This is a genomic window from Sphingomonas sp. GW821-FHT10F09 (genome assembly GCF_058809195.1).
The window spans coordinates 114,361-169,896 of sequence record NZ_JBXASI010000001.1; the positions used below are offsets into that span (position 1 = coordinate 114,361).

The window sequence follows — 55,536 nt, forward strand, 5'->3', positions numbered from 1 at the left end:
AGAACTTTCCGGAGAGCGGCACGGAAAACCTGATGCTGACCAGCGACCAGAACATCATCGACCTCGCCTATGCGGTGCGCTGGAAGATATCGAGCCCGCAGAATTACGTCTTCCAGATCGACAAGCCGCGCGACACGGTGCGCGCGACGGCGGAAAGCGTGATGCGCGAGGTCGTCGCCAACGTTAGCCTCGATTCGGCGCTCGGGCCGGGCCGCGCGATGATCGAGAACCAGGTGCAGGAGCGGATGCAGAAGGTGCTGGACGACTATAAGTCGGGCATCGTCGTCGTCGGTGTCGGCATCAAGCAGGCCGATCCCCCCGCGCGCGTCAACGACGCGTTCAAGGACGTCACCGCCGCGCAGCAGGACGCGCAGGGCGTGCGCAACCAGGCGCAATCCTATGCCAAGCAGGTCGTTGCCCGCGCCGAGGGCGAGGCGTCGCAGTTTGACAAGGTGTACGAACAATACCGGCTCGCTCCCGAGGTGACGCGCCGCCGCATGTATTACGAGACCATGGAGGCCGTGCTGGCCAAGTCTGACAAGACGATCGTCGAGCCCACCGGCGTCGTGCCCTATCTGCCGATGGGCAATGCGCGGCGCGTCCCCGATGCCGCCCCGACCGAGCCGGTAGCTCCGGCGCAACCGGCCCAGCCGGTGACGACGACGGGAGGCGGCCAGTGAGCGCGCCGATGAACGGCCTCTGGCGTCATCCGATCGCGCTCGGCCTTGCCGCGCTGGTCTTCGTGATCCTGCTTGCCGCGACGGTCACGATCGTGCCGGAAACGCAGCAGGCGGTGATCCTGCGCTTCGAACAGCCGGTCCGCACCGTCAATGCGTGGAAGCAGGGCGAGCAGTTCGGCCGGACGGGGGCGGGGCCGATCCTGCGCATCCCGTTCATCGACCGGCTGGTGTGGCTCAACAAGCGCGTACTCGACGTCGATTACGATAACCAGCAGGTGCTCTCGTCCGACCAGCTGCGGCTGGAAGTCGATGCCTATGCGCGCTTCCGGATCATCGATCCGCTGAAGGCGGTGAACGCCACTGGCAGCACGACGCAGACCGAAACCGCGATCACGGAGGCGCTGCGTCCGCTGCTCGGCAGCTCGATCCGCAACGAGCTCGGCAACCAGCCGTTCGCGACGCTGCTCAGCCCCGAGCGCGACGAGGTGATGGACAATATCCAGACCCGGCTCCAGCGGCTCGCCAGCCAGTATGGCGTGCAGATCGTCGACGTCCGGATCAAGCATGCCGACCTGCCCGACGGCAGCCCGCTCGACCGCGCGCTGGCGCGGATGGCGACCGCGCGCCAGCAGCAGGCGATCACGATCCGCGCGCAGGGGCAGAAGGACGCGCAGATCATCCGCGGCGAGGCCGATGCCGCCTCGGCGCGCATCTATGCGCAAAGCTTCACCAAGGACGCCGACTTCTACGACTTCTACCGCGCGATGCAGTCCTACCGCCATACCTTCGGGGCGGACGGCGGGCCGGCGCCGACGGGATCGACATCGATCATCCTGTCGCCGGGCAACAGCTACCTGCGGGAATTCGGCGGGCGGGGGCGTTGACCGGCGACGGTCGCGCGCCATCTTTCGCGAGCATGAACATTCAAGCGGCGTTCAGGCGTTTGGGGCCACTAAGGCACCAATTCTGAACGACCCAAACGAGAGGAATCTCCCCTAGTGCGTTACGCCTACGCGATCACCAGTGCGCTCCTCCTCGGCGGTGCGACCGCCACGCTCGCGCTCCAGCCGAGCACCGCCCAGCAGGCGCAGAACGAGCCGGGTGCGATCCAGGCCGCCGTGCCGCGCTCCGGCGCGCCGATGAGCTTCGCCGACATGGTGGCGAAGCTGCAACCCGCCGTCGTCAACATCTCGACCAAGCAGACCATCGTCCAGCAACAGCCGGCGAACCCCTTCTCCGGCACCCCGTTCGGCGAATTGTTCGGCGGCATGGGTGGCGGCCAGGGCGGCGCTCCGGTCAAGCGCGAGGGCGCGTCGCTGGGTTCGGGCTTCCTGATCTCGCCGGACGGCTATGTCGTCACCAACGCGCACGTCATCAGCCCCGGTGCCCGCGGCGCGACGGTCAATTCGATCACCGTGACGCTGTCGAACAACAAGGAATATACCGCCAAGGTCATCGGCCAGGACACCGATTCCGACCTCGCGCTGCTCAAGATCGACGCGGCCGGCCTGCCTTACGTGAAGTGGGGCGATTCCGCCCAGTCGCGGGTCGGCGACTGGGTCGTCGCGATCGGCGAACCGTTCGGCCTCGGCGGCACCGTCACCGCCGGCATCATCTCGGCGATCAACCGCGTCACCGGGCAGGGCGGCGCCTATGACCGCTTCATCCAGACCGACGCCTCGATCAACCAGGGCAATTCGGGCGGTCCGATGTTCGACCTCAACGGCAACGTGATCGGCGTCAATTCGCAGATCTTCAGCCAGTCGGGCGGCAATATCGGCATCGGCTTCGCCATCCCGGCGGCGGTCGCCAAGCCGATCATCGAGACGTTCAAGTCGGGCGGCAAGATCAGCCGCGGCTATATCGGCGTCACCATCGGTGGCGGCGTCGATGACGATGCGGCCGCCGCGCTCGGCATCCCCAAAAATTCGGGTGAGCTGATCGCGCGCGTCGAGCCGGCCGGCCCGTCCGCGCGCGCGGGCCTGCGCGCCGGCGACGTGGTGACGAAGATCAACGGGCAGCAGGTCAGCAAGGATCAGACGCTGACCTATCTCGTCTCCAATCTGAAGCCGGGGACGACCGCGCGCTTCGACGTGCTGCGCGGCGGCCAGCCGGTCGCGGTCAACATCGCCGTCGCGACCCGTCCGTCGACCGAGCAGCTGCAGGCGCAGATCCAGGGCCAGGACGACAGCGGCGGCTTCGGGCCCAATGCAGGTCCGGGCGGCGACGATGGCGACGACGATACGTCGTCGGTGCCGCAGTCGAGCACCGCGCCGCTCGGCCTCACCGTCCAGCCGCTCACCCCGGGTATCGCCCGTGCGATCGGCGTCGACGGCGCGGTGCAGGGCGTGGTGATCGCGACGGTCGATTCGTCGAGCGATGCGGCCGGCAAGCTCAAGCGCGCCGACGTCATCACTGCCGTGAACGGCGTGCCGGTCCGCACCGCCGCCGATTACGCCCGCCTCGTCGCGCAGGCGAAGGCGGCAGGCCGCCCGCAGGTGCTGCTGCTCGTCCAGCGCGGCCGCGGCAACCCGGCGTTCGTGCCGATCAAGGTCAAGTAAGCCGCTTTCCCGCGGTAAACGGCAGGGGGCCGTCGCTCGGTGGAGCGGCGGCCCTTTTCTTTTGCCCGCCGGCGGGGTTAGGTCCGTTGCCACGACGACGGGAGCGGACATGAGCGCCGAAAGCGACAAGGGTATCTTCATCGGTCTGGGCGGCGGCACGCCGCAGGTGCTCGACCTCAGGCGCGCCAACCGCCACGGCCTGATCGCCGGCGCGACCGGCACCGGCAAGACGGTGACGCTGCAGGGCATCATCGAAGGCTTTTCGAAGGTCGGCGTGCCGAGCTTCGTCGCCGACGTGAAGGGCGACCTGTCCGGCCTCGCCATGGCCGGCTCACCGACGTCCAAAGCCCATGCCGCCTTCGCCGCCCGCGCCGCGGAGATCGGCGACACGGACTGGGTCTACGCCGACAATCCCGTGCAATTCTGGGACCTGTACGGCGAACAGGGCCACCCGATCCGCACCACGGTCAGCGAGATGGGGCCGCTGCTGCTCAGCCGCCTGATGGACCTCAACGAGGTGCAGGAGGGCGTGATGACGATCGCCTTCCACGTCGCCGACAAGGAAGGGCTGCTGCTGATCGACCTGGACGACCTCCAGGCGATGCTCGCGCATTGCGCCACCCGTGCCGACGAACTGACGACCACCTATGGTAACGTCTCGAAACAGTCGATCGGCGCGATCCAGCGTGCGCTGCTCCAGCTGCGGACGCAGGGCGGCGAGCATTTCTTCGGCGAACCGGCGCTGGAGATGGACGATTTCATCCGTACGGACGACAGGGGCCGGGGCATCGTCAACGTTCTCGCCGCCGACAAGCTGATGGCGGCGCCCAAGCTCTACAGCACCTTCCTGCTCTGGCTGATGAGCGAATTGTTCGAACATCTGCCCGAGGTCGGGGACCCCGACAAACCCCGGCTCGTCTTCTTCTTCGATGAGGCGCATCTGCTGTTCGACGAGGCGCCCAAGGCCTTGCTCGACAAGATCGAACAGGTCGTCCGGCTGATCCGGTCGAAGGGCGTCGGCGTCTATTTCATCACGCAGAACCCGATCGACATCCCCGACACCGTCGCGGGTCAGCTCGGCAACCGCGTCCAGCACGCTCTGCGCGCCTTCACCCCCCGCGATCAGGCGGCGGTGCGCTCCGCGGCGGAGACGTTCCGCGCCAATCCCGGCGTCGACGTCGCCACCGCGATCACCGAGCTCAAGGTCGGCGAGGCTTTGGTGTCGCTGCTCCAGCCCGACGGCTCGCCCGCGCCGGTCGAGCGCACGCTCATCAAGCCGCCCGCCAGCCGCGTCGGCCCGGTCACGCCGCAGGAGCGCGCGGTGATGATCCAGACCGATGCCGTCGGCGACAAATACGATACCGCGATCGACCGCGAATCGGCGGAGGAGATGCTCGCCGCCAAGACGCAGGAGGCCGCCGCCTCTGCCGCGGCGGCACGCGCGACCGACGATGCGGCGAAGGCTGCGGCGTTGCAGGCGAAGGAGGACGCCAGAGCGGCGAAGGAATCGGCCCGCCTCCAGGCGGCGCAGGCCAAAGCGGATGCACAGGCGCAACGCGCCGCCGAGCGCGAGGCGGCGAACTCGCCCTGGTCGAAGGCGATGGGCTCCGCCACCCGCGCCGCCAGCTCGTCGATCGGCCGGCAGGTCGCCAACGAGATCGGCAAGCAAGTGTTCGGATCGTCGCGCAAATCCGCGGGCGGCGGGCTGGTCGGTACGGTGCTGCGCAGCGTGCTCGGCAACCTCATGCGCGGGCGCTAGCCTCGACAAGCCGGCGCGGGGGGCTCACAGGGAAACGGACAGAACGGAGCCAGATCATGTCCCTCGACGACATCAGCAGCAGCGACTGGACGGCGGCCGGCGCCGCCGAACTGGACGATATCGTCACGCTGCGCCGCGCGATCCATGCCGAACCGGAGATCGGGCTGCATTGCCCGCGCACCACCGACAAGATCAAGGCGGCGCTCGCCGGCCTGCCGCTCGAACTGCACGAGGGCGGTTCCACCACCGGGCTGATCGCGATCCTGCGCGGGCAGGCGGGCGACAATGGCCGCACCGTGCTGTTACGCGGCGACATGGACGCGCTGCCGATGCAGGAAGAGACGGGCCTGCCGTTCGCCAGCACGATCGACGGGCGGATGCACGCCTGCGGCCATGATTCGCATACCGCGATGCTGGTCGGCGCGGCCCGGGCGCTGTCGGCACGCCGCGACCGGCTGCCGGGGACGGTCGTCTTCATGTTCCAGCCGGGGGAGGAGGGGCATCACGGCGCCCGCTTCATGATCGAGGACGGGCTGCTCGACATCGCCGCACCCGATGCCGCCTTCGCGCTGCACATCACGCCGAACGCGCCCGCGGGGCTGGTCGTCACCCGCAGCGGGTCGATCATGGCGTCGGCGGACACGGTGCATGCGGTGATCCGCGGCGCGGGCGGCCATGCCGCGATGCCGCACGACTGCATCGATCCGGTGCCGGTCGCCTGCGAGATCGTCACCGCGCTCCAGACCTTCGTCGCCCGCCGCATCGCGGTGACCGACCCCGCGGTGTTGTCGATCACCAAGATCGAGGCCGGCTCCGCGCACAATATCATCCCGGGCGAGGTCCGCCTGCTGGGGACGCTGCGCACCCTGTCCGAAGCGACGCGCGACACGATGCAGGCGGCGTTCAAGCGTATCGCCGAGAATATCGCCGCGGCGCACGGCGCGACGGCGGAGGCATGGATCGACACCGGCTACCCGGTGACGGTCAACGACCCGCGCGGTGCGGCACTGGTCGAATCGGTCGCGACCGACCTCGGCGCCGATTTCGCGACGATGCCGCAGCCGATGATGGGCGCGGAGGATTTTTCCTATGTCCTCAAGCGCTATCCCGGTGCTTTCGCCTTCCTCGGCGTGGCGCCCGCGGGCAGCGATCCCGCGACCAACCCGCCGCTGCACAACACCCGGATGACGATCGAGGAATCGGTGATGGCGAAGGGCGTGGCGATGCATTGCGCGATCGCCACGCGCTATCTGGAGCGCGGGTTCGACTGACCCGGGCCACCCCTCCCCGCGGGGAGGGGTGCGTGCTTATTTCTTGATGAGCCCGATCTCCACCAGCCGCTGGTGCAGGTAATCATGCGCGGTGATCGGCTCGGGATAGCGGTTCGGATTGTCCGCGGTGATCGTCTGCGGCAGCGTCTCGATCAGGAAATCGGGCGCGGGATGCAGGAAGAACGGCATCGAATAGCGCGAATGGCCGCGGCGCTCGGGCGGCGGGTTGACGACGCGGTGCGTGGTCGAGGGCAGGACGTGGTTGGTCAGCCGCTGCAGCATGTCGCCGACGTTGACCACCATCGCGCCCTCGGGCGGCTTGATCGCCAGCCAGCGGCCGTTGGCGCGGTCGAGCAGTTCCAGCCCCGCCTCCTCGGCCCCAAGCAGCAGGGTGATGAGGTTGATGTCCTCATGCGCCCCCGCGCGCACGCCCTCGGCATCGACCGGGATCGGCGGATAATGGAGCAGGCGCAGCACCGAATTGCCGTCCTTCACCGCCGGATCGAACCAGTCGGGCGAAAGCTTCAGATGGCGGGCGATGGCGGACAGCAGCCGGTCGCCGGCGCGGTCGAAGGCGGTGAACAGCTCGAGGAACGTGTCCCTGAACCCCTCCGGCCGGTTCGGCCAGATGTTGGGCGACATGCTGTCCGCGAAGCGATGCCCCGCGGGCAGTTCGCGGCCGATATGCCAGAATTCCTTGAGGTCGACGTGCTTGGCGTCCTTGGCGATCTCGGTCTTGAACGGCGTATAGCCGCGCGCGCCGCCGCCGCCCTCGACGAAATAGCCGCGCTTCTCCGCCTCGGGCAGCGCGAACAACGCGCCGGTTTCGCGCCACGCGCGCTCGATCAGGTCCTGCGGCACGCCATGGTCGGCGACGATCGCAAAGCCGAACCGTTCGAAGGATTCGCCGAACGCGGCGGCGAAGCCGTCGGGGTCGCGATCCTGATCGGCGAGGCTGAGCGTGGGAACCTGTGCGGAAGGGGAGTCGAGCATAAGGGCCATCCGTTTGATGAAGCGCCGGTTATACGCCGCCGCACGCACGCCGTCATGCGCAAGTTCGCCGGCGCCCGCGGAAATCGCCGGTGAGAATCGGACGCCTTTGCTGACCCATGCGATCTCATATCATCGACTCGGCGCAACCCGCTGCCGCTTGATCGCGGTAGCGGTATCCCGGCCCTTGTGGCGAAGCGCCGATTGCAGGCACACACTGCCGGGTCTGGGGCGCGGTGGGGCTGCGAGTCAGTACGATCTGAATAGGCCGGACCCGGTCAGGGCGGGTACGGCGCATTGTGTTGGGGTCCGATGATAACTTTCGCCCGTACTGCTGTCGCTCTCGGCGCGCGCGTCCGCGCTCTCTTCGCCACCCGCGATGTCCTGTTCCACGACGGCAGGTCGCTGCGCCGGATCAGCATCACCGGCCGCCGTCAGGTCGCTGCCGCCGCGGTCGGCGCGCTGACCATCGGTTTCTCGGGCTATGGCGCGGCACAGGCGGCGCAGGTCGTCGGCCAGCCGGCGGACGGTCGCATCGCCCATATGGAACGCCAGATCGATGCGATGCAGGCACGGGTGTCGAACATCCGCCACGTCGCGCAGGTCCATGCCGAGCGGGTCGAGCAGCGTCAGGCGCTCATCACCGCCGCGCTGACCGGCAAGGGCGACGAGGCGAAGCTCGCCCTCGCGACGCTCGCGATCGATCCCACCGCCGATCGCCTCGCCGCCGACGTCGTCAAGCCGCTAGTCAAGGTCGAGGGGCGTCAGGCCGAACTCGCCGACGCCGCGCAGGAGGTGCTCGACCAGCGTCTCGCGCAGACCAATGCCACGCTCAGGAAGCTCGGCGTCGCCGGCCGCGTCGCCAAGGGCGGCATGGGCGGTCCGATCCTCGACGCCAACGGCGCGGAAGCACAGGCCGATCTCAAGGCGGACGCGCAGTTCCGCACGCTGTTCCAGAGCTGGAAGAAGCTCGACACGCTGCAGCAGGGCGCGATCGCCATCCCCTCGGTGCAGCCGGTGCAGAAGCTGAACTTCACCAGCAACTTCGGCATCCGCTCCGACCCGTTCCGCGGCACCGCCGCGATGCACGCCGGCGTCGACATCCCCGGCCCGGTCGGCACGCCGATCTACGCCACCGCCGACGGCATCGTTGATTATGCCGCGCGTCAGGGCGGCTATGGCAACATGGTTGAAATCAACCACGGCAAGGGCATCGCCACCCGCTACGGCCACCTTTCCCGGATCCTCGTCGCCGATGGCGCCCGCGTCACCCGCGGCCAGCTGATCGCGCTGATGGGCTCGACCGGCCGCTCGACCGGACCGCATCTGCATTACGAGGTCCGCATCGACGGCCATGCGGTCAATCCGGTGCCGTTCCTGACCACCGCCGATTACCTGCTCGCGTCGCAGGACCGCGCGGTGCGCGCGATCCCGGTGTCGACCGACGTACCCGCCGCGCAGGACTGATCGCGCTATCGCAGCGACACGACGGGCGGGGGGCGACCTCCGCCCGTTTCGCGTCTGCAACGATCCGTACCATCGCCGGTTGCCCCGACCCGCACGCGCGCCTATCTCCGACGCATGGCCAGTCTCGCTCCAGACATCATGCTCACGCCCGCGGCGGCGGCGCGCGTCGCCGCGATCGCCGGCAAGCAGAACAAGCCCGCAATCCTCCGCCTGTCCGTCGACGGTGGTGGCTGTTCGGGCTTCCAGTATAAATTCGGTTTTGCCGACGCGCCTGACGGCGACGACACCATCGCGGAGACGGACGGCGTGCGGCTGGTCGTCGACAGCGTCAGCCTCGATCTCGTGCGCGGCTGCCAGGTCGATTACGTCGAATCGCTCGGCGGTGCGGCGTTCCGCGTCGAAAATCCCAATGCCGCCTCGGGTTGCGGCTGCGGCTCCAGCTTTGCGATCTGACGCGTGAAACTCGTCACGTACAACGTCAATGGCATCAAGGCTCGCCTCCCCCGCCTGATCGAGTATCTCACCGAGCAGCAGCCGGATGTGGTGTGTCTACAGGAGATCAAGTGCAGCGACGACACCTTCCCGTTTTCTGACATCGAGACCGCCGGCTATGGCGCGGTCTGGCACGGGCAGAAGGGCTTCAACGGCGTCGCGGTCCTCGCGAAGGGCGCGACCCCGGTCGAGCGTCAGCGCGGGCTGGCGGGCGAAGCCGAGGACGAGCACAGCCGTTATCTCGAATGCGAGATCGACGGACTGGTCGTCGCCTCCATCTATCTCCCCAACGGCAATCCACAGCCGGGACCGAAGTTCGATTACAAATTGCGCTGGATGGAGCGGCTCGCCGCGCGCGCGCAGGTGCTGCTGGACGAGGAAGTGCCGGTGGTACTGATGGGCGATTACAACGTAATCCCCAACGACGACGACACCTTCTCGGTCCGGGCGATGGCGGATGACGCACTGATGCAGCCAGAGAGCCGCGCCGCCTATCGCCGCCTGCTCGCGCAGGGCTGGACCGACGCGCTGCGCACCCGCCAGCCGAAGGGCGGCGTCTGGACCTTCTGGGATTATCAGGCCGGGGCATGGCAGCGCGACGCGGGCTTCCGGATCGATCACCTGCTGCTCAGCCCGCAGGCCGCCGACCGTCTCGCCGATGCCGGCGTCGACAAGGACTATCGCGGGCGCGAGAAGGCGAGCGACCATGCGCCGACCTGGGTGCGGCTGTCATGAGGCGGTCGGTGGCGGCGCTGCTGGCGTTCACCGCGTCGCCTGCGGTGGCGCAGCAGCGCGAGCTGTGCCCGGAGCGGCCCGGGCTCGATACCCCGGCCTGTATCGTCGACCGCGGCCGGGTGATGGTCGAAACCGCCGTCGTCGACTGGACGCTCGACCGGCAACCCGACGGCCGGACCGACACCGTCCTGATCGGCGATACGTCGGTCCGCATCGGGGTCACCGACCGGCTGGAGGCGCGGATTGGCTGGACGCCCTATGGTCACGAGCGGACGCGCGACCGGGCAAGCGGCGCGATCGACCGGGTCGGCCAGAGCGGCGACATGACGCTGGGCGTCAAGGCGTCGTTGCTGCACGCCGACGGCAGCGGCCTGGCGATCGCCGCGCTGCCCTTCGTCAAGCTGCCGGTGGGTGGCAGCCGGATCGGCGCCGGCACGCTCGGCGCCGGGGTCCTGCTGCCGGTCAGTTACGACCTGTCGGACACGGTGCAACTGGTCGCGACGCCGGAGATCGACGCCCGTCCCGACGACGATCGATCGGGCCGGCACCTGCGCTACAGCACGGCTGGCGGCGCGACGTTCAAGCTGACGGAAGCGGTGGCGCTGTCCGCGGAGGGCCAGATGGTCCGCGACGACGATCCCGACGGCCATTCGACGCAGGCGCTGGCGGCCCTGTCGTTCGCGTGGCAGCCGCAGGACGACTTGCAGCTCGACATCTTCGGCGTCGCCGGACTCAACGATGCAGCGCCCGATCTGGAAGTGTCGGCGGGAATCGCGCGCCGCTTCTGATCCCGGGCTCTGGATCGGTGGCGGCCCCGGGTGTATCGCCGCTGCGATACACGTTCGGAGTGAACCACCATCATGATCCGCCATGCTCTCTTCGCCGCCATGCTGCTCGCCGGCACCGCCGCCGTCGCGCAGGACAGGCCCGCCGGTATCGATCCCACCGCACTCGATCGCAGCGTCAAGCCGGGTGACGATTTCGAACAATATGCCAATGGCGCATGGCGTGCCCGTACCGAGATCCCCGCGGATCGCTCGTCGGTCGGCATCTTCCTGACCGTTTCGAAGATCGCCGACGAACGCACCGCCGCGATCGTCGCCGACGCCGCGAAGGGCGCCACGGGCAGCGACCAGCGCCGGATCGCCGATTATTATGCGGCCTATATGGACGCCGCCGGGATCGAGGCGCGCGGCGTCGCTCCGCTCAAGCCCGCGTTCGCCGAGATCGCGGGGCTGCGCGACAAGACCGCGCTGTCGCGGCTGCTCGGCGCCAACACCCGCGTCGACGTCGATCCGCTCAACGCGACCGATTTCCAGACCGGCAATCTGTTCGGCCTGTTCGTGACGCAGGCGTTCGACCAGCCGACGAAAACGGTGCCTTATGTGCTGCAGGGCGGGCTCGGCATGCCCGACCGCGACTATTACCTGTCCGACACTGCGGCGATGAAGGAGGTGCGCGACGCCTATCGCGTCTATGTCACCACCGTGTTCCGCCTCGCCGGGTTCGACCAGCCGGAGGCGCGCGCGGGTCGCGTCCTCGATCTGGAAACGAAGATCGCGCGGGCGCAGGCCGACCTCGTCACCAGCCAGGATGCGCATAACGCGAACAATCCCTGGAAGGCCGCCGATTTCGCCACCAAGGCGCCGGGGATCGACTGGCGCGCGTTCTGGCCTGCCGCGCGGCTCGGCCGGCAGCAGGACTTCATCGTCTGGCAGCCGGCGGCGATCACCGGTCTGTCGGCGTTGGTCGCATCCGAGCCGCTCGCGGCCTGGCAGGACTGGCTGCGCTTCCATCGCATCGATGCGGTGACGGCGGTGTTGCCGACCGCCTTCGACACGGCGAGCTTCGCCTTCTACGGCAAGGCGCTGAGCGGCACGCCGCAGCAGCAGCCGCGTAGCAAGCGCGGGCTGGATGCGGTCAACGGCGCGCTCGGCGAGGCGATCGGGCGCATCTACGTGCAGCGCTATTTCCCGGCTTCGTCCAGAACCGACATCCAGCAGATGGTGGCGGGGATGCTGAAGGCGTTCGACACGCGGGTGGCGGGGCTCGACTGGATGAAGTCCGTGACCAAGGCGGAGGCGCGGCGCAAGATCGAGACGATGATCGTCGGCATCGGCTATCCCGAACGCTGGGCGGACTATACGCGGCTGACGATCCGCGCCGACGATCCGGTCGGTAACGGCGAACGCGCCGAGCTTGCCAATACCGAACGGCAACTGGCCAAGATCGGCCGTCCGGTCGACCGCAACGAATGGTGGCTGACACCGCAGACGGTCAATGCGCTCAACCTGCCGATGCAGAATGCGCTGAACTTCCCCGCGGCGATTCTCGAGGCGCCCTTCTACGATCCCGGGCGCGATGCGGCGGCGAATTACGGCGCGATCGGCGCGGTGATCGGGCATGAGATCAGTCATGGCTTCGACAACCTCGGCGCCGATTTCGATGCCGCGGGCCGGTTGCGCAACTGGTGGACTGCGGAGGATCTCGCGCGGTTCGAGGCGCAGGGGCAGGCGCTGGTCGCACAATATGACGCCTATGAGGCGCTGCCCGGCTTGCACGTCAACGGAAAGCAGACACTGGGCGAGAATATCGCCGACGTCGCCGGCCTGACCGCGGCGCTCGATGCCTATCATGCCTCGCTCGGCGGCAAGCCGGCGCCGGTGATCGGCGGGATGACGGGCGACCAGCGCCTGTTCCTGTCGTTCGCGCAGACCTGGGCCTCGAAGTTCCGCGACAGGGCGCTGCGTGCCCGCGTCCAGGGTGACGTCCATGCGCCGGCGCGGTTCCGGGCGCAGACGGTACGCAACCTCGACGGCTGGTACGCCGCGTTCGGCGTGAAGCCGGGCGATGCGCTTTACCTCGCGCCCGACAAGCGCGTGCGGGTCTGGTAACGGCGGAGAGCCCGCTACCCACCCCGGTCGCGACGTCCTATACCCCTGCGCCAAGCTACAGGGGATTGGGATGAGTCTGTTTCGCCGCAAGACGATCGTGGCGCAGCCGCCGGGGCAGCAGCTGGCGCGGACATTGGGGTGGCCGCATCTGGTGGCGCTGGGGGTCGGCGCGATCGTCGGCACCGGCATCCTGACGCTGATCGGCGTCGGTGCGGACCGCGCCGGGCCGGCGGTGATCCTGTCCTTCGTCGTCGCGGGCGCGATCTGCGCCTGTGCCGCGCTCTGCTATGCCGAGATGGCGACGATGATCCCGGCGTCGGGATCGGCCTATACCTACAGCTATGCGGTGCTCGGCGAGGTGATCGCCTGGGTGGTCGGGTGGAGCCTGATCCTCGAATATTCGCTGGTGGTGTCGACCGTCGCGGTCGGCTGGTCGGGCTATGCGGTCGGGTTCCTCAAGGGGCTGGGCGTGGTCGTGCCGAACGCGCTGGCGAACGGCCCGGGGCTGGGCGGCGTGGTCAACGTGCCGGCGGTGGCGATCATCGGCGTGGTCGCGGGCCTGCTGATGCTCGGCACCCGCGAGAGTGCACGGATCAACACCGCGCTGGTGGTGCTCAAGATCGTGACGCTGGCGCTGTTCGTCGGCGTCGCGCTCCCCCATTTCGACCCTGCGAACCTCCACCCCTTCACCCCCTACGGCTATGGCAGCCCGACCGGCGAGGGCGGCGTCAAATATGGCGTGATGGGCGCCGCGGCGATCATCTTCTTCGCCTTTTACGGCTTCGACGCCATCTCCACCGCGGCGGAGGAGGCGAAGAATCCGGAGCGCGATCTGGCGATCGGGATCGTCGGGTCGATGCTGGCGTGTACGGCGATCTACATGATCGTCGCGGCGACCGCGGTCGGGGCGGTGAGCTACACCCGCTTCGGCGACAGCCCGGAGCCGCTGGCGCTGATCCTGCGCGAACTGAACCAGCCCGGCGTCGCCACGATCGTCGCCGCCGCGGCCGCGATCGCGCTGCCGACGGTGCTGCTCGCCTTCCTGTACGGACAGAGCCGCATCTTTCTCGTCATGGCGCGCGACGGCTTCCTGCCGACCAGCCTCGCCAAGGTCAGCAAACGCGGGACGCCGGCGCGGATCACGTTGATGACCGCGGTGTTCGTCGCGGTCATCGCCGGGCTGGCGCCGCTCGACGTCATCGCCAGCCTCGCCAATGCCGGCACCTTGTGCGCGTTCGTTGCGGTGGCGGCCTGCGTATTGGTGCTGCGGCGACGCGATCCGGACGCCCGGCGGCCGTTCCGCACGCCGCTGGCCTGGGTGGTCGCGCCGCTCGCGATCGCCGGCTGCCTCTATCTGTTCACCAGCTTGCAGGTGGTGACGCAGGTCGCCTTCGTCGGCTGGAACGCCTTCGGCCTGCTCGTCTATTTCCTCTATGCCCGCGGCCGGGCCGAGATTGCCCGCTGATGGCGGGCTGGCATATCGGGATCATCGGCGGCTCCGGGCTCTACGACGTCGAGGGGATCGAGGACGGCCGCTGGGTCGATGTAATGAGCCCGTGGGGCCAGCCGTCCGATGCGATCTTCACCGGGCGGGTCGGCCCGGTCGCGGTGTCCTTCCTGCCGCGGCACGGCCGCGGGCACCGGATCAGCCCGGACCAGCTCAACGCACGCGCCAACATCGATTGCCTCAAGCGGCTCGGCGTCACCGACGTGCTGGCGGTGTCGTCGGTGGGATCGCTGGTCGAGGAACGGCCGCCGGGCAGCTTCACGATCGTCGACCAGTTCATCGACCGGACGAAGGGGCGGCCGTCGAGCTTCTACGGCACCGGGATGGTCGCGCATGTCTCGATGGCCGACCCGGTGTGCCCGCGACTGAGCGCGCTGGTCGCCGATGCGGCGGGCGAGGTCGATCGTGGCGGCACCTATCTGGCGATGGAGGGGCCGCAATTTTCGACGCGCGCGGAAAGCCGACTCTATCGGCAATGGAGCTGCCACGTCATTGGCATGACCGCGATGCCGGAGGCGAAACTGGCGCGGGAGGCGGAGCTGCCTTACGCGCTGGTGGGAATGGTCACCGACTATGACTGCTGGCGTGAGGACGAGGCGGCGGTGGACGTGACGCAGGTGATCGCCCAGCTGTCCGCCAATGCGGCCAAGGCGCGGGCGATGGTGGTGCGGTTGCTGCGCAGCCTGCCGGCGGAGCGTGCGGCGTCGCCGATCGACAACTGTCTGGATGCAGCGATCATCACCGCAAAGGGCGCGCGCGATCCTGCGCTGGTCGCGAAGCTGGATGCGGTGGCGGGTCGGGCGCTCGGTTAGCGTTCCGGCCCGACGCTCAGACCGTGGCGGTAGTTCATCGTCACCGCGACGCGGCTGGTGCCCGCGCCTAGCGGAATCGCGACCTGTGCGAAGGCAGGCTTGAGGCGCAGGATCGACAATTTGGGGTCGCGGGAGAAGGCGCCGCCGTCGCCGCTGTCGGACTTGCCGTTGGCATTGGCGTCGTGGCGGACCGCGATGCCGTAGGTGCCCGGACGCGGTACGGGGATGCAGACCTCGACCGAACGGCGACCGCCGGCCGGCGCCTCGACGCGGGCGAGCCAGCGCCCTTTTTCCAAGAAACCGGCTTCGTCGTACAACTGGACGCGGACGCCACCGGTGCTGGCGCGCAGGCCGCGGATGTCGACGATCAGGCGGTGCGTGGTCGTCGCGGTGCAGCCGGCGACGTTGCCCTGCGCTGCGGCCGGGGCTGCGGCGAGCGTCAGGATCGCGAGGGGGAAAGCGTAACGGATCATGGCATCGATATCACGCCGGGATGTGGCCGGGGTATGTCGAAGGGGTGGCGTCGATGGGGTTACGCGCCCGGCGACATGGACAAAGAACACCTTGGCGGAAACGATTTACTTCCATCGTTTCGATGCTGGCGATGATGAGACAGAGCCGGTTGGTTGAAAGGTGCGATAGCGGCTTGGCGCTGTGTAGGACAGGGCGCGCTGTTTTTTGGCCTATTCGCAAAGGGTTGGTCTGGTGGGTAGCCAACGTCGGGGGCGGGATCGGCGATCCGGTCGTTTCCGCCGCGTCGGTATCGCGTCAGCCTTCACCCTTCGCCGCCTTCGGCGTCTTTTCCGTCTCCCGATGGGAGAGGGAAGGGGCGGCAACGAAAAGGGGGAGGCGCCTTGCGGTGCCTCCCCCCCGTCGTTCCGTCCGGAGGCCGTCGCTTATGCGGCGAGCTTGCGCAGCACGTACTGGAGGATGCCGCCGTTGAGGAAATATTCCAGCTCGTTGACGGTATCGATGCGGCAGCGCGTCTCGAACGTCTCGGTCGTGCCGTCGGCGCGCGTGAGCGTGACGGTGACGGCCTGACGCGGGCGCAGATCGGCGACGCCGGTAATCGTGAACGTCTCCGACCCGTCGAGCTTGAGCGTTTCGCGGGTCACGCCCTCGGCGAACTGGAGCGGCAGGACGCCCATGCCGACGAGGTTCGAGCGGTGGATGCGCTCGAAGCTTTCGGTGATGACTGCGCGGACACCGAGCAGGTTGGTGCCCTTCGCCGCCCAGTCGCGCGACGAGCCGGTGCCATATTCCTTGCCCGCGACGATGACGAGCGGCGTGCCGTCCGCCTTGTGGCGCATCGCGGCGTCGTAGATCGGCATCGTCTCGCCGTCATAGCGGGTCATGCCGCCCTCGACGCCCGGCACCATCTCGTTCTTGATGCGGATGTTGGCGAAGGTGCCACGGACCATGACGTGGTCGTTGCCGCGGCGGGCGCCGTAGCTGTTGAAGTTGTTTCTGGAAACCTGGCGTTCCATCAACCACTTGCCGGCGGGGCTGTCGGCCTTGATCGAGCCTGCGGGGCTGATGTGGTCGGTGGTGATCGAATCGCCGAGGATCGCGAGCGGCTTTGCCTCGATGATGTCGGTGACCGGCGCCGGGGTCATGCCCATGCCCTCGAAATAGGGCGGGTTGGCGACATAGGTCGAGCCCGACGGCCAGGCGTAGGTGTCCGAGCGGGTGATGTCGATCGCCTGCCACTTGCTGTCGCCGGCATAGACGTTGCCGTAGCGCGAGCGGAACATCGTGTCGTCGATGTTCGCCGCCATCACGTCGGCGATCTCCTGGTTGGTCGGCCACACGTCCTTCAGATAGACGTCCTGCCCGTCGGTGCCCTGGCCGAGCGGGGTTTCGGTCATGTCCTGCGTCACGGTGCCCTTCAGCGCATAGGCGACGACGAGCGGCGGCGAGGCGAGGAAGTTGGCGCGGACGTCCGGCGAGACGCGGCCCTCGAAGTTGCGGTTGCCCGACAGGACCGAGGCGGCGACGATGTCGCGGCCGTTGATCGCGGCGCTGATCGGCGCCGCCAGCGGGCCGGAATTGCCGATGCAGGTGGTGCAGCCATAGCCGACGAGGTTGAAGCCGATCGCGTTCAGGTCCGCGGTCAGCCCGGCCTTGTCGAGATAGTCGGTGACGACCTGCGAGCCGGGGGCGAGCGAGGTCTTGACCCACGGCTTGGGCTTCAGGCCGAGCGCGTTCGCCTTGCGCGCGACGAGGCCGGCGGCGACCAGCACCGACGGGTTCGAGGTGTTGGTGCAGCTGGTGATCGCGGCGATCACGACGTCGCCGTCGCCGATGTCATGGTCGCGATCGGCGACCGCGACGCGGGCCGGGCGTTCCTTGTGATAGACCTTGAACAGGTCGCCGTTGAACACCTCGTCGACCTTGCCGAGGCTGACGCGGTCCTGCGGACGCTTCGGGCCGGCGAGGCTGGCGGTGACCGACCCCATGTCGAGTTCGAGCGTGTCGGTGAACACCGGCTCGGGCGCGTCGTCGAAGCGCCAGAAGCCGTTCGCCTTCGCATAGGCCTCGACCAGCGCGACATTCTCCTCGGACCGCGCGGTGAGGCGCATATAGTCCATCGTCTTGTCGTCGATCGGGAAGAAGCCGCAGGTCGCGCCATATTCGGGCGCCATGTTGGCGATCGTCGCACGGTCGGCGAGCGTCATCGACGACAGGCCCGGGCCGAAGAATTCGACGAAGCGGCCGACGACGCCCTTGGCGCGCAGCATCTGCGTGACGGTGAGCACGAGGTCGGTGGCGGTGATGCCCTCGCGCAGCGCGCCGGTCAGCTTGAAGCCGACGACCTCGGGGATCAGCATCGACACCGGCTGGCCGAGCATCGCGGCCTCCGCCTCGATCCCGCCGACGCCCCAGCCCAATACGCCCAGGCCGTTGATCATCGTCGTGTGGCTGTCGGTGCCGACCAGCGTGTCGGGATAGGCGATCGCCTTGCCGTCGCCATGGTCGCCGACGCTGTCGGTCGACCACACGGCCTGACCGATATATTCGAGGTTCACCTGATGGCAGATGCCGGTGCCAGGGGGGACGACCTTGAAATTGTCGAGCGCGGCCGAACCCCATTTCAGGAATTCGTAGCGTTCGCCGTTGCGCTCATATTCCAGATCGACGTTGTTCTCGAACGCCTGCGGCGTGCCGAATTCGTCGACCATGACCGAATGGTCGATGACGAGATGGACGGGGACCTGCGGGTTGATCTTGGCCGCGTCGCCGCCGAGCTTGGTGATCGCATCGCGCATCGCGGCGAGATCGACGACGCAGGGCACGCCGGTGAAATCCTGCATCAGCACGCGCGCGGGGCGATACTGGATCTCGCGGTCCGAACGGCGTTCCTTCTGCCAGTCGACGATCGCCTGCACGTCCTCTTCGGTCACGGTCTTGCCGTCCTCGAAGCGGAGCATGTTCTCGAGCAGCACCTTCATCGAGAAGGGCAGGCGGCTGATGTCGCCGAATTTCGCCGCGGCCTTTTCGAGGCTGTAGTAATCGTAGCTCTTGTCGCCGACCGTCAGGGTCGTGCGGGTGTTCAGGCTGTCCTGGCCGATGGCGGTCATTATGGTCCCTTCAATTTGGCCCAGGGCGCTCGGGGAGGCGGCCAGAAGGCCGCGCGGGCGCGCGAGAGCGCTTCAGCGAAAGCGTATGTCGCTGGCGCCTTAGCAAGGGGTGTCCAGCGGGGGAAGCGCATATGCTGCGGCCGCGTAAGATGCCGCGGCCGGGAAACGGGACGACACAAATGCGCGTCAAACCGTGCGCGGCAGCGGCCTGCGCGTCAGAGGATCGCCTGCCCCGTCGCCAGCGTCTTGCCGCGGGTGATGATGACGCGGTCGCCGAGCTTCGCCTCGGCGAACAGCAGCCTGGCAAAGGCGGTAGGCACGCCGATGCAGCCGTGCGTCGCATAGCCCCACGCGACCTCCGTGCCGTGCACCGAGACGCCGTCGTCGGTCAGCCGCAGCGTATAGGGCATCGGCGCGCCATAAATGCTGGAGACGTGGCGCGCGTCCTTCATCGTGATCGGAAAGGTGCCGAGCGGCGTCGGCTTGTCGTCGGTGCCGTAGAGGATCGCCGCCGCGCCGATCTCATACCCGCCGCGGAACACCGAGAGCACCTGCGCGGCGAGGTCGACGGTGATGACCACCGGGCCGTCGGGGATGCCTTTCGTATCCCAGGCATAGTCGCCGAACTTGATCGGGCCGATGTCGAGCACGCGCTTGACCGCCAGCGGTTCGGGGACCGGGGTGGGCGACGGTGCGGGCGCGGCGGGTGCGACGGCGGGCGCGATCCGCGGCGGGGAGGATGCCACGCGTGCGGCGGGCGCGGGGTTGGGGCGACGCGCGGCGACGGTCGCCACGCCGGCGATGGCGAGCGCGGTCGTGGCGAGGATCAGCTTGGCCGCGAGGGCCCGACGACGTGCGGCCAAGGGATGCTCCGGGAACTGGCGGACTGCGATGATGCGCCCAAATCGCCGCGCAGGCCAGCCGCCGGATCGCGCCGTCCCGGCGCGGGACAGGCGGGGGCGGCGTCAACCAACGCGCGCTGCGCTGGCCTCGCCGCGGCGGGCCGGATAGCATCGTGCGGATGGCGAAGCTGAAGGTCTATCGCACCCCGATCGGGTTTCACGACGCCTATGTCGCGGCGACCAGCCAGAAGGCGGCGCTGGCGGCATGGGGCAGCGCGCGCGACCTGTTCGCGCGCGGCATCGCGGAGGTGGTGACCGACCCGGCGCTGACTGCCGCGCCGCTCGCCGAGCCGGGGACGGTGGTCAAACGCTCGCGCGGCAGCGCCGCCGAACAGATGGCGGCGCTGCCGTCGGCGCCGGCACGGAAGTCGCGGTCGGCACCGGTGGAGGACGCGACGGCACCGGCGTCGAAGCCCGAACCGAAACCCAAACCCAAACCGGTGCCCAGACCGGATCGGTCGGCGCTGGCGGATGCCGAGCAGGCGGCGGCCGAGGCCGCGGCGCGGCAGCGCGGCGAGGAGCGGGCGTTGCGGGCCGAGGAGGCGGCGCTGGCGAAACGCCGTCGCGCGCTGGAGCGGGAGCATCGGGACGAATCGGAACGGCTGGCGGCGGCGCGGCAGCGCGCGGCGGACGCCTATGCGCGGGCGCTGCGCCGCTGGGAGGATGACCGGCAGGGATGAGGGGGCGGGAGCGTCACGACGGCAGCGCCCAAGTCGTTGACGATACGGAACAATGCCGGTCCGCCTGGGGTTGGAAGGCGCTGAAAGGATCCTGTCCCATGTCCCATATTCCCAGTTCCGCGATGAAGCACGCCGGCCCCGTCCATCATCACGAGCACGACGCGCCGCCGCACCCGGAGGGCGGACACAAGGACGAGGCCGGGATCGGCACCGGTGCGTGGATCGCGATCGGCGGCACGCTGCTGGCGGGTGCGGCGGCGGCGATCGCGGTGCCGCTGCTGCGCGCCCGGGCGACGCCGACGCCGACGCGCCGGGGCAAGAAGGCGACCCCGGCCAAGGCCGCTTCCAAAAGCAAGGCGCGCAAGACCACCGACGCCTGACCCCGGTTCCCGTCGCGGCGATTGGCCCGAACTGGCGGTTTTCGTAGCGGCGCGGTCGATCCGTGCTACACGATACCGGCAGCAACGGGCGGATGGCCAGCGACGGGTGATTGGACACTATCTGCCGAAACGACACCGGTGGCGGTACGCCGGTCGCTGCACGCCAGTATCCGCCGCGCCCACGCCCGTCGCGCCAACGCCCGCCGCTGCCGCGCGGATGCGGCCGCGCTTGCATCGCCGCGCCGCAGGCGGGACAGCGGTCGCGTGACCGACCCCCGCCGATTCGACCGATTGACCCGCCGCCATCGCGAATGCCTGCGCGGCGTGCGCGAACTCAAGGGGTCGAAGGAGATCGCCGACGCGCTCGGCATCGAGAAAACCACCGTCGACAAGTATCTGACCGAGGCGGTGAAGGTGCTCGGCGCGCGCAATCGCCGCGAGGCGGCGCTGCTGCTGGCCGGGCACGAAGATCAGGCGGATGTGCCAAGTCTCTTTGAAACAACGGAAATCCTGCCGGACGACACCCCCCATAAAATAGGGGGTGATTCTACACGGCTATCCGATCCGCCCGCCGTCCTGCCATCCGCTGCCTCGCCGGACGAGATGATCGTCGGGGCACCGGGGGATCCCGGGGACGCGCCTTTCAGGCCGCGCTCCCCGGGACCATCGCTGCCCTTCCGGCGGAAAGGACAGAGGGACAACGACCTGACGGTCGGTGACCGGCTGATCTGGATACAGGCCATCGTCCTCGGCATATCGATCGCCTTCGGTATGCTGATGACCGGCCTCCAGGTGCTGACCGGCCTGATCGAAACCGTCGCCCAACGCCTTTCCTGACTCCAGCGCGAGCACCCCTCAGGGTGGAAAGGTGGCCATGTCCTACGCAAATACCCAGGTCGCGGCGGAAGCCGTGGCGCAGCTGCTGTGGCAGCTCGAGACGCAGCTCGACGAAGCCTTCGCCACCGGCGGCGAACTGCTCGCCGCGCTGCCCCGGGCGCGTGCCGCCGCCCATCTGCCGGCGATCGCCGGGCAGCAGGCCTTCGAAGTTCTCGGCCAGGCGATCATGGCGATCGGTGCGGCGCGCGGTCACACCGTCGCCGGCCACCGCGTCATCGAGAAGCTGGGCCGCCAGATCGGGTTCGAGACGAGTTTCGGCGACGAACAGCCGAAGCCCGATTTCGCCCCGACAGGTGCCGACGTCAGTCATCTGCGCGTCGCTGCCTAGGTGTCATGGCTTGGCCTCCAGACTGCTCCTTTGGCTGGCCAGGCCATGACCCACGTCGTCCTGTTCAACATCGTGCTGTTCGGGGCGTGCGCCTATGCCTTCGTGGCGGGCGGCGCGCCCGAACGGTGGACCGCGCTGGTCTTCGCGGCCGGCGCGCTGGCGACGTTCCTGATCCCGTACCAGCGGCACGTCAGCTATCATTCGGTCCATGCCATGATCCTGGGCGTCGACATGATCGTGCTGGCGGCGCTGGTCGGTATCGCGCTCAGGGCGAACCGGTTCTGGCCGCTGTACGTCAGCTCGCTGCACGTCATCACGATCGCGATCCACGGCGTGAAGGCATTCCAGCCGACGCTGGTGCCGTGGATGTACGCCGGGGCGAGCGGCAAGATCGCCTATCCGATGCTGATCCTGCTCGCGACCGGCGCCTGGCGCCACCGGCACCGACTGGCGCGCTTCGGCAGCGACCGCGACTGGTCGCCCCTGCGCAAACCGAATTGTGAACCCTCATGAGTGCCGACATCCGGCTGTTGCGCTGGCCCGAGCGCGATCGCGAAGACTATGAACGCCTCGTCGCCGCGATCGAACGCGTGCGCAGCGTCGCCGCGCGCAGCCGCGGCGAGATCGTGGCGACCGTGCCGACCGGGCCGGAGGAGCCCGACGACGTCGAGCGGGCGCAGGCGCTGCTGACCCAGCGGCGTGCGCGCGATGCGGCGGCGGGGCCGCTTGCCGAGCTGTTCGGCGAACCCGGCTGGGACATCCTGCTGACGCTGTTCATCGCGCTGGAACAGGGGCGAACGATGCGCCCCGCCACGATCGCGGAGGCGATCGCGGTACGGCCGGCGGTGCTCAGCCGCTGGCTCAAGGTGCTGGAGACGCGCGGGCTGATCTGGTCGGCGGTCGACGCGGCGGGGGAGGTGCCGGCGGCGGTGTCGCTGACCAACGAGGGCATGGCGCTGGCGCTGCGCTGCATCGGCGAGGCCTGACGGCGGGGGCCGTCAGCGGTCTGTCAGGCGATCGGCCTCGTCGCGCATCATCTCGACGCCCTGGCAGACGTGCAGGCTGGCCACCGACAGGTCGAGGTCGTCGGCGAGGCGCATCAGCTCCTCGCCGAGCGCGACCGCGCGCAGCAGCAGCTCGGCGCGGATCCGGCGCGCGGCAGGGTCTGTCTCGGGCATCGTCATCGCGGCCGGTTGTAGTCGCGGCGGGGCGCGACGCAACGACTCGATTCGCATCGGAGCGCGGGCGCGTGCGGCGGTGTGGAGCAAAGCGGGACACGGCACGTTGGGAACGGCAAGGCCGCGACGAGGGTGACGCCCGGGCCGGCACGGACAGCAGGAGAGCGATGATGGCAGACGGGCATGACGGCGGTAACGGCGCCAACGACGGCGCGGCGGGTGCGGGAGCGGGCACGGGCACGGGCACGGGCGAGGCGATGCGCGATGCGGCCAGTCGCGCGCGCGACGGCTTTGCCGAACATGTGATGGACCCCGCGCGTCGCGCCGGCGAGGCGATGCGCGCCTCCGGCCAGAAGGTCGCCGACGGCAGCGCGACGATCGGCCTCAAGATCATCGAACAGGCCGAGCAGAATTCGCATCAGGCGTTCGAGGCGATGCGCGAGGCGGCGAAGGCGAAGGACCTGACCGACGTGATGCGCATCCAGGGCGAATTCCTCCGCCAGCAGGGCGAGCGTTCGATGAATCAGGCGCGCGAGATCGGCGAGCTCATCATGCAATTCGGCCGCGATGCGGTGTCGCCGCTGCGGCCGGGCGGCGGCACTAGGCCGGACTAGGCCGATCGACATTCAGAAGATGACGTGCCGAAAACGGTGGTTTCGCGTGACCCGGAGCGCAGCGTACTAGTGGTACGTGAGCACCGGAAGCGCGCGAAACCGCCGTTTGGAGGCCGTCAGGGCTGAATGGCGATTGGCCCCAAGCCGCCGGGGTCAGATCGACGGCATGGCGCGGGCCAGCACGATGAGGTCGTGCGCCACGCCGTCGCTGCCCCGGACGTGGCCGGAAAGCGTCGCCTCGCGGGTGAAGCCGAGCCCTTCGAACAGCGCGATCGAGGCGGCCTGATCGGGCGTCATCGAGGCGCTCAGCTTGGCGAGGCCGTGCGCGTGCGCGATCGCCAGCATCGCCTCGAGCAGGTCGCGGCCGAGGCCGGCGCCGCGTCGGTCCGGGGCGACGAGCAAACGGATCTCGCCGACATGGCCGCTCCAGCCGAGCGGATCGCGGATCAGCGCGGCGGTGGCGATGATCGGCCCGGCATCCTCGGCGACGAGGCTGTCGATCCAGCCGTCGCCGATCGCCTGCTGCCACGCCTCGATCACGCGCGCATGGCGCAGGTCGCGGCCGAGGAAGAGCAGGTCGTGCTCCGGCAGCGTCGCGGCGAAGGCGAGCATCGCGGCATCGTCGGTCGGGCGGAAACGGCGGATCGTGTGGCTCATGCGGGCGTCTCTCCTGCCGGGATTGCGTTCGAACCCTCAGGCCGGTCGCGGCGTTCCGCTTGGGGTGACCGGCTGCGGACCTTGCGGCGTCGTCTCCAGCGACGAATCGCCGCCGAGCACACGGTAGAGCGTCACGCGGTTGGTGGCACCGGTCAATGTCGTCGCCACCAATGTACGCTGCGCGGTGTAGAGCGAGCGCTGCGCGTCGAGGCTGGACAGGAAGGTATCGATCCCGCCCTGATAGCGCGCGTTGACGAGGCGGAGCGTGTCCGCCGCGGCGACCTGGAAATTGGTCTGCGCGCGCAATTGCGCGGCGAGCGTGCCCTGCCGGGCGAGCGCGTCGGCGGTTTCCTGGAAGGCGGTCTGGATCGTCTTTTCGTAGGTGGCGAGCGCGGCGTCGCGCTGCGCCTCGGTATAGCGGACGTTGTTGCGCGCGGCGCCGGCCTGGAAGATCGGATAGCTGACCGAGGGGGCGACGGAATAGTTGAACGCGCCGCCCGAGAAGAGCGAAGACAGCGCGGTGCTGGCGAAGCCGACGAGGCCGGTCAGCGAGATGCGCGGGAACAAAGCGGCGCGGGCGGCGCCGATCTCCGCATTATAGGCGCGCAGTTCGTATTCGGACTGGACCACGTCGGGACGGCGGAGCAGCACGCCGCTGTCGAGGCCGGCGGGCAGGGTGGCGATCGTCCCCTGCGCCTCGTCGATCGAGGCGGGGAGCAGCGCGGGGTCGATCGCAGCGCCGACGAGCAGTTGCAGCGCGTTGACGTCCTGCGCGACCAATGTCGTCTGTTCGGCAAGATCGGCGTTGGCGGTTTCGAGGATCTGTTCGGCCTGGCGCAGGTCGGTGCGCGGGCTGATCCCGCCCTCCAGCCGCGCGCGGGTGAGGCGGACGCTGACCTGCGCGCTGGTCGCGGTATCCTGCGCGATCGTCAGGAGGCTGCGGTCGGCGGCATAGTTGAGCCAGGCGGTGGCGATGTCGCCGACCAAAGTCAGACGGGTGGCGCGTGCGGCGGCCTCGGTCGCGAAATAGCGGTCGAGCGCGGCGCGCGACAGCGAGCGGATGCGGCCGAACAAGTCGAGTTCGAACGCGGTGGTGCCGACCTGCGCGGAAAAGGCGCTGTTGCCGGCGCTGGTCGTCGTGACCGTGCCGGTGCCCGTGCCCGTGCCCGTGCCCGTCCCGGTGCCGCCGGTCCCGGTCCCTGTGCCGCCCGTGCCGGTGCCCGTACCCGTACCGCCGGTGCTGCCGCTGCCCGCGACGCTGCGGGCGCCGTCGCCGCCGCCCGAATAGGTATAACGGCCCGAGGCGTCGACCGCGGGGAACAGGTCGGCGCGCTGGATGCGATATTGCGCGCGCGCGGCGGCAATGTTGGCGGCGGCGACGCGCAGGTCGCGGTTGTTGGCCAGCGCGCTGTCGATCAGCGTCTGGAGCCGCCGGTCGCGGAAGATGTCGCGATAGGTGATCGCCGGCAGCGCCGCCTCGCTCTGACGGAGATAGGCGTCGCCGACCGGCCATGACGGCGGCACCGGTAGGTCGGCGCGGACGTATTTGGGCTCCATCGAACAGCCGGCGAGCGCGGTGCCGGCGAGCGTCAGGGCGAGGAGGATGCGGGGCGTCCGGGGCATCATGCGGGCTCTGGCCGGTTGGCGGGGTCGGTGTGGGTGTCGGTGTCCGGGGCGGCTGGCGGCATCGGCGGCGCGGGCGGATGGTCGTCGGTCTTGCCGTGATGCCCGGTCGGGCGTCCGCGCAGCTTGGCGATGCCGTCGCGCACGCCGCGGCGGACGAGCACGAAGAACAGCGGGATGTAGAAGATCGCGAGGAAGGTCGCCGACAGCATGCCGCCGATCACCGCGGTGCCGATCGCGATGCGGCTGTTCGCACCCGCACCGGTCGAGATCGCCAGCGGCAGCACGCCGAAGATGAAGGCGAAGGAGGTCATCAGGATCGGGCGGAGGCGGATCTTGGCGGCCTCCAGCGCGGCGTCGATGACGCGCGCGCCCTTGCGCTCCGCCTGCTCGGCGAATTCGATCATCAGGATCGCGTTCTTCGCCGCCAAGCCCATCGTCGTCAGCAGCCCGATCTGGAGGTAGACGTCGTTGGTAAGGCCGCGCAGCGTCACGAAGGCGATCGCGCCGATCAGCCCGAGCGGGATGATGAGCAGCACCGCGAACGGGATCGACCAGCTTTCGTAGAGAGCGGCGAGGCACAGGAAGACGACGAGGATCGACAGGCCGTAGAGCAGCGGCGCCTGCCCCGCCGACAGCCGTTCCTGATAGGACAGGCCCGCCCAGGCGACCGAGGTGCCAGGGATCTGCGCCGCCAGTTCGGTGATCCGCGCCATCGCATCGCCCGAACTCTTGCCCGACGCGGCCGAGCCCTGGAATTCGTAGGAGGCGATGCCGTTGAACCGCGACAGGGTCGTCGGCGCGGTCGCCCAGCCGGTGGTGGCGAAGGAGGAGAAGGGGACCATCTGCCCGCTCGACCCGCGCACGAACCATTGCTTGAGGTCGTCGGGCGCGGAGCGATAGGGCGCATCGCCCTGCACGTAGACGCGCTTGACGCGGCCGCGGTCGATGAAGTCGTTGACGTATTGCCCGCCCCAGGCGGTGGTCAGCGTCGAATTGGCGTTGGTCTGGGTGAGGCCCAGCGCGGCGAGCTTCTGCTGGTCCATGTCGACGCGCAGCGTCGCGATGTCGGGCAGTTCGGTGAGGCGCACCGAGGACAGCATCGGATCGGCATTGGCAGCGGCGAGCAGCTTGTCGCGCGCCGCGGCGAACTGTTCCTGCGTCAGCCCACCGGTGTTCTGCAATTCCATGGTGAAGCCGTCCGACTGGCCGAGACCGCGGACCGCCGGCGGCACCAGCGCGAACACCTGCGCGTCGCGCAGCCCGCGGAAGGCGGCGGAGGCGCGGCCGGTGATCGCGTCCGCCGTATTGTCCTTGCCGCCGCGCTGCGACCAGTCGACGAAGTTGAGGAAGCCCTGACCGGTGTTCTGGCCGCTGACGCCGCCGCCACCGCCGCCCGCGACGGTGAAGAGGACGGAGGTGTTCTTCCCCTCGTTCTCGGTGAAATATTTCTCGACCTGCTGCTGCACCTGCAGGGTGCGCGCCTGCGTCGCGCCCGGCGGCAGGCGGAACTGGATTATCGCGGAGCCCTGGTCCTCGGTCGGCAGGAAGCCGGTCGGCAGGCGCATGAACAGCGCGGCGAGCAGCGCGACGGTGCCGAGATAGATGAGCAGGAACAGCCATTTGCGGTTGACCACCGCCATCACCCAGCCGGTGTAGCGTTCGACGCCGCGGTCGAAGTTGCGGTTGAACCAGTCGGCGGCCTTCGTCCCCCAGCCGGCGACGCGGGGGAAGCGGCGCTTGAACCCCTGTGCCTCCTCCGCCTCCTTCGACTTCTGCTTGAGCAGCGAGGCGGTGAGCGCGGGGCTGAGGATCAGCGCGACGAGCACCGACAGCACCATCGCGGCGACGATGGTGAGCGAGAACTGGCGATAGATGACGCCGGTCGATCCGCCGAAGAACGCCATCGGCAGGAACACCGCCGACAGCACCAGCGCGATCGCGATCAGTGCGACGGTGATCTCGTTCATCGATTCGATCGTCGCCTCGCGCGGCGTCATGTCGGGGTTTTCCTCCATCAGCCGCTCGACGTTCTCGACGACGACGATCGCGTCGTCGACGAGCAGGCCGATGGCGAGGACGAGCCCGAACAGCGTCAGCGTGTTGATCGAGAAGCCGGCGAGATAGAAGACCGCGAAGGTGCCGAGCAGCACGACCGGCACCGCGATCGTCGGGATCAACGTCGCGCGCCAGCTCTGCAGGAAGACGAACATGACGACGACGACGAGGATCACCGCCTCGATCAGCGTCTTGACCACTTCCTCGATCGACAGTTCGATGAAGGCGGTGGTGTCGTTGGCATAGGCGACCTTCAAACCGGGCGGGAAGGTCTTGGCGACGCGCGTAATCTCCGCCTTCACCAGTTCGGCCGTCTCCAGCGCGTCGGCGCCGGGGGCGAGCAGCACGGCGATGCCGGCGCCGGGATGACGGTTGATGCGGCTGACCGCGGCATAGCTTTCCGCGCCGAGTTCGATCCGGCCGACGTCGGACAGGCGCACGGTGGCGCCCGACGGCAGCGTCTTGATGATGATCTGACGAAATTGCTCGGGCGTCTGGAGGCGCGACTGGGCGGTGACGGTCGCGTTGAGCATCTGTTCGGGGCCGGACGGCAGGCCGCCGACCTCGCCCGCCGCGACTTCGGTGTTCTGGTTCTGGATCGCGGTGGTGATGTCCGACGGGATCAGCGAATAGCTGGCGAGCCGTTCCGGGTTGAGCCAGATGCGCATCGCATATTGCGAGCCGAAGACGTTGGTGTCGCCGACGCCCTGCACGCGGCCGAGCGGATCCTGCAGGTTGGAGACGAGATAGTCGCTGACGTCCTGGTTGGTCTTGGTATCCGTCTCGTCATAGACGCCGGCGATCAGCAGGAAGTCCGGGTTCGACTTGCGGACGACGAGGCCCTGCTGCTGCACCTGCTGCGGCAGGCGCGCGACCGCCTGCTGCACCTGATTCTGCACCTGCACCTGCGCGATATCGGGATCGGTGCCCTTGTCGAAGGTCGCGGTGATCGTCACCGCGCCGCGGCTGGACGAGGAGGAGCTGAAATAGAGCAGGCCGTCGATGCCGGTCAGCTGCTGTTCGATGACCTGCGTCACCGAATTCTGCAGCGTCTGTGCCGAGGCGCCGGGGAAGGTGGCGCGGATCGACACCTGCGGCGGGGCGACGTCGGGATATTGTGCGATCGGCAGGCTGAGGATCGCGCCGACGCCGGCGAGCATGACGATGATCGCGAGCACCCAGGCGAAGATGGGGCGATCGATGAAGATGCGGCTCATCATGACGGATCAGCCGCCCTTGCCCTGCGCGGCGCCCTGCTGCTGCCCGTCGGATCCCTGTTGCGGCGGTGCGACCCGTTGCGGGCTGTTCGCCGGCACCGCCTTCACCTGCGCGCCGGGGCGCAGATTGTTGAGCCCCTGCGTGATGATCCGGTCGCCAGCGTTGAGGCCGGAGGTCACCACCCAGTAGCGGCCCTGCGTGCGCGCGGCGGTGACCGGCTTCTGCACCGTCTTGTCGTTCTGGCCGACCAGCATCACCGTCGCATTGCCCTTGGCATCGCGGCTCAGCGCCTCCTGCGGGACGAGGAAGGCGCGCTGGTTGATCGCCTGCGCGAAGCTCGCCCGCACGAACATGCCGGGCAGCAGGATACCCTGCGGGTTGGGGATGCGCGCGCGCAGCGTCACCGTGCCGGTTTCGGTGTTGACCAAGGCTTCCGAGAATTCGACGCTGCCGGTTTGGCCGTAATCGCCGCCGTCCTCCAACTTCAGGCGGACCTGCGCGGTGGTGGGGACGACGCCGTTCTGCGCGAGGCTGCGGCGCAGCGCGAGCATGTCCGCGGCGGATTGCTGGATGTCGACGAACATCGGGTCAAGCCGCTGGATCTGCGCGAGCGGATCGGTCTGGCTGGCGGAGACCAGCGCGCCGACGGTGAACAGCGAACGCCCGATGCGGCCGGTGATCGGCGCGGGGACGGTAGTGAACTTGAGGTTGATCCGCGCCGTCTCCAGCGCGGCGCCGGTCTGCGCGACGGAGGCGGTCGCCTGCCGCGCCGAGGCGACCGCGTTGGTATATTCCTGCTTCGACACCGCCTCGATCGCGGCGAGCGGGCGATAGCGTTCGGCCTGGATGCGCAGCGCCTCCTGATTGGCGCGGGCGCTCTGCAGGTTCGCCTGCGCCTCGTTCACCGCGGCGCGATAGAGGCGGGGGTCGATTTCGTAGAGCGGCTGGCCGCGCTGCACCAGCGCGCCTTCGGTGAAGAAGCGGCGGCGGATGATGCCGTTGACCTGCGGACGGACGTCCGAGCTTTCATAGGCGCTGGTGCGCGCGGCGAGTTCGGTGACCATCGCCGCGCTGGTCGGCTGGACGACGACATAGCCGACGGTGGTGGGGCCGCGGTTGGCGCCGCCGGCGCCGCCTTTGCCCGCGCCCTTGTCCTGCGATTCGCCGCTGCCGCATGCGGCGAGCAACAGGGCGATCGCAATGGTGCCGCCGGCAAGGCGCCGGCGGTCCCGGAGGGAGGCTATGGTCAAATGGGTCACCCGGCTCGTGTCTCGGCTCGCGCGCCGCAGCCGCGCGACTGGGCACGGTTGCGGTGATTGGTTGCTCTTGCTGGCCTAATGGCGGCGATCCCGGCGGAAATGCAACCCGCGGGCCGCGTTATTAATGTCGCAAAATGTAGCAGTCCGGATAGGAACCAGCCATGACCGACACCAGCGACAGGGCCGATGGCGAGAAGGCGCTCGCCGCTGCGGCGGCAGTGGCGGAGGTGCGCGCGGGCATGCTGGTCGGGCTCGGCACCGGATCGACCGCCGGCCATGCGATCCGCGCGCTCGGCGCACGGGTGGCGCAGGGGCTGGCGGTGCGGGCGGTCGCGACCTCGCAGGCGAGCGACGCGCTGGCGCGGCGGCTGGGGATCGCGATGCTCGACTTCGCCGACGTGCCTCGCGTCGACCTGACGATCGACGGGGCGGACGAGATCGATCCGCGGCTGTATGCGGTGAAGGGCGCGGGCGGCGCGATGCTGCGCGAGAAGGTGGTCGCCGCCGCATCCGACCGGATGGTGGTGATCGCTGATTCGTCGAAGCGGGTGGCGGCGATCGGCGCGGCGCGGGTGCCGGTCGAGATCCTGCCGTTCGCGCGCGCGTCGCTGCTGGCGGCGCTGGGTGAGGGGGCGATGCTGCGGATGCGCGACGGGGCGCCGTATGTGACCGACAACGGCAACTGGATCGCCGATTGCCGGTTCGCGCTGGCGGATCCCGCGAAAACCGCGGCCTGGCTGGACGGCATGGCCGGCGTGCTGGGCCATGGCCTGTTCCTCGATGAGATCGATGCCGCCTATGTGGCCGAAAACGGAGTCGTTTCGCGGCTGGAACGGGCCGGCCCGTCTCGTTAAAGGCGGGGCCACCGCAACAGATCGGGCGTGCAGGCGTTCGACGCAGGGTAAGAGCGAGGGCATTACTCCCATGACCGATACCAAGACCGCGATCCACGAAGATGGTTCGCTGGAACGTCTCACGATCGATACCATCCGCACGCTGTCGATGGACGCGGTGCAGAAGGCCAATTCGGGCCACCCCGGCACGCCGATGGCGCTTGCCCCGGTCGGCTATACCCTGTGGTCGCAATTCCTGCGCTACGACCCGTCGCGCGCCGACTGGCCGAACCGCGACCGGTTCGTGCTGTCGGTCGGCCATGCGTCGATGCTGCTCTATTCGCTGATCCACCTCGCGGGAATCGAGGAGATCGACGCCGAGGGTAACAAGACCGGCCGTGCGGCGCTGACGCTCGACGACCTCAAGGGCTTTCGCCAGCTCGCCTCGCGGACGCCGGGTCACCCCGAATATCGCCACACCACCGGCGTCGAGACGACGACCGGGCCGCTGGGCGCGGGCTGTTCCAATTCGGTCGGCATGGCGATCGCCGAGCGCTGGCTGGCGGCACGCTACAACCGGCCGGAGTTCACGCTGTTCGACCATGATGTCTATGCGCTGTGCGGCGACGGCGACATGATGGAAGGCGTCGCGGCGGAGGCGGCGAGCCTCGCCGGGCATCTCAAGCTCAGCAATCTGTGCTGGATCTACGACAGCAACCACATCTCGATCGAGGGCGGCACCGATCTCGCGTTCGACGAGGACGTCGGCCTGCGCTTCCAGGCCTATGGCTGGAACGTCATCCACCTCGACGACGCCAACGATACCAAGGCGTTCGCCGATGCGATCGAGACGTTCAAGGCGACCAGCGACCGCCCGACCTTCATCGTCGTCCATTCGGTGATCGGCTGGGGCAGCCCCAAGGCGGGCAGCGAGAAGGCGCATGGCGAGCCGCTGGGCGAGGACAATGTCCGCGCCACCAAGAAAGCCTATGGCTGGCCCGAGGACGAGAGCTTCTACATCCCCGAAGGCGTCGCGGAGCATTTCCACGGTGCGATCGCCGATCGCGGCGTCGCGCTGCGGACCGAATGGGAGGCGACGGTCGAGAAGTATCGCGTCGCGCACCCGGAGCTGGCCGCCGAGCTCGACCTGATGCTCAAGGACAAGCTGCCCGAGGGCTGGGATGCCGACATCCCCGTCTTCCCGGCGGACGAGAAGGGCCTCGCCAGCCGCGATTCGGGCGGCAAGGTGCTCAACGCGCTCGCCGCCCGGGTGCCGTGGCTGATCGGTGGCTCCGCCGACCTCGCACCGTCGACCAAAACCGACATCAAGGGCAAGCCCTCGTTCGAGGCGTCGAACTATGGCGGCCAGAACTTCCACTTCGGCGTGCGCGAGCACGGCATGGGCGGCGTGGTCAACGGCATGACGCTGTCGCACCTGCGCAGCTACGGCTCCACTTTCCTCGTTTTCGCCGACTATATGCGCGCGCCGATCCGCCTGTCGGCGATCATGGAACTCGCCAGCGTCTGGGTGTTCACGCACGATTCGATCGGCGTCGGCGAGGATGGGCCGACCCACCAGCCGATCGAGCATCTGGCGACGCTGCGCGCGATCCCCGGGCTCGACACGATTCGGCCGGGCGACGCCAACGAGGTCGCCTATGCGTGGCGCGGGGCGCTGGAGGATGCCAGCCGGCCGACCGCGCTGATCTTCTCGCGCCAGGCGCTGCCGACGCTGGACCGCGACACCTATGCGCCGGCCGAGGGGACACTGAAGGGCGGCTATGTGCTGGCCGACTGCGACGGCACGCCCGACGTCATTCTGATCGCGACGGGCAGCGAACTGGCGCTGGTCGTGCAGGCGCACGAAAAGCTCAAGGCCGACGGTGTGAAGAGCCGCGTCGTGTCGATGCCGAGCTGGTATCGTTACGAACTGCAGTCCGAGGAGTATAAGGAAAGCGTGCTGCCGTCGTCGGTCGCGTCGCGCCTCGCGGTCGAGCAGGCGGGCGAGATGGGCTGGCACCGCTATGTCGGATTGAAGGGCCGGACGATCACCATGTCGACGTTCGGTGCCTCCGCCCCCATATCCAAGCTGCAGGACAAATACGGCTTCACCCTCGACAATGTCGTCAAGGTGGCGCGCGAAATGCTGGAGAGCAACAATGGGTAAGCTCAACGACCTGAGCGCCGCGGGCACCGCGGTCTGGCTCGATTTCGTCGATCGCAAGTTCCTCGAGGCCGGTGGCCTCGACACGTTGGTCAAGGAGGACGGCCTGACCGGCGTCACCTCCAACCCGTCGATCTTCGAAAAGGCGATGGGACATGGCGACGCCTATGACGTCAGCCTCGCCGATTTCGACCGCGAGAATCCCGAGGCGGCGACGATCGACCGCTACGAGGCGCTGGCCATCCAGGACATCAAGGCCGCGGCGGAAACGCTGCGCCCGGTCTACGACCGGCTGGAGACGAAGGACGGCTATGTCAGCCTGGAGGTGTCGCCGTACATCGCCGACGACACCGATGCGACGATCGCCGAGGCGGAGAAGCTGTGGCATGCGGTCGATCGCCCAAACCTGATGATCAAGATCCCCGGCACGCTCGCCGGCGGACCCGCAATCAGCGCGACGATCGCCAAGGGCATCAACGTCAACGTGACGCTGCTGTTCGCGCTCGACGCCTATATCCGCGTCGCCGAGGCCTATGCCACCGGCCTCGAGGAGCGCGTGCGGCAGGGCCAGCCGATCGACAGGATCGCCAGCGTGGCGAGCTTCTTCGTCAGCCGCATCGATTCGATGATCGACAAGGAGATCGATCGCCGGCTGGGCGAGAACGACCCCGAGGCGGAGGCGCTGAAGGGCCTGCGCGGCAAGGTCGCGATCGCCAACGCCAAGATGGCCTATCAATGGTTCCTCGACTTCGAAAAGTCGGACCGCTGGCAGGCGCTCGCCGCCAAGGGCGCGCAGCCGCAGCGGCTGCTGTGGGCGTCGACCGGCGTGAAGGACAAGGCGTATCGCGATACGCTGTACGTCGACACGCTGATCGGCCGCGACACCGTCAACACGATGCCGCCGGCGACGATGGATGCGTTTCGTGAGCGCGGCACCGTCGCGGACACGCTGAACGCGGACGTCGAGGAGGCGCGCCACGTGCTCGCCGAGGCGGAGCGGCTGGGGCTGAACCTGACCGGCGTCACCGATACGCTGGTCGCGGAGGGCGTCGCGTCCTTCGCCAAGGCGTTCGACGACCTGCTGGGCTCGATCGCCGCCAAGCAGCCGGCGGCGGCGTAACCTGGTACGGGGGCAGGGCGGTCGCCTTGCCCCCCCGCCGTCACCCCGGGTCCGTTTCGGGATCTATCCCTGCGGCGTGGCGAACCCCAGAACGCGCTCCGGGTGACGATGCGGGTAGTGGCACGGCCCGGACCTTACCCCCGGCGCCCGCCCGCAACCCATCCGCCACCGCAGTGTTTACCCTCCATCACCGTAATCAACGGCAGGACAGACAGCATGAAGATCGGATTGATCGGCCTCGGCCGCATGGGTGGCAATATCGCGCGCCGCCTGATGAACGCGGGGCATGAGATCGTCGCCTATGACCGCAGCGCCGACGCCGTGCAGGCGCTGGCCAAGGACGGGGCGGAGGCGGCCAATTCGCTCGACGACATGCGCGGCAAGCTCGGCAGCCCGGCGATCTGGTGGGTGATGCTGCCCGCCGGCGGCCCGACCGAGGACACGATTGCCGCAATCGGCGAAGGCGCCCGGGACGGCGACATCGTCATCGACGGCGGCAACACCTTCTACAAGGACGATATCCGGCGGTCGAAGCTGCTGGCCGAGAAGGGCGTGCATTACGTCGACGTCGGCACCTCGGGCGGGGTCTGGGGGCTGGAGCGTGGTTATTGCATGATGATCGGCGGCGACGTCGAGACGGTGAACCTGCTCGATCCGATCTTCGACGCGCTGGCGCCGGGCATGGGCGATATCGTCCGCACCCCGGGGCGCATCGCCGACGCGGTCGATCCGCGCGCGGAAAAGGGCTATATCCACGCCGGGCCGCCGGGCGCGGGCCATTTCGTCAAGATGATCCACAACGGCATCGAATATGGCCTGATGCAGGCCTATGCCGAGGGCTTCGACATCCTGAAGTCGAAGAACAGCGACAAATTGCCCGAGGATGAACGCTTCGACCTCAACATGACCGACATCGCCGAAGTGTGGCGGCGCGGCTCGGTGATTTCGTCATGGCTGCTCGATCTGACCGCGATCGCGCTGGCGAAGGACGAGAAGCTCGACGGCTTCTCGGGCAGCGTCGCCGATTCCGGTGAGGGCCAGTGGACGATCGACGCGGCGATGGAGGAAAAGGTGCCGGCAAACGTGCTCACCGCCTCGCTGTTCGCGCGCTACCGCAGCCGCGTTGAGCATACCTATGGCGACAAGGTGCTGTCGGCGATGCGCTTCGGCTTCGGCGGGCATGTCGAGATGCCCCAGTGAGTGCAGGTGCGGACGGCATCCGGCTGGTCGTATCCGATATCGACGGCACGCTCGTCAACAAGCAGAAGAAATTGACCCCCGCGACCGCCGATGCCGTGCTGCGGCTGGAGCGGGCGGGGATCGGCTTCACCGTCATCAGCGCGCGGCCGATGTCGGGGATCATGCCGATCGCCGAGACGCTGGCGATCGATGCGCCGATGGCGGCGTTCAACGGCGGCATCATCTTTCGCCGCGACGGCAGCATCGCCGAGCATCACGTCATCGCGGGCGACGTCGTGCGCGGCGTGATGGCGATCGCGACGGATGCGCCGGTCGATATCTGGGTGTTCGCCGACGACCGCTGGTATGCCTCTACCGAGGTCGGCCATCACGTCGACAGCGAGCGGGTGTCGTCCAACCAGGCGCCGGTGATCGTCAAGGATTTCAGCGATCTCTACGACCGCGCCGACAAGGTGACGTTCGTCAGCGACGACCATGCGATGCTCGCCGATCTGGCGGAGCGCTGCAAGGCGGCGCATGGCGCGGACGCGACGATCGCGCAAAGCCAGGTCTATTATCTCGACGTCACCGCGCTCGCCGCAAACAAGGGCGACGGGCTGGCGGCGCTGGCGAGGGCCTTCGACCAGCCGCTGGCGGCGGTGGCGGTGATGGGCGACCAGTATAACGATGTGCCGATGCTGGAACGCGCTGGGCTTGCGATCGCGATGGGCAACGCGCCCGACCCGGTGAAAGCGATTGCGCACCAGGTCACCACCGGCAATGACGTGGACGGCGTCGCGCACGCGATCGAAACGATCATCTTCCCGCGCATTGCGGCAAGCACTGGAGCACCTGCATGAAAGACCTGATTGCCTTCGACCTCGACGGAACGCTGGCCGAGAGCAAGCAGCCTTTGCAGGAACCGATGGGCGAGGCGCTGGCCGACCTGCTCGGTGTCGCGCATGTCGCGGTGATCTCCGGCGGCGACTGGCCGCAGTTCCAGAAGCAGGTCGCCAGCCGCTTGCCGGCGCGCGCCGATCTGTCGAAACTGTGGCTTATGCCGACCACCGGCACCAAGCTGTACGTGCACCGGAATGGCGAATGGACCGCGGTCTATGCCGAACTCTTCGACGATGCGACCAAGGCGAAGATCCTGAAGGCGTTCGACGAATCGCTCGAGGCGACCGGGTTCAAGCCGGAAGAGACTTGGGGCGAGCGGATCGAGGATCGCGGCAGCCAGATCACCTTCTCCGCACTGGGCCAGGAAGCGCCGGTGAAGGAAAAAGAGCATTGGGACCCCAAGTTCGAGAAGCGCAAGGTGATCCAGGCCGATTTGAAGCAGCGCCTGCCGGGGCTGTCGATCAACATGGGCGGCGCGACCTCGATCGACATCACCCAGGAGGGTGTGGACAAGGCCTATGGCCTCAAGAAGCTCCGCGACGAAAGCGGCATCGCGCTCGACAGGATGATGTTCATCGGCGACGCGATCTTCCCCGGCGGCAACGACTATCCGGCGAAGGAACTGGGTCTGGACACGGTGCGCGTGCGCGATCCGGAAGAGACGATCTCGGTGATCACGGCGATCGTCGCCTGCCAGAAATAAGGCTGGTGAGTAGGTCCCGGATTTCGCCGGGGCATCGATAGGAAAAAGGGGCGCCCGTTCGAACGGGCGCCCCTTTCTCGTTGTTCCGGCCCCGCAGAGCCGGGTCGTCGGCCCTCGCCGGGGCGAGGCTGGCCGACAGCGCGGATGCGCTTGCGCGCACCGGCTCCCGGCGCCGCAGTTTTAGGCGCTATAGTACATGTCGTATTCGACCGGGCTGGGGGTCATTTCCCAGCGTGCGACTTCGGCCCACTTCACTTCGACATAGGCCTCGATCTGGTCCTTCGAGAAGACGTCGCCCTTGAGCAGGAAGTCGTGGTCGGCGGTGAGGCTTTCCAGCGCCTCGCGGAGCGAACCGCAGACGGTCGGGACCTGGGCGAGCTCTGCCGGCGGCAGGTCGTACAGGTTCTTGTCCATCGCCTCGCCGGGATGGATCTTGTTCTGGATGCCGTCGAGGCCCGCCATCATCAGCGCCGCATAGGCGAGATAGGGGTTGGCCATCGCGTCGGGGAAGCGGATCTCGACGCGCTTCGCCTTCGGGCCGGTGCCGTAGGGGATGCGGCACGAGGCCGAGCGGTTGCGCGCCGAATAGGCGAGCAGCACCGGCGCTTCGTAGCCCGGCACCAGCCGCTTGTAGCTGTTGGTGGTCGGGTTGGTGAAGGCGTTGATCGCCTTGGCGTGCTTGATGACGCCGCCGATGAAGTACAGGCACATCTCGCTGAGGCCGGCATAGCCTTCGCCCGCGAACAGCGGGGTCTTGCCGTTCCAGATCGAGAAGTGGGTGTGCATGCCCGAGCCGTTATCTTCCTTGATCGGCTTGGGCATGAAGGTCGCCGACTTGCCATAGGCATGCGCGACCTGATGCACGACGTACTTGTAGATCTGCATGCGGTCGGCGGTGGTGGTCAGCGTGCCGAAGGTCATGCCGAGTTCGTGCTGCGCCGCGGCGACCTCATGATGGTGCTTGTCGCAGGGCAGGCCCATTTCGAGCATGGTCGAAACCATCTCGCCGCGGATGTCGACCGCGGAATCGACCGGCGCGACCGGGAAATAGCCGCCCTTGGCGCGCGGACGGTGGCCGAGGTTGCCGCCCTCATACTCGCGACCGGTGTTGGTCGGCAGCTCGATATCGTCGATCTTGAAGTAGGATTCGGCGTAGTTCGTGTCGAACTGCACGTTGTCGAACATGAAGAATTCGGCTTCCGGGCCGACGTAGACGGTGTCGCCGATGCCGGTGGTCTTCAGATACGCCTCGGCGCGCTTCGCGGTCGAGCGCGGATCGCGGGCGTAGAGTTCGCCGGTCGAGGGTTCGACGACGTCGCAGAACACGATCAGCATCGGGGTGGCCGAGAACGGATCGGTATAGACCGCGTCCAGATCGGGTTTGAGCACCATGTCCGATTCGTTGATCGCCTTCCAGCCCTCGATCGACGAACCGTCGAACATCAGGCCGTCGGTGAACTCATCCTCGCCCATGATCGAGGCGACCATGGTCAGGTGCTGCCACTTGCCCTTGGGGTCGGTGAAGCGCAGATCGACCCATTCGATCTCTTCTTCCTTGATCTTGCTCAGAATGTCGTTGGCAGTCGCAGCCATGGAAAAGCCCCTTGCTCTGGTACGATGTGCCGGCCGTGGCCGGGAAGGATGTTGCGTCGCGGCGGCGTATTCACATGGAATGTTGCGCCGCGTCAAATGACGATACTGTCAAACGGACGTCAGATCGCCGCCTCGTCGCGTTCGCCGGTGCGGATGCGGAGCGCGGTTTCGACCGGGATGACGAAGATCTTGCCGTCGCCGATCCGGCCGGTCTGCGCGGCGGCGGCGATCGCCTCGACGACGCGGTCGGCGAGGGCGTCGTCGACGACGACCTCCAGCTTCACCTTGGGCAGGAAATCGACGACATATTCGGCGCCGCGGTACAGTTCGGTATGGCCCTTCTGCCGGCCGAAGCCCTTGGCTTCGGTCACGGTGATGCCGCTGACGCCGATCTCGTGGAGCGCTTCCTTCACCTCATCGAGCTTGAACGGCTTGATGATGGCTTCGACCTTTTTCACCGGAATACGCCCCTTTACGAAACCCTCGCCCCATGCGGGCATCCTGCACCAAATGTGCCAGTCCGCGCGGCTCGGGACAATGCGGATTCGGACGGATTTGCTGCCCTCCAAACGGGCAATGCCGGCCGCGCTGCCCGCTGGTTGGGCAGATGCTAGAGAATGGTGTGGATCCGCTCGGTCGGTCGGGCGAGGACGACGCCCTTCGCGGTTTCGACCAGCGGCCGTTCGATGAGGATCGGGGCGGCTGCCATGGCGGCGAGCACGGCGGCGTCGTCGGCGTCGCGCAGCGCCTGCGCGGCCGGCTCGGCCCGGCGCAGGCCGTCACGCGGAGCGATGCCGGCGCGGGCGTAAAGGCGCGCCAGCTCGGCCGCGGCAGGCGGATCGCGGAGATAGTCGATGATCGTAACGTCGTCGCCCGCCTCGGCGAGCAGCGCGAGCGCGGCGCGCGACTTGGAGCAGCGCGGGTTGTGGTAGATCGTGGCTTTCACTTGCCCGCTCCTGTCGAAAGAGGGGACCGCCGGGTCAGGGGGGCGGCACCGGGGTGGGATCGTCCTGCCGTCCACATCTCACCCACCCTCACCCTTCCGCCGTGCTTTGCACGGCTCCCTCCCTCTCCCAGGGGAGAGGGAATTATCCCTGCTTCGCCAGCCATTCCTCCAGCCATTTGATCGTATACTGGCCTTCCTGGAATTCGGGATCGTCGAGCAGCGCCTGATGGAGCGGGATCGTCGTCGTCGGGCCCTCGATCACGAACTCCTCCAGCGCGCGGCGGAGGCGGCGGAGCGCGCCCTGTCGGGTGGTGCCGTAGACGATCAGCTTGGCGATCATGCTGTCGTAATAGGGCGGGACCTTATAGCCCGCATACAGCCCGCTATCGACGCGGACGTGCATGCCGCCGGGGGCGTGGAACTGCTTCACGAGGCCGGGCGAGGGCGCGAAGGTACGCGGGTCCTCGGCATTGATCCGGCATTCGATCGCATGGCCGCGGAACTGCACGTCCTCCTGCCGCAGCGTCAGCGGATGCCCCTCGGCAATGCGGATCTGTTCGCGGACGAGGTCGAGCCCGGTAATCATCTCCGTCACCGGATGTTCGACCTGCAGCCGGGTGTTCATTTCGATGAAGTAGAATTCGCCGTCTTCCCACAGGAATTCGATCGTGCCGGCGCCGCGATAGCCCATGTCGGCCATCGCGCGGGCGCAGATGCCGCCGATCCGCTCGCGATCCTCCTGGCCCAGCACGGGGGAGGGGGCTTCCTCCAGCACCTTCTGGTGGCGGCGTTGCAGCGAGCAATCGCGTTCGCCCAGATGGATCGCATTGCCGTTGCCGTCGCCGAACACCTGGATCTCGATGTGGCGCGGATTGCCGAGATATTTTTCGAGATAGACGGTCGCATCGCCGAACGCGGCCTTCGCCTCGCTGCCGGCCTGCTGCATCAGCGTTTCCAACTCGTCCTCGGACGTGCAGACCTTCATGCCGCGCCCGCCGCCGCCCGACGCCGCCTTGATGATGACGGGATAGCCGGCCTTCGCCGCGATCGCCTTCGCCTCGGCGAGGTCGCTGATCGCACCGTCGGAGCCGGGGACGAGCGGCAGGCCGAGCGCACCAGCAGTGCGCTTCGCCTCGATCTTGTCGCCCATCGTGCGGATATGTTCGGGCTTGGGGCCGACGAACAGCAGGTTGTGCAGCTCGACGATCTCCGCGAAGCGCGCATTCTCGCTGAGGAAGCCGTAGCCGGGATGGATCGCGTCGGCGCCGCTGATCTCGGCGGCCGAGATGATGTTGGGGATGTTGAGATAGCTGTCGGTCGCCGCCGGCGGCCCGATGCAGATCGCCTCGTCGGCGAGGCGGACGTGCATCGCATCGGCGTCGGCGGTGGAATGCACCGCGACCGTCTTGATGCCCATCTCATGACAGGCGCGATGGATGCGCAGCGCGATCTCGCCGCGGTTGGCGATCAGCAGCTTCTTGATTTGCCGCAACGGTCTTACTCGACCACCACGAGCGGCTGGTCGAATTCGACCGGCTGGCCGTTTTCGATCAGCACCTGGCGTACGACGCCGGCGGACGGCGCGGTGATCGGGTTCATGACCTTCATCGCCTCGACGATCAGCAGCGTATCGCCGGCGGCGACGGTCTGACCGACCGCGATGAAGGGCTTCGCGCCGGGTTCGGCGGACAGATAGGCGGTGCCGACCATCGGCGATTTCACCGCATTGGCGGTGCTGACCGTCGGCGCCATCGCGCCGGTTTCGGCGGCGACCGGGGCGGCGGCTGCGACGGGGGCGGAGGCCATCGGCTGTGGCGCGGCATAGACGGGCGCCTGCTGCGCGGCCTTGCGGGCGACACGGATCTTGCGGTCGCCTTCCTCCACCTCGATTTCGGTGAGGTGGGTGGCGTCGAGCAATTCGGCGAGCTGGCGCACGAGGTTTACGTCAACCTGCATGGCGCCTGAGTTGGTCTGGTCGGTCATGGGGGAGCCTCCTGTCAGAAGCGCGCCGCCGCTTCAAGCGCAAGGGTGTAGGAGAGCGCACCGAAGCCGGCGATGGTTCCCTTCGCCGCGCGCCCGACGTAGCTGATATGGCGGAAGTCTTCGCGGGTATGGGGGTTGGAGAGATGCACCTCGATCACCGGCGTGCGGATGCCCTTGATCGCATCGTGCACCGCGATCGAGCTGTGGGTGAAGGCGCCGGCGTTGAGGATCACCGCCTTCGCCCCGCGCGCCTGCGCCTCGTGCAGCCAGTCGACCAGATGCCCTTCGTGGTTGGACTGGCGCATGTCGATCTCCAGATCGAGTTCGCGGGCGCGATCCTCGAGCTGGCCGGCGATGTCATCGAGCGTGTCGCTGCCGTAGATATCGGGCTCGCGGGTGCCGAGCAGGTTGAGGTTCGGGCCGTTGAGGACGTAGATCGTGTCGGTCATGGTCGCGGCTTATCGTTGTTTTGCGGGGCGCGCAAAGCGGGGTGTTTTCACGCGAAGACGCGAAGAAGATCGGTTCACGCGGAGACGCGGAGAAGAAGAGGGCGGTAGACTCGCGCGTAGCGGTTTCATCATCGCGCGTGATGACGGTCAGTCTGCTGACGCGGGCGAGACAGTCTCCGCGTCTCCGCGTCTCCGCGTGAAACCACCTTCTTTCTTTTTGCGGCTTGGCGCCTTCGCGTGAATCGGCCGTCGCGAGGTGGACACCCGGGATCAGGTGCCTAGATGGGGCGCTCAAGGAGTTTAAGCGTCATGCCGCATAGCGACGGAACCGTATCGATCACCGTGAACGGCGCACACAAGCGCGTGCATGCGGGAATGAGCCTTGCCGATCTGGCGACCGAACTCGGGCTGGTGCCGGAGAAGGTCGCGGTCGAGCGCAATCTGGAGATCGTGCCGCGCTCGACGCTCGCGGACGTGTGCGTCGAGGATGGCGACGACCTGGAGATCGTGACGTTCGTGGGCGGCGGCGACCATGTCGCGCCGATCATCGACGATAGCTGGACCGTGGCGGGAAAGACGTTCCGGTCGCGGCTGATCGTCGGCACGGGCAAGTACAAGGATTTCGCGCAGAACGCCGCGGCGCTGGAGGCTTCCGGTGCGGAGATCGTCACCGTGGCGGTGCGGCGGGTCAATATCTCGGACCGCAACCAGCCGCTGCTGATGGACTATATCGATCCGAGAAAAGTGACCTATCTGCCCAATACCGCGGGCTGTTTCGATGCGGAGAGCGCGATCCGCACGCTGCGGCTGGCGCGCGAGGCGGGCGGCTGGGACCTCGTCAAGCTCGAGGTGCTAGGCGAGGCCAAGACGCTGTACCCCGACATGCACGAGACGCTGCGGGCGACCGAGGTGCTGGCCAACGAGGGCTTCAAGCCGATGGTCTATTGCGTCGACGATCCGATCGCGGCGAAGCGCCTGGAGAATGCGGGGGCGGTGGCGATCATGCCGCTGGGCGCGCCGATCGGATCGGGGCTGGGCATCCAGAACCGCATCACCATCCGCTTGATCGTCGAGGGCGCGGGCGTGCCGGTGCTGGTCGACGCGGGCGTCGGCACCGCATCGGACGCGGCGGTGGCGATGGAGCTGGGCTGCGACGGCGTGCTGATGAACACCGCGATCGCCGAGGCGAAGGACCCGGTGATGATGGCGGCGGCGATGCGCAGCGCGGTTGAGGCGGGACGACTGGCCTATCGTGCCGGTCGGATGGGGCAGCGGCGCTATGCCGATCCGTCGAGCCCGCTGGCGGGACTGATCTGAGCAAGCAACGTGGCGAAAGGTTCCGGCCCGAACCAAGAAAATGATTGGGCCGACTTAACATATTTGTCACGGAACCGGTCCGAGTTGAACCCGTTATTCTTGCGTTAGATCAAGCGGCCCGGCTGGCGGGACGCACTATTCGCAGGAGGTCCTGATGGGCGAGTTCACCGACAAGGTCAAAGGCACCGTCAACGAAGCCATCGGCAACGTCAAGGAAGCCGTCGGCAAGCACACCGACAACGACAAGCTGGTCGCCGAAGGCGAAGCGCAGCAGGTCGAAGGCAAGGGTGAAAAGGTCAAGGGCAGCGTCAAGGGCGCACTCGGCGACAACATCTGACCTGACGGTCCGGTAAGCGTTTCGAAAGGCCGTCCCGTCCGGGGCGGCCTTTCATCGTAACAGGGGAATAGAGTGATGAAGAAGACGATGATCGCGCTGGGCCTCGGCGCCATGGCCGTGTCGCTGGCCGCCTGCGGTGGCAAGGGCGACGACAAGCTCGGCAGCCAGGTCGAGGCCGCCGCGGACAACCGCGCCGACGCGCTGGAAGCCGCCGCCGACAATCTGGAGGATCGCGCCGAGGCGGTCCGCGCCAATGGCGAACGCCAGAACGAGGCGATCGACGACGCCGACGTCAACGCCGCGGCGATGAGCGACGAGCAGAAGGCCGCGCTCATCAACGGGTCCGCCAAGCTGCGCTGAGCCGTTATACGCCGTCCCTCGCCACCCTGCGGTGGCGGGGGGCCGGCTATCGCGCCAGCGCGGCGAGCGTCGTGCCGGCGGTGATGACCTCGATATCCGTCCTGAGGTGCAGCAGGCGCACGCCGCGCCGCTCCTGTGCCCGATGCAGCGCCGGGGCGAAATCCTCCGTCCGCTCGACCGTCTCTGCCCAGCAGCCATAGGCGCGTGCGAGGGCGGCGAAGTCGGGGTTCGACAGACCGGTCGCCGAGACGCGGCCGGGGAAGGCGCGCTCCTGATGCATGCGGATCGTGCCATAGCCGTTGTTGTCGATCACCAGCACCAGCAGGTCGGCGTCATGCTGGACCGCGGTGGCGAGCTCCTGCCCGTTCATCAGAAAGCAGCCGTCGCCGGCGAGCGCGACGACCTGCCGCTCCGGATGGCGCAGCGCGGCGGCGACCGCGGCGGGCAGGCCATAGCCCATCGCCCCGGCAGTCGGCGCGAGCTGCGTCCCCGGCGCGGCATACGGCCAGTAGCGATGCCACCAGCCGCTGTAATTGCCCGCGCCGTTGCAGATGATCGTATCGGCGGGCAGCGCCGCGCGCATCGCCGCGACGCACGGGCCGAGGTCCATCGTCACGCCGTCGCGCGGGGCGGGGGTGGACCAGGCAAGCCAGTCGGCATGCGCCTCCGCGCCGCCGGCGCGGGGCGGACCGTCGATCGCGGCGATCGCCTCGGCGAAATCGGCCATGCCGGCGCAGATCGCGAGATCGGTACGATAGGTCTGGCCGAGTTCGTTCGCGTCGGGGTGGACGTGGACCAGCCGCTGGCCGGGGTGATCGGGAGTAATGAGCGTATAGCCGTCGGTCGTCGCCTCGCCGAGCCGCGGGCCGGCGACGATCAGCAGATCGGCGGCCCTGATCCGCTCGACCAGCTTCGGATTGGGGCCATAGCCGAGATTGCCGGCATAGCTGGGACAGGCATTGGGAATCGCATCCTGCCGGCGGAAGGCGGCGACGACGGGCACGCCGGTGCGGTCGGCCCATGCGGCGAAATCCTGCGCCGCGAGATTGTCCCAGCCCGCCCCGCCGACGATCGCGACCGGGCGTTCGGCGGTGGCGAGCAGATCGGCGAAATGGTCCAGCGCGGCCTCGTCGCAGCCCTGTGGCAGGCGCTCGACGCGCGGGCGGTCGATCGCGGCGACGGTATCGAGCAGCATGTCCTCGGGCAGCGCGAGCACGACCGGGCCGGGGCGCCCGTTCATCGCGACGGCATAGGCGCGGGCGACATATTCGGGGATGCGCGCGGCGTCGTCGATCCGCGCCGCCCATTTGGCGAGCGGCGCGAACATCGCCTGGAAATCGACCTCCTGAAACGCCTCGCGGTCGCGGGTGGCGCGGTCGACGTCGCCGATGAACAGGATCAGCGGCTGCGAATCCTGCCGCGCGACATGGACGCCGATCGCGGCATTGGTTGCGCCCGGCCCGCGGGTGACGAAGGCGACGCCGGGCCGGTGGGTCAGCGTGCCGTCGGCGCAGGCCATGAACGCCGCGCCGCCTTCCTGCCGGCACGTCACCGTCTGGATCCGGGGCGTGTCGTGCAGCGCATCGAGCACGGCGAGGAAGCTTTCGCCGGGGACGGTGAAGATGCGCTCGCACCTCTGCGCGAGCAGCTGGTCGACCAGGATGCGGCCGCCGGTACGGATCGGGTTTTCCATCCGCGGACTATCGCCGTCCGGCCAGCCCCTGTCGAGCGCCGTCAGACGCGGGCGCGAGGACCGAAGTCGAACCAGCCGGGACGGTTGCCGGCGGGATAGGCCGGGCGCGCGGCGCGGGCGGCGGCGGGGCGGCCGGTGACGCGCTCGGTCAGCGTCGGGGCGGGCGCGGCGACGGGCACGGCCTCCGCGGCCCGGGCAAGGCGCGCATTCTCGCGTTCCAGTTCGGCGATCCGGCGGTTGGCGTCGGCGAGGCTCGAATCGTTCTGCTTGCGATAGCCGGCATGCGCCTCGCGCTCGGTGGCGTAGCGCGTCTTCCACTTGCGGCCGCCGCTGTGGCTGGCGAGGCCGAGGAACCAGCCGGCGACGAGGCACAAGGCGAGCGCGGCGAATTGCGTGGTGGTGGTGAACAGCATCGTGAGGCCTTCCCTGTTACGGGAGCATAACGAGGTGCGGGCGGCTTGGTTCACTCGGGCGGAAAAGCGTCGCCGTTCCGCCCGCGTGCACCGTGGCGTCGGGTCAGAAGGCGTCGCTGATCGAACAGGCGGCGGGGCCGAGGATGACGATGAACAGCGTCGGCAGGATGAACAGGATCAGCGGGATGGTCATGATCGCCGGCAGGCGCGCCGCCTTTTCCTCGGCGCGCATCATCCGTTCGTTGCGGAATTCGGCGGAGAGCACGCGGAGCGCCGAGGCGAGCGGCGTGCCGTATTTCTCGGTCTGCACCATCGTCGTCACCACGCCCTTGATCGCGTCGAGGTCGACGCGGGTGGCGAGATTCTCGAACGCCTGGCGCCGTTCGGTGAGGAAGCCCAGCTCGATCGCGGTCAGGGTGAATTCGTCGCCCAGCTCGGGATAGGCGCGGCCGAGTTCCTTGGCGACGCGGTGGAAGGCGGCGTCTACGGTGAGGCCCGCCTCCGCGCAGATCACCAGCAGGTCGAGCGCATCGGGCAGACCCTTGCGGATCGCGTCGCTGCGCTTGGTGATCTTGTTCTTGAGGTAGATGTCGGGCGCCTTGTACGACAGGATGAAGGTCACCGCGACGAGGCCGTAGCGCTTCAGCGGGGTCCAGGCGGCGAAGGTGTCGGTGCCGTAGACGACGAACAACATGATGCCGCCGAACACGATCGGCAGCGCCAGCCGGCCGAAGATGACCGCGACCGCCCAGTCCTTCGAGCGGATGCCGGCGCGCATCAGCTTGACCTGCGCCTCCTTGACCTGGCTGTCCTGCAGCACCTGCAACGACGACAGGACGCTGCGCATCCGGTCGGTGGTGTCGTTGCGCTGGACCAGCTTGGCGCGGCGCTTGGTGGAGGCGGTGATGCCCGCCTTCAGCTGTTCGCGTCGGTCGTTGAGCGCTTTCACCCGCTTGGTCATCGGGTCGCTGACCGTGGTCGCGGCATAGATGGCGACGATCACGGCGAAGGCGGCGACGCCCGACAGGATCGTCGCGACCCAGAGTACGTCGATGCCCATCAGCGTCGGTCCGGAAGCCTGCATGTCGCTACCCAGTTCTTTCCGTTAGATTTCGAAGCTGACCATCTTGGCCATGATGAAGACGCCGATACCCATCCACAGCAGCCCGCCGATGCCGGCGATGATGAGCCGCGGTTCGACGAAGAACCCCTGCATGTAGGTGGCGTTGATCATCCAGATCATCGCGAACACGATGAAGGGCAGCGAGCCGACGATATAGGCGGACGCCTTGGATTCGGACGACATCGCCTTGATCTTCAGCTTCATCTGGCCGCGCTGGCGCAGCACGGTGGCGAGGTTGGCGAGCGTTTCGGCAAGGTTGCCGCCGGTTTCGCGCTGGATCGCGATGGTGATGACGAAGAACTGGAATTCGGGCGTGCCGAGCCGGTCCGCGGTATCCTGCAACGCCGCATCCATCGACTTGCCGATCTTCATCTTGTCGGACACCATGCGAAACTCCTCGCCGACCGGCCCGTCCACCTCGTTGCCGATGACGCCGATCGTCTCGGTGACGGGCAGGCCCGAGCGCAGGCCGCGGACGAGCAGTTCGATCGCATCGGGAAACTTGGCGGTGAACTTCGCGATCCGGCGCTTGATGAAGAAGCCGACCAGCCAGTGCGGCAGGCCGGCCCCGACCGCGAGGCCGAACAGCAGCGCGAGCAGGATCGGCGCGCCCTTCAGCCACAGCAGCGCGGCGACGACGACGATCAGCCCGGCGCTGACCATGCCATATTGACCCACGGTCCAGTCCCGGCCGGTCATCGCGAGCCGCTTGGCGAGCTGGGCCGGGTTGGGCAGCAGGCGGCCGAAGGCGACGTCGGTCTTGGTCTGGGCGCGGCCGGCGGTGATCTTGCGCATCTGCGCCTCGGCCACGGTGGCGCTGTCGCCGTGGCGTTCGCGCAGCGCTGCGATCCGCCGGTTCTGCGCACGCTGCGGCGACGGGCCGGCGAAGGCGAACACCACCATGCCCAGCGCCACCATGGCGCCGAGCGCCATCATCAGGAGGGAAAACAGATCCATCGCGGTGCGTCCGGCCTCCGGTCGATCAGGCTGCCCGGACCGCGGACGGGCCGGGACAGCGGAAATGGGCGTGCATCACTTCTTCGCGCGCCGGGGCAGCAGCGAGGAGAAGCCGCCGATCAGCGACTTGCCCTTCGCGCCCGCGGCCTTGTCCTTGCCGCCCGCGACCAGTTCCTCGCCGGCGCTGAGCACGTGGCGGGTGAGGTCGACGATCGGCGCGACGGTCTTCGAGGTCTTGCCCGCCTCGGCGAGCGGCTTGCCGAGCTTGGCGGCCTGCGCCGCCAGTTTCTGGTCGAACGGCACCAGGAAATCGAGCTTGCGCTCGATCGAGCCCTCGAAATCCTTGCGGCTGATCTCGAGCTGGCCGGTGGCGTGGACGCGATTGGCGACGAGCGTGACGTGCGTCTGCGGGGCGTTGGTCTTCAGCCAGGACAGGATGCGGATCGTGTCGCGCGCCGAGGCAAGCGTCAGTTCGGTCACCACCACCGCGGCCTGGATATCGCTTATGAGGTGCGGATGCTGGACCAGCATTCCGCGCGGCAGGTCGACCACCGTCGCCTCGAACGCGGCGCGCATCTCTTCCTGCAACTGGAAGAAGGCGGTGCCGTCGGTCATCAGCGGCGCGTTGATCGGCGCTTCGGCGGAGAGCACGGCGAGATTCTCGGTCGCCTTGACCATCGCGCGCTCGATAAACAGGCCGTCGATGCGGCTGGGGTTCTCGATCGCGTCGGTGAGGCCGCGGCCGGGTTCGAGGTCGAGCGTCAGCGCGCCGGTGCCGAAATGGACGTCGAGGTCGAGCAGCGCGGTCGAGCGCTTTTCCTTCTCGCTGGTCAGCCAGGCGAGCGAGGTGGCGATCGTCGACGCGCCGACGCCGCCGCGCGTGCCGATCACCGCGATCGCGCAATGCGGGCGGTCGACGCTGATCTCCGCGACCTTGGGCGCGTTGAGCATGGTCTGCGCGTGCACGAACGCCTCGCGCATCGCGTCGGGATGCAGCGGCTTGAGCAGGTAATCCTGGATGCCGCTGGCGATCAGGTCGCGGTACAGGCGGACGTCGTTCACCTGACCCGCGGCGATCACCACCGTGCCGGGTTCGCAGACTTCGGCGAGGGCATTGATGTCGTTCAGGGGATCGCCCGATTCGGCGAGGTCGACGAACAGGATCTGCGGGCTGGCCGACACCGAGAGCGACTGGACGGCGTTGCGCAGCCCGCCCTTGTGGACCTTGTCGACCGACCAGCCGAGTTCGGCGGCGAGCGGGCGCAGCGTCTCGACCGTCGTGTCGTCGCAGACATAGGCGGCGAACGGTTCGCGCTGGCCGATGCCGATGGGCTTCCACGGTGCGTTCATGGTCAGTTGCCCCCCTTGGCGCTGACTTGCTCGAGCGCGCCGGCGCCGGTGGCGGGCTTCTTGCGATAGGCGTCGATCGCCTTCGTGTTCAGCGCCGTGTCCGCGACCGTCTCGGGATCGGCGCCGCGGACCAGATCGCCCGGTCGCGCGATCATCGCGGCAAGATTGGTGTTGATCGCGCAACCGAAGTTGGACGACGTGCTGGCGTCGAACTCGCTGCTCGAATTGCGGCTCCAGTCGGGGCAGCCAGGAACGCTCGCGCGCATCCGGCTCACGACGACGCGCAGCGTGCCGGCGGTGACCGGTGCGTTGGTCACCGGCGTGTCCTCGGACAGGAGCAGGCCGTAGCTGGCGACGACGCCCGCGATCTCGTCGCGCGCCGGGCCGTTGTTATATCCCGCATCGGCGCCCGCATCGATCGCGACGCGATCGCCGAAGCCGAGGTGCATGGCGTTCATCCAGCCGGCGAGGCGGCGGTTCTCGCCCGGGGCAAGACGACTGCCCGCGGTGGCGAGGTCGAGCGCATAGTCGTGGCTGGTCACGACCGGCTGGTGGACCGATTCCACTCCGCGGTTTTCGGTACCCATGCAGCCGCCGAGCAGCAGCGCCGGGGCGGCGAGCGTGGCAAGGAGGATCGAACGCTTGGTCATCGCAGCCATGTCCTTCGCAGACATCAGTTGGAGAAGCCGGGTGCGGGCGCCGCACCCTTCTTCTTCGAAGAGGAACGGGGATCCGCGGCGGCGACGGGCACGTCGCGGCGCGGCACGGCGGGAACGGTCGCGACCGCACTCAGCGCCGGCGCGGGACCGGAACGGCCGGGCACCATCGTCGGCACCGGCCGCGGGCCGCCACCACCGCTGCCGAGTTCGCCCATCAGGATGCGCGCGGCATCGCCGGGTGCGCGATAGCCGTCGTGCGGCAGCGCGATCTGCGACGGGCTGTTCACCGGCTTCACCAGATAGGGCGTGATGATGATGACCAGCTCGGTCTCGTTGCGCTGGAAGCCGTTCGACCGGAACAGCGATCCGATGATCGGCAGGTCGCCGAGGAACGGCGTCTTCTGAATGTTGTTGTTGTGGCTGTTCTGGAGAAGGCCGCCGATCATCATGCTCTGCCCGGAGCCGAGTTCCAGCGTCGTCTCCGCGCGGCGGCTGGTGATGCCGGGGACGCGGGTGCCGCTGAGCGTCACCGCATTCGAATAATCGAGCTGCGATACTTCGGGGCGGACGCGCAGCGAAATGCGGCCGTCCGACAGGACCGTCGGCGTATAGGCGAGGCTGACGCCATATTGCTTGTATTCGACCGATACGGCGCCGAGTCCCTGCGCGATCGGGATCGGAACTTCACCACCCGCCAGGAAGGTCGCGGTTTCCCCTGATAGCGCGGTGAGGTTGGGGTTGGCGAGCGTCGTCACCTGGCCCGTTGTCTCGCCGAGATCGATGGCGCTGAGCAGGTTGACGCCGAGCAGCTTGCCCGCCAGCCCCAGCGTCGTCGCGCCCGCGGTCGCGAGGCTCGTGGTTCCCGCCGAGGCGGTCGTCGTGTTAACGAACAAGCCGCCGCCCGGCGCATATTGCGCAGCGCCACGGCCCTGACCGATACCGAACTGGAAGCCGCCCGACGAGTCGAACGACTGCAGGTTGACGCCGACGTTCTTGATGAAGCTGCGGCTCACCTCGGCGATGCGGACCTGCAGGTTGACCTGCAACGGCGTCGCGGTGCGCAAGCGCGAGAGCACCTTGGTCGCATCGCCGACATAGGCCTGGACCAGCCGTTCGGCTTCCGCCGCGTCGCCCGGCCCGGCGACGGTGCCGGTGAGCAGCACGAGGCCGTTCATCGGGGTCGCGGTCAGCTGCGCATCGGGCATCGCCAGCTGCAGCATCGCGTCGATCGAATCGAGGTTCTGGCCGACCCGGACGGTGGTCGCATAGACGACTGCGCCGCTCCGCGTGGTGGCGGAGATCGTCGTCTCGCCGGTCTTCTTGCCGTAGATGTAAAGCTGGGTCGGCGAGCGGACCTGGACGTCGGCGATCGTCTCGTCGGCGATGAACACGTCGCTCATCGGGCGGGCGAGCGTCACGAGCCGGCCGCGACCGGTGTTGATCTGGACGACCGACGAGCTGCCGATCGCGGTGCTGCGGCCGGCCGGCCGGGCATCCGCCATCCCGGCGACCGCCGCGGCGGCAAGCGCGGCCGCGAGCGCCGCGCCGTTCAGGGACGCAAAGGTGGTGCGCATCTTAATTCTTCCCCCCGACCGGAACCACGGTCACGCTGTTGCCGCGCGCGACGCGCACGACGGGGCCCTGGATCGCGGCGGGTGCCGCGCCGGGCGTGGCATTGCCGGCCATCGGCACGCCGGACATCGAGTCGCTCGCCTTGGCCGGCACCGTGCTGCGCTGGTAACGCGAGACGTCGCCACCGGTCGCGAAGCTGGCGCTGCCGACCTGCGGCTGCGTCGCGACGCGGAGCATCATCGCCTTCTCGGCCTTGGGATCGCCGTTCGCCACCGAGACGGCGCCGCTGGCGATCGCCTCCTCGAGCTCGGACGAATTGTCGGCGAGCGCGCGCAGCGACAGCGACAGTTCGCCGATTGTCCGCGCGACCGCGAGCTGTTCGGCCATCCGCGGCGTCGCCTCCAGCGTCACCGTCGAGAAGGTGCTGACCCGGCTCTTGCCGTCCTCGCCCACCGTATTGTCGGTGCGCTGGTCGGTGGCGAGCACGCGGACGTTGCGCATGATCGTCTCCGACACCTTGAGCGGCTGGCCTTCGCCGCCGCCCGCGACGGTCTGCGTCAACACGAGGTCGATGCGGTCGCCCGGAAAGACGAAGCCCGCGACCGCCGCCTGGCTGGAGACGCTGACGGTGACCGCCCGCATCCCCGGTCCGAGCGCCGCCGCGAGGAAGCCGCGGTCGCCAGGCGAGACGAGCGCGCCCTTGGTGACCGGCTGGCCGGCGGTGACCGCGTTGCGCACCACCGTGCCGAGCAGCTTGCTGAGGTCGGTGCCGGCCTTCAGGTAATAGGCACCGTCGACCAGCTCCTGCGGCCACGGCTGGAACTTCAGCGCGGTCGCATCGAGGATGGTGCCGACCGGCAGCGCGCGGGTCGCGACCAGCACTTCGGGACCGGTGACCGGCGGCGGCGCGACGGGCCCCATCGCGGCGGCCTGCGGCGCCGAGGACCCTGCGATGAGGGTGCGGGCGAAGAATGCCGTGATGCCGGCCACGAACAACGCGCCCACCAGCAAAACGATCTTGCGACTATCCATGTCTCATCGGGCCTTTCAGCGCACCGGTGTTGAACCTGCGCTAATCATTGGTTCTAAGTGGTTAAAATCCGGTTCGTCTCATTGCGGCGCGAGCGTCGCCGGGAGCGCCAGCAGCGCTGCGGCGGCGATCGCGACGCCATAGGGAACCTCGATCGCGCCGATTCGCCGCTGCCAGCGACGCTCCAGCATCAGCGCGACGGTGATCGCGCCGCCGAGCACCGACATCACTACCAGCATCTGGAGCAGCCCGCCGGGCGGCAGCCACAGCGCCAGCGCGGCGATCATCTTGACGTCGCCGCCGCCCATCCAGCCGCAGGCGAAGGCGCCGACGAACACCGCGAAGACGATGCCCGCGACCAGCAACTGGATACCGACGTCGCCCCAGCCGAGGCCGTTCGCCCACCACCACAGGGGCGCGAGCAGCGCGATGGCGGCGTTCTTCGCATTGGCGATCTCACGCGTGCGGACGTCCTCGATCCCCGCCGACAGCAGCAGCGCGGCAAGGATGACGACCAGCGCCACCATAGAAAGATTGTCCCACCCCATCGGACGGAACAGGTAGACGCGATGGCTTGCGAAAACGTAACCATCCGGGAAGATGACCGATCCCGTCAGCCTGCGCCGCGACATGGCGGCCGAATCGCGCCTGTCCCGCTGGGTCGCGCCCGATGGCTGGTCGCATCGGCGGTTCGACTGGCCGCATCCCGAGTCGCGGGGGCGCATCCTCGTCCAGGGCGGGCGCGCCGACATCATCGAAAAGTATCTGGAGACGATCGCGCATCTGCACGGGCAGCGCTGGTCGGTGACCGCGTTCGACTGGCGCGGGCAGGGCGGGTCGGGGCGGCTCGGCGCCGATCCGCACGTCGGCCATGCCGCCAGCTTCGATCCCTGGGTCGCGGACCTCACCGCCTTCTGGCAGGCGTGGCGTAGCGAAGGAACGGGCGAGGATACGGGGCCGGCGATGCTGCTGGCGCATTCGATGGGCGGCCATCTGGCGCTGCGTGCGATGCTGGACGGCGGGGTCGATCCCGATGCCGCGGTGCTGGTCGCGCCGATGGTCGGCGTGCGCTCGCCGCTGGGTGCGGGGGCCGGACTGCGCGTGGCGCGGCTGATGACGCGGCTCGGCGATCCGGCGCGCGGCGCGTGGAAGGTGCGCAGCGATGCGAAGTCCGCCGGCCATCGCGAACGATTGCTCACCCATTCGCGCGATCGCTATGCGGACGAGGCCGTCTGGTATGCGCGCGACCCGTCGCTGCTGCTCGGTCCGCCGAGCTGGGCGTGGGTGCTGGAGGCGTTCGCCTCGGGCGCGCGGTTGCAGGTCGATCCGCGCCTCGCGACGCTGACGACGCCGATCCTGATGCTCGTCGCCGACGCCGACGGGCTGGTCGACAGCGGCGCGGCGGTGCGGCTGGCCCGCAGGCTGCCGAACGCAGAGCTGGTGCGCTTCGGCCCCGAATCGGCGCATGAGATCCTGCGCGAGGACGACGCGGTGCGGCTGCGCGCCTATGGACTGATCGACGCTTTTCTGGACGGACATGCATGACCTACGACATCGCCATCGTCGGCGCGGGGATCGCCGGGGCCAGCCTCGCCGCCGCGGTCGCGCCGCATGCGCGCGTGCTGCTGCTCGAGGCGGAGGATCAGGCGGGCTATCACGCGACCGGGCGCTCGGCGGCCTTCTGGTCGGAAACCTATGGCGGTCCGGGCATCCAGCCGCTGACCAGCGCGTCGGAGGCGGCGCTGCGCGACGGCGGCGTCCTGCAGCCGCTCGGCTCGCTGCACATCGGGCGGGCGGAGGATGCGGCGAGGATCGACGCGTTCCTCGCGGCGTTCGAGGGGACGGCGGTGGCGCTGGCGCGGGTCGATCCGGCCGCCTTCATCCCCGGCCTGCGGCCCGAATGGACGCTGGGCGTGCAGGAGCCGAGCTGCGCCTATATCGACGTCGCCGCGCTGCATGCCGCGTATCTGGCGACGGTGCGCCGGGCGGGCGGGACGATCGCGACGCGTGCCGGCCTGGAGGGGGCGGAGCGCGCGGACGGCATGTGGACGATCGCCACGCCGTCGGGCACGTATCGCGCGGCGGTGCTGGTCGATGCGGCGGGCGCCTGGGCCGATCCGATCGCCGCGCGGGTCGGCGCGGCGCCGATCGGCATCCAGCCCTATCGACGCACGATCGCGCAGATCCGCACCGAACCCGCCTCCACCGATGCGCTGCCGCATGTCGCCGACATATCGGGACGCTTCTACTTCAAGCCCGAATCGGGCGGACGGCTGTGGCTGAGCCCGCATGACGAGACGCCGGTCGACCCC

Annotated in this window: 54 protein-coding genes (2 of these 54 cut by a window edge); 30 read left to right on the forward strand and 24 right to left on the reverse strand. The window is 68.4% G+C overall.

Annotated elements, in window-relative coordinates; genetic code table 11:
• The 5 genes from hflK to AC1RTO_RS00480 form a co-directional block, all read left to right on the forward strand.
• Positions 1 to 680, forward strand: the 3' portion of a protein-coding gene (gene hflK / locus AC1RTO_RS00460) for an FtsH protease activity modulator HflK (RefSeq protein WP_493159019.1). 448 nt of this gene lie to the left of the window's left edge; the window shows 680 of its 1,128 coding nt (coding positions 449-1,128); the start codon falls outside the window, past its left edge; its stop codon occupies positions 678 to 680.
• Positions 681 to 688: 8 nt separating this feature from the next.
• A complete protein-coding gene (hflC, locus tag AC1RTO_RS00465) occupies positions 689 to 1,564 on the forward strand; it encodes a protease modulator HflC (RefSeq protein ID WP_293875293.1) in 876 nt (291 codons plus the stop codon).
• A gap of 114 nt (positions 1,565 to 1,678) precedes the next feature.
• The gene (locus AC1RTO_RS00470) at positions 1,679 to 3,241 is read left to right on the forward strand and encodes a Do family serine endopeptidase (protein ID WP_493159020.1); all 1,563 of its coding nucleotides are present in this window, start codon (positions 1,679 to 1,681) and stop codon (positions 3,239 to 3,241) included.
• A gap of 109 nt (positions 3,242 to 3,350) precedes the next feature.
• Entirely contained in the window at positions 3,351 to 5,000 is a 1,650-nt protein-coding gene (locus AC1RTO_RS00475) for a helicase HerA-like domain-containing protein (RefSeq protein WP_493159021.1), read from the forward strand.
• 56 nt (positions 5,001 to 5,056) lie between these two features.
• Positions 5,057 to 6,271 (forward strand): M20 metallopeptidase family protein, encoded by a 1,215-nt coding sequence (locus AC1RTO_RS00480; RefSeq protein WP_493159022.1) that lies wholly within the window; start codon positions 5,057 to 5,059, stop codon positions 6,269 to 6,271.
• A gap of 36 nt (positions 6,272 to 6,307) precedes the next feature.
• Here the strand turns inward: AC1RTO_RS00480 and AC1RTO_RS00485 are convergent, their stop codons facing one another.
• Positions 6,308 to 7,264 (reverse strand): isopenicillin N synthase family dioxygenase, encoded by a 957-nt coding sequence (locus AC1RTO_RS00485; protein WP_493159023.1) that lies wholly within the window; start codon positions 7,262 to 7,264, stop codon positions 6,308 to 6,310.
• 309 nt (positions 7,265 to 7,573) lie between these two features.
• Here AC1RTO_RS00485 and AC1RTO_RS00490 point away from each other — a divergent pair, with 309 nt between their 5' ends.
• The 7 genes from AC1RTO_RS00490 (at position 7,574) to mtnP (ending at position 15,168) form a co-directional block, all read left to right on the forward strand.
• The gene (locus AC1RTO_RS00490) at positions 7,574 to 8,728 is read left to right on the forward strand and encodes a M23 family metallopeptidase (RefSeq protein WP_493159024.1); all 1,155 of its coding nucleotides are present in this window, start codon (positions 7,574 to 7,576) and stop codon (positions 8,726 to 8,728) included.
• A 114-nt stretch (positions 8,729 to 8,842) separates the two neighbouring features.
• A complete protein-coding gene (gene erpA / locus AC1RTO_RS00495; protein WP_293875305.1) occupies positions 8,843 to 9,181 on the forward strand; it encodes an iron-sulfur cluster insertion protein ErpA in 339 nt (112 codons plus the stop codon).
• A 3-nt stretch (positions 9,182 to 9,184) separates the two neighbouring features.
• A complete protein-coding gene (xth, locus tag AC1RTO_RS00500; protein ID WP_493159025.1) occupies positions 9,185 to 9,955 on the forward strand; it encodes an exodeoxyribonuclease III in 771 nt (256 codons plus the stop codon).
• Complete coding sequence (locus AC1RTO_RS00505; protein WP_493159026.1) at positions 9,952 to 10,743, forward strand: transporter; 792 nt, start codon at positions 9,952 to 9,954, stop codon at positions 10,741 to 10,743. The genes xth and AC1RTO_RS00505 overlap by 4 nt, the downstream gene beginning before the upstream one ends.
• A 72-nt stretch (positions 10,744 to 10,815) precedes the next feature.
• The gene (locus AC1RTO_RS00510) at positions 10,816 to 12,849 is read left to right on the forward strand and encodes a M13 family metallopeptidase (protein WP_493159027.1); all 2,034 of its coding nucleotides are present in this window, start codon (positions 10,816 to 10,818) and stop codon (positions 12,847 to 12,849) included.
• 70 nt (positions 12,850 to 12,919) lie between these two features.
• Positions 12,920 to 14,314 (forward strand): amino acid permease, encoded by a 1,395-nt coding sequence (locus AC1RTO_RS00515; RefSeq protein WP_493159028.1) that lies wholly within the window; start codon positions 12,920 to 12,922, stop codon positions 14,312 to 14,314.
• Positions 14,314 to 15,168, forward strand: a complete 855-nt coding sequence (gene mtnP, locus AC1RTO_RS00520) for an S-methyl-5'-thioadenosine phosphorylase (RefSeq protein WP_493159029.1) — start codon at positions 14,314 to 14,316, stop codon at positions 15,166 to 15,168. The genes AC1RTO_RS00515 and mtnP overlap by 1 nt, the downstream gene beginning before the upstream one ends.
• Here mtnP and AC1RTO_RS00525 read toward each other — a convergent pair.
• From AC1RTO_RS00525 to AC1RTO_RS00535, 3 genes are all read right to left on the reverse strand, one after another.
• The gene (locus tag AC1RTO_RS00525; protein ID WP_493159030.1) at positions 15,165 to 15,641 is read right to left on the reverse strand and encodes a DUF2141 domain-containing protein; all 477 of its coding nucleotides are present in this window, start codon (positions 15,639 to 15,641) and stop codon (positions 15,165 to 15,167) included. The two genes, mtnP and AC1RTO_RS00525, sit on opposite strands and share 4 nt — an antisense overlap.
• Before the next feature lie 423 nt (positions 15,642 to 16,064).
• Complete coding sequence (acnA, locus tag AC1RTO_RS00530) at positions 16,065 to 18,749, reverse strand: aconitate hydratase AcnA (RefSeq protein ID WP_493159031.1); 2,685 nt, start codon at positions 18,747 to 18,749, stop codon at positions 16,065 to 16,067.
• Positions 18,750 to 18,964: 215 nt separating this feature from the next.
• Positions 18,965 to 19,612, reverse strand: coding sequence for a L,D-transpeptidase family protein (locus AC1RTO_RS00535; protein WP_493159032.1), 648 nt, complete (start codon positions 19,610 to 19,612; stop codon positions 18,965 to 18,967).
• A gap of 158 nt (positions 19,613 to 19,770) precedes the next feature.
• Between AC1RTO_RS00535 and AC1RTO_RS00540 the strand changes: the two genes are divergently transcribed.
• The 6 genes from AC1RTO_RS00540 to AC1RTO_RS00565 all read left to right on the forward strand — a co-directional run bounded on the left by AC1RTO_RS00540 (position 19,771) and on the right by AC1RTO_RS00565 (position 22,922).
• The gene (locus AC1RTO_RS00540) at positions 19,771 to 20,331 is read left to right on the forward strand and encodes a hypothetical protein (protein WP_493159033.1); all 561 of its coding nucleotides are present in this window, start codon (positions 19,771 to 19,773) and stop codon (positions 20,329 to 20,331) included.
• A 98-nt stretch (positions 20,332 to 20,429) separates the two neighbouring features.
• Positions 20,430 to 20,711, forward strand: coding sequence for a hypothetical protein (locus tag AC1RTO_RS00545; protein ID WP_493159034.1), 282 nt, complete (start codon positions 20,430 to 20,432; stop codon positions 20,709 to 20,711).
• 264 nt (positions 20,712 to 20,975) lie between these two features.
• Positions 20,976 to 21,548: a helix-turn-helix domain-containing protein gene (locus tag AC1RTO_RS00550; protein WP_493159035.1), complete on the forward strand. Its 573-nt coding sequence runs from the start codon at positions 20,976 to 20,978 to the stop codon at positions 21,546 to 21,548.
• Positions 21,549 to 21,585: 37 nt separating this feature from the next.
• Positions 21,586 to 21,936, forward strand: coding sequence for a hypothetical protein (locus AC1RTO_RS00555; RefSeq protein ID WP_293875329.1), 351 nt, complete (start codon positions 21,586 to 21,588; stop codon positions 21,934 to 21,936).
• A 45-nt stretch (positions 21,937 to 21,981) separates the two neighbouring features.
• The gene (locus AC1RTO_RS00560; RefSeq protein ID WP_493159036.1) at positions 21,982 to 22,449 is read left to right on the forward strand and encodes a hypothetical protein; all 468 of its coding nucleotides are present in this window, start codon (positions 21,982 to 21,984) and stop codon (positions 22,447 to 22,449) included.
• Positions 22,446 to 22,922, forward strand: a complete 477-nt coding sequence (locus tag AC1RTO_RS00565) for a helix-turn-helix domain-containing protein (RefSeq protein WP_493159037.1) — start codon at positions 22,446 to 22,448, stop codon at positions 22,920 to 22,922. Before AC1RTO_RS00560 ends, AC1RTO_RS00565 begins: the two co-directional genes overlap by 4 nt.
• A 12-nt stretch (positions 22,923 to 22,934) precedes the next feature.
• Here the strand turns inward: AC1RTO_RS00565 and AC1RTO_RS00570 are convergent, their stop codons facing one another.
• On the reverse strand, positions 22,935 to 23,120 hold the full coding sequence (locus AC1RTO_RS00570) for a hypothetical protein (RefSeq protein ID WP_493159038.1): 186 nt from the start codon (positions 23,118 to 23,120) through the stop codon (positions 22,935 to 22,937).
• A gap of 164 nt (positions 23,121 to 23,284) precedes the next feature.
• On the opposite strand from AC1RTO_RS00570, the gene AC1RTO_RS00575 reads away from it, so the two are divergent.
• Positions 23,285 to 23,728 (forward strand): phasin family protein, encoded by a 444-nt coding sequence (locus AC1RTO_RS00575; RefSeq protein WP_493159039.1) that lies wholly within the window; start codon positions 23,285 to 23,287, stop codon positions 23,726 to 23,728.
• Between the two features lie 153 nt (positions 23,729 to 23,881).
• Here AC1RTO_RS00575 and AC1RTO_RS00580 read toward each other — a convergent pair whose 3' ends face one another.
• The 4 genes from AC1RTO_RS00580 to AC1RTO_RS00595 are packed head-to-tail and all read right to left on the reverse strand — an operon-like array spanning position 23,882 to position 30,534.
• On the reverse strand, positions 23,882 to 24,385 hold the full coding sequence (locus tag AC1RTO_RS00580; protein WP_493159040.1) for a GNAT family N-acetyltransferase: 504 nt from the start codon (positions 24,383 to 24,385) through the stop codon (positions 23,882 to 23,884).
• A 36-nt stretch (positions 24,386 to 24,421) separates the two neighbouring features.
• Positions 24,422 to 26,011, reverse strand: coding sequence for an efflux transporter outer membrane subunit (locus tag AC1RTO_RS00585; protein ID WP_493159041.1), 1,590 nt, complete (start codon positions 26,009 to 26,011; stop codon positions 24,422 to 24,424).
• Complete coding sequence (locus tag AC1RTO_RS00590; protein WP_493159042.1) at positions 26,008 to 29,286, reverse strand: efflux RND transporter permease subunit; 3,279 nt, start codon at positions 29,284 to 29,286, stop codon at positions 26,008 to 26,010. The genes AC1RTO_RS00585 and AC1RTO_RS00590 overlap by 4 nt, the downstream gene beginning before the upstream one ends.
• A gap of 6 nt (positions 29,287 to 29,292) precedes the next feature.
• Positions 29,293 to 30,534, reverse strand: coding sequence for an efflux RND transporter periplasmic adaptor subunit (locus tag AC1RTO_RS00595; RefSeq protein WP_493159043.1), 1,242 nt, complete (start codon positions 30,532 to 30,534; stop codon positions 29,293 to 29,295).
• A gap of 170 nt (positions 30,535 to 30,704) precedes the next feature.
• On the opposite strand from AC1RTO_RS00595, the gene rpiA reads away from it, so the two are divergent.
• The 6 genes from rpiA (at position 30,705) to AC1RTO_RS00625 (ending at position 37,442) form a co-directional block, all read left to right on the forward strand.
• Complete coding sequence (gene rpiA, locus AC1RTO_RS00600) at positions 30,705 to 31,397, forward strand: ribose-5-phosphate isomerase RpiA (protein ID WP_493159044.1); 693 nt, start codon at positions 30,705 to 30,707, stop codon at positions 31,395 to 31,397.
• A gap of 70 nt (positions 31,398 to 31,467) precedes the next feature.
• Positions 31,468 to 33,543, forward strand: coding sequence for a transketolase (gene tkt / locus AC1RTO_RS00605; protein WP_493159045.1), 2,076 nt, complete (start codon positions 31,468 to 31,470; stop codon positions 33,541 to 33,543).
• On the forward strand, positions 33,536 to 34,660 hold the full coding sequence (gene tal, locus AC1RTO_RS00610; protein ID WP_493159046.1) for a transaldolase: 1,125 nt from the start codon (positions 33,536 to 33,538) through the stop codon (positions 34,658 to 34,660). Before tkt ends, tal begins: the two co-directional genes overlap by 8 nt.
• Before the next feature lie 216 nt (positions 34,661 to 34,876).
• Positions 34,877 to 35,860 carry a phosphogluconate dehydrogenase (NAD(+)-dependent, decarboxylating) gene (gene gnd, locus AC1RTO_RS00615; RefSeq protein WP_493159047.1) on the forward strand — a complete coding sequence of 328 codons (984 nt, stop codon included), beginning with the start codon at positions 34,877 to 34,879 and terminating at the stop codon, positions 35,858 to 35,860.
• Positions 35,857 to 36,699: a Cof-type HAD-IIB family hydrolase gene (locus AC1RTO_RS00620; protein ID WP_493159048.1), complete on the forward strand. Its 843-nt coding sequence runs from the start codon at positions 35,857 to 35,859 to the stop codon at positions 36,697 to 36,699. The genes gnd and AC1RTO_RS00620 overlap by 4 nt, the downstream gene beginning before the upstream one ends.
• Positions 36,696 to 37,442: an HAD-IIB family hydrolase gene (locus AC1RTO_RS00625; protein WP_493159049.1), complete on the forward strand. Its 747-nt coding sequence runs from the start codon at positions 36,696 to 36,698 to the stop codon at positions 37,440 to 37,442. The genes AC1RTO_RS00620 and AC1RTO_RS00625 overlap by 4 nt, the downstream gene beginning before the upstream one ends.
• A gap of 180 nt (positions 37,443 to 37,622) precedes the next feature.
• Here the strand turns inward: AC1RTO_RS00625 and glnA are convergent, their stop codons facing one another.
• The 6 genes from glnA to aroQ all read right to left on the reverse strand — a co-directional run bounded on the left by glnA (position 37,623) and on the right by aroQ (position 42,413).
• Complete coding sequence (gene glnA, locus AC1RTO_RS00630) at positions 37,623 to 39,035, reverse strand: type I glutamate--ammonia ligase (RefSeq protein ID WP_493159050.1); 1,413 nt, start codon at positions 39,033 to 39,035, stop codon at positions 37,623 to 37,625.
• 119 nt (positions 39,036 to 39,154) lie between these two features.
• Entirely contained in the window at positions 39,155 to 39,493 is a 339-nt protein-coding gene (locus tag AC1RTO_RS00635; RefSeq protein ID WP_293875361.1) for a P-II family nitrogen regulator, read from the reverse strand.
• A 152-nt stretch (positions 39,494 to 39,645) separates the two neighbouring features.
• A complete protein-coding gene (locus AC1RTO_RS00640; RefSeq protein WP_493159051.1) occupies positions 39,646 to 39,981 on the reverse strand; it encodes an ArsC/Spx/MgsR family protein in 336 nt (111 codons plus the stop codon).
• A 142-nt stretch (positions 39,982 to 40,123) separates the two neighbouring features.
• Positions 40,124 to 41,473 (reverse strand): acetyl-CoA carboxylase biotin carboxylase subunit, encoded by a 1,350-nt coding sequence (accC, locus tag AC1RTO_RS00645; RefSeq protein ID WP_493159052.1) that lies wholly within the window; start codon positions 41,471 to 41,473, stop codon positions 40,124 to 40,126.
• Between the two features lie 5 nt (positions 41,474 to 41,478).
• Positions 41,479 to 41,964, reverse strand: a complete 486-nt coding sequence (gene accB, locus AC1RTO_RS00650) for an acetyl-CoA carboxylase biotin carboxyl carrier protein (RefSeq protein WP_493159053.1) — start codon at positions 41,962 to 41,964, stop codon at positions 41,479 to 41,481.
• Positions 41,965 to 41,978: 14 nt separating this feature from the next.
• Positions 41,979 to 42,413 (reverse strand): type II 3-dehydroquinate dehydratase, encoded by a 435-nt coding sequence (gene aroQ / locus AC1RTO_RS00655; protein WP_493159054.1) that lies wholly within the window; start codon positions 42,411 to 42,413, stop codon positions 41,979 to 41,981.
• A 309-nt stretch (positions 42,414 to 42,722) separates the two neighbouring features.
• Between aroQ and thiS the strand changes: the two genes are divergently transcribed.
• The 3 genes from thiS (at position 42,723) to AC1RTO_RS00670 (ending at position 44,427) form a co-directional block, all read left to right on the forward strand.
• Entirely contained in the window at positions 42,723 to 43,730 is a 1,008-nt protein-coding gene (gene thiS / locus AC1RTO_RS00660) for a sulfur carrier protein ThiS (protein ID WP_493159055.1), read from the forward strand.
• A 154-nt stretch (positions 43,731 to 43,884) separates the two neighbouring features.
• Complete coding sequence (locus AC1RTO_RS00665) at positions 43,885 to 44,067, forward strand: CsbD family protein (protein ID WP_493159056.1); 183 nt, start codon at positions 43,885 to 43,887, stop codon at positions 44,065 to 44,067.
• Positions 44,068 to 44,142: 75 nt separating this feature from the next.
• On the forward strand, positions 44,143 to 44,427 hold the full coding sequence (locus AC1RTO_RS00670; RefSeq protein WP_493159057.1) for a hypothetical protein: 285 nt from the start codon (positions 44,143 to 44,145) through the stop codon (positions 44,425 to 44,427).
• 46 nt (positions 44,428 to 44,473) lie between these two features.
• Here AC1RTO_RS00670 and AC1RTO_RS00675 read toward each other — a convergent pair whose 3' ends face one another.
• The 9 genes from AC1RTO_RS00675 to AC1RTO_RS00715 all read right to left on the reverse strand — a co-directional run bounded on the left by AC1RTO_RS00675 (position 44,474) and on the right by AC1RTO_RS00715 (position 53,751).
• A complete protein-coding gene (locus AC1RTO_RS00675; protein ID WP_493159058.1) occupies positions 44,474 to 46,120 on the reverse strand; it encodes a thiamine pyrophosphate-binding protein in 1,647 nt (548 codons plus the stop codon).
• A 41-nt stretch (positions 46,121 to 46,161) separates the two neighbouring features.
• A complete protein-coding gene (locus AC1RTO_RS00680; RefSeq protein WP_493159059.1) occupies positions 46,162 to 46,533 on the reverse strand; it encodes a hypothetical protein in 372 nt (123 codons plus the stop codon).
• A gap of 103 nt (positions 46,534 to 46,636) precedes the next feature.
• Entirely contained in the window at positions 46,637 to 47,617 is a 981-nt protein-coding gene (locus AC1RTO_RS00685; protein ID WP_293875381.1) for a type II secretion system F family protein, read from the reverse strand.
• 21 nt (positions 47,618 to 47,638) lie between these two features.
• The gene (locus tag AC1RTO_RS00690; RefSeq protein ID WP_493159060.1) at positions 47,639 to 48,613 is read right to left on the reverse strand and encodes a type II secretion system F family protein; all 975 of its coding nucleotides are present in this window, start codon (positions 48,611 to 48,613) and stop codon (positions 47,639 to 47,641) included.
• Positions 48,614 to 48,688: 75 nt separating this feature from the next.
• Complete coding sequence (locus AC1RTO_RS00695) at positions 48,689 to 49,963, reverse strand: CpaE/TadZ family protein (protein WP_493159061.1); 1,275 nt, start codon at positions 49,961 to 49,963, stop codon at positions 48,689 to 48,691.
• A 2-nt stretch (positions 49,964 to 49,965) separates the two neighbouring features.
• Positions 49,966 to 50,613: a CpaD family pilus assembly protein gene (locus tag AC1RTO_RS00700; protein WP_493159062.1), complete on the reverse strand. Its 648-nt coding sequence runs from the start codon at positions 50,611 to 50,613 to the stop codon at positions 49,966 to 49,968.
• Between the two features lie 23 nt (positions 50,614 to 50,636).
• Positions 50,637 to 52,196, reverse strand: coding sequence for a type II and III secretion system protein family protein (locus AC1RTO_RS00705; protein ID WP_493159063.1), 1,560 nt, complete (start codon positions 52,194 to 52,196; stop codon positions 50,637 to 50,639).
• Between the two features lies 1 nt (position 52,197).
• Positions 52,198 to 53,226, reverse strand: coding sequence for a Flp pilus assembly protein CpaB (gene cpaB, locus AC1RTO_RS00710; protein ID WP_493159064.1), 1,029 nt, complete (start codon positions 53,224 to 53,226; stop codon positions 52,198 to 52,200).
• Between the two features lie 78 nt (positions 53,227 to 53,304).
• A complete protein-coding gene (locus AC1RTO_RS00715) occupies positions 53,305 to 53,751 on the reverse strand; it encodes an A24 family peptidase (protein WP_493159065.1) in 447 nt (148 codons plus the stop codon).
• 73 nt (positions 53,752 to 53,824) lie between these two features.
• Here AC1RTO_RS00715 and AC1RTO_RS00720 point away from each other — a divergent pair, with 73 nt between their 5' ends.
• Both AC1RTO_RS00720 and AC1RTO_RS00725 read left to right on the forward strand, forming a co-directional pair.
• On the forward strand, positions 53,825 to 54,769 hold the full coding sequence (locus AC1RTO_RS00720; protein ID WP_493159066.1) for an alpha/beta fold hydrolase: 945 nt from the start codon (positions 53,825 to 53,827) through the stop codon (positions 54,767 to 54,769).
• Positions 54,766 to 55,536 carry the 5' portion of an NAD(P)/FAD-dependent oxidoreductase gene (locus tag AC1RTO_RS00725; RefSeq protein WP_493159067.1) on the forward strand. The gene runs 318 nt beyond the window's last position, so 771 of the gene's 1,089 nt are visible here — the first part of the coding sequence; the start codon lies at positions 54,766 to 54,768; the stop codon falls past the right edge of the window. The genes AC1RTO_RS00720 and AC1RTO_RS00725 overlap by 4 nt, the downstream gene beginning before the upstream one ends.

Bases quoted from the DNA above. Each gene is read 5' to 3' on its own strand.
- hflC (WP_293875293.1), top strand. From the start codon at position 689: ATGAACGGCCTCTGGCGTCATCCGATCGCGCTCGGCCTTGCCGCGCTG.
- AC1RTO_RS00475 (WP_493159021.1), top strand. From the start codon at position 3,351: ATGAGCGCCGAAAGCGACAAGGGTATCTTCATCGGTCTGGGCGGCGGC.
- AC1RTO_RS00480 (WP_493159022.1), top strand. From the start codon at position 5,057: ATGTCCCTCGACGACATCAGCAGCAGCGACTGGACGGCGGCCGGCGCC.
- AC1RTO_RS00485 (WP_493159023.1), bottom strand. From the start codon at position 7,264: ATGCTCGACTCCCCTTCCGCACAGGTTCCCACGCTCAGCCTCGCCGAT.
- AC1RTO_RS00490 (WP_493159024.1), top strand. From the start codon at position 7,574: ATGATAACTTTCGCCCGTACTGCTGTCGCTCTCGGCGCGCGCGTCCGC.
- erpA (WP_293875305.1), top strand. From the start codon at position 8,843: ATGGCCAGTCTCGCTCCAGACATCATGCTCACGCCCGCGGCGGCGGCG.
- AC1RTO_RS00505 (WP_493159026.1), top strand. From the start codon at position 9,952: ATGAGGCGGTCGGTGGCGGCGCTGCTGGCGTTCACCGCGTCGCCTGCG.
- AC1RTO_RS00510 (WP_493159027.1), top strand. From the start codon at position 10,816: ATGATCCGCCATGCTCTCTTCGCCGCCATGCTGCTCGCCGGCACCGCC.
- AC1RTO_RS00515 (WP_493159028.1), top strand. From the start codon at position 12,920: ATGAGTCTGTTTCGCCGCAAGACGATCGTGGCGCAGCCGCCGGGGCAG.
- mtnP (WP_493159029.1), top strand. From the start codon at position 14,314: ATGGCGGGCTGGCATATCGGGATCATCGGCGGCTCCGGGCTCTACGAC.
- AC1RTO_RS00525 (WP_493159030.1), bottom strand. From the start codon at position 15,641: ATGATCCGTTACGCTTTCCCCCTCGCGATCCTGACGCTCGCCGCAGCC.
- acnA (WP_493159031.1), bottom strand. From the start codon at position 18,749: ATGACCGCCATCGGCCAGGACAGCCTGAACACCCGCACGACCCTGACG.
- AC1RTO_RS00540 (WP_493159033.1), top strand. From the start codon at position 19,771: ATGGCGAAGCTGAAGGTCTATCGCACCCCGATCGGGTTTCACGACGCC.
- AC1RTO_RS00545 (WP_493159034.1), top strand. From the start codon at position 20,430: ATGTCCCATATTCCCAGTTCCGCGATGAAGCACGCCGGCCCCGTCCAT.
- AC1RTO_RS00555 (WP_293875329.1), top strand. From the start codon at position 21,586: ATGTCCTACGCAAATACCCAGGTCGCGGCGGAAGCCGTGGCGCAGCTG.
- AC1RTO_RS00560 (WP_493159036.1), top strand. From the start codon at position 21,982: ATGACCCACGTCGTCCTGTTCAACATCGTGCTGTTCGGGGCGTGCGCC.
- AC1RTO_RS00565 (WP_493159037.1), top strand. From the start codon at position 22,446: ATGAGTGCCGACATCCGGCTGTTGCGCTGGCCCGAGCGCGATCGCGAA.
- AC1RTO_RS00570 (WP_493159038.1), bottom strand. From the start codon at position 23,120: ATGACGATGCCCGAGACAGACCCTGCCGCGCGCCGGATCCGCGCCGAG.
- AC1RTO_RS00575 (WP_493159039.1), top strand. From the start codon at position 23,285: ATGGCAGACGGGCATGACGGCGGTAACGGCGCCAACGACGGCGCGGCG.
- AC1RTO_RS00580 (WP_493159040.1), bottom strand. From the start codon at position 24,385: ATGAGCCACACGATCCGCCGTTTCCGCCCGACCGACGATGCCGCGATG.
- AC1RTO_RS00585 (WP_493159041.1), bottom strand. From the start codon at position 26,011: ATGATGCCCCGGACGCCCCGCATCCTCCTCGCCCTGACGCTCGCCGGC.
- AC1RTO_RS00590 (WP_493159042.1), bottom strand. From the start codon at position 29,286: ATGATGAGCCGCATCTTCATCGATCGCCCCATCTTCGCCTGGGTGCTC.
- rpiA (WP_493159044.1), top strand. From the start codon at position 30,705: ATGACCGACACCAGCGACAGGGCCGATGGCGAGAAGGCGCTCGCCGCT.
- tkt (WP_493159045.1), top strand. From the start codon at position 31,468: ATGACCGATACCAAGACCGCGATCCACGAAGATGGTTCGCTGGAACGT.
- tal (WP_493159046.1), top strand. From the start codon at position 33,536: ATGGGTAAGCTCAACGACCTGAGCGCCGCGGGCACCGCGGTCTGGCTC.
- gnd (WP_493159047.1), top strand. From the start codon at position 34,877: ATGAAGATCGGATTGATCGGCCTCGGCCGCATGGGTGGCAATATCGCG.
- AC1RTO_RS00625 (WP_493159049.1), top strand. From the start codon at position 36,696: ATGAAAGACCTGATTGCCTTCGACCTCGACGGAACGCTGGCCGAGAGC.
- glnA (WP_493159050.1), bottom strand. From the start codon at position 39,035: ATGGCTGCGACTGCCAACGACATTCTGAGCAAGATCAAGGAAGAAGAG.
- accB (WP_493159053.1), bottom strand. From the start codon at position 41,964: ATGACCGACCAGACCAACTCAGGCGCCATGCAGGTTGACGTAAACCTC.
- aroQ (WP_493159054.1), bottom strand. From the start codon at position 42,413: ATGACCGACACGATCTACGTCCTCAACGGCCCGAACCTCAACCTGCTC.
- thiS (WP_493159055.1), top strand. From the start codon at position 42,723: ATGCCGCATAGCGACGGAACCGTATCGATCACCGTGAACGGCGCACAC.
- AC1RTO_RS00665 (WP_493159056.1), top strand. From the start codon at position 43,885: ATGGGCGAGTTCACCGACAAGGTCAAAGGCACCGTCAACGAAGCCATC.
- AC1RTO_RS00670 (WP_493159057.1), top strand. From the start codon at position 44,143: ATGAAGAAGACGATGATCGCGCTGGGCCTCGGCGCCATGGCCGTGTCG.
- AC1RTO_RS00675 (WP_493159058.1), bottom strand. From the start codon at position 46,120: ATGGAAAACCCGATCCGTACCGGCGGCCGCATCCTGGTCGACCAGCTG.
- AC1RTO_RS00680 (WP_493159059.1), bottom strand. From the start codon at position 46,533: ATGCTGTTCACCACCACCACGCAATTCGCCGCGCTCGCCTTGTGCCTC.
- AC1RTO_RS00685 (WP_293875381.1), bottom strand. From the start codon at position 47,617: ATGCAGGCTTCCGGACCGACGCTGATGGGCATCGACGTACTCTGGGTC.
- AC1RTO_RS00690 (WP_493159060.1), bottom strand. From the start codon at position 48,613: ATGGATCTGTTTTCCCTCCTGATGATGGCGCTCGGCGCCATGGTGGCG.
- AC1RTO_RS00695 (WP_493159061.1), bottom strand. From the start codon at position 49,963: ATGAACGCACCGTGGAAGCCCATCGGCATCGGCCAGCGCGAACCGTTC.
- AC1RTO_RS00700 (WP_493159062.1), bottom strand. From the start codon at position 50,613: ATGACCAAGCGTTCGATCCTCCTTGCCACGCTCGCCGCCCCGGCGCTG.
- AC1RTO_RS00705 (WP_493159063.1), bottom strand. From the start codon at position 52,196: ATGCGCACCACCTTTGCGTCCCTGAACGGCGCGGCGCTCGCGGCCGCG.
- cpaB (WP_493159064.1), bottom strand. From the start codon at position 53,226: ATGGATAGTCGCAAGATCGTTTTGCTGGTGGGCGCGTTGTTCGTGGCC.
- AC1RTO_RS00715 (WP_493159065.1), bottom strand. From the start codon at position 53,751: ATGGTGGCGCTGGTCGTCATCCTTGCCGCGCTGCTGCTGTCGGCGGGG.
- AC1RTO_RS00720 (WP_493159066.1), top strand. From the start codon at position 53,825: ATGACCGATCCCGTCAGCCTGCGCCGCGACATGGCGGCCGAATCGCGC.